General features: G+C 72.1%; 59 protein-coding genes (2 of these 59 cut by a window edge). 30 read left to right on the forward strand and 29 right to left on the reverse strand.

The genetic code is table 11. The features are described 5' to 3' along the window. The 3 genes from V6R91_RS07265 to V6R91_RS07275 form a co-directional block, all read right to left on the reverse strand. Positions 1–643: the 5' portion of a ThiF family adenylyltransferase gene (locus V6R91_RS07265; protein WP_336394900.1), read on the reverse strand. 536 nt of this gene lie to the left of the window's left edge; the window shows 643 of its 1,179 coding nt (coding positions 1–643); the start codon lies at positions 641–643; its stop codon lies beyond the left edge, outside the window. Between the two features lie 80 nt (positions 644–723). Next, a complete protein-coding gene (locus V6R91_RS07270; RefSeq protein WP_336394901.1) occupies positions 724–1,953 on the reverse strand; it encodes an NAD(P)/FAD-dependent oxidoreductase in 1,230 nt (409 codons plus the stop codon). After that, positions 1,946–2,110 (reverse strand): hypothetical protein, encoded by a 165-nt coding sequence (locus tag V6R91_RS07275; RefSeq protein WP_336394902.1) that lies wholly within the window; start codon positions 2,108–2,110, stop codon positions 1,946–1,948. Before V6R91_RS07275 ends, V6R91_RS07270 begins: the two co-directional genes overlap by 8 nt. Positions 2,111–2,286: 176 nt before the next feature. Here V6R91_RS07275 and V6R91_RS07280 point away from each other — a divergent pair, with 176 nt between their 5' ends. From V6R91_RS07280 to V6R91_RS07305, 6 genes are all read left to right on the forward strand, one after another. Continuing rightward, complete coding sequence (locus V6R91_RS07280; RefSeq protein WP_336394903.1) at positions 2,287–2,679, forward strand: TOBE domain-containing protein; 393 nt, start codon at positions 2,287–2,289, stop codon at positions 2,677–2,679. A gap of 1 nt (position 2,680) precedes the next feature. After that, complete coding sequence (gene modA, locus V6R91_RS07285) at positions 2,681–3,481, forward strand: molybdate ABC transporter substrate-binding protein (RefSeq protein WP_336394904.1); 801 nt, start codon at positions 2,681–2,683, stop codon at positions 3,479–3,481. 59 nt (positions 3,482–3,540) lie between these two features. Further along, the gene (locus V6R91_RS07290; RefSeq protein WP_442928099.1) at positions 3,541–4,311 is read left to right on the forward strand and encodes an ABC transporter permease; all 771 of its coding nucleotides are present in this window, start codon (positions 3,541–3,543) and stop codon (positions 4,309–4,311) included. Then, positions 4,308–5,384, forward strand: a complete 1,077-nt coding sequence (locus V6R91_RS07295; RefSeq protein ID WP_336394905.1) for an ABC transporter ATP-binding protein — start codon at positions 4,308–4,310, stop codon at positions 5,382–5,384. Before V6R91_RS07290 ends, V6R91_RS07295 begins: the two co-directional genes overlap by 4 nt. Before the next feature lie 9 nt (positions 5,385–5,393). Continuing rightward, positions 5,394–6,005 carry a GNAT family N-acetyltransferase gene (locus tag V6R91_RS07300; protein ID WP_336394906.1) on the forward strand — a complete coding sequence of 204 codons (612 nt, stop codon included), beginning with the start codon at positions 5,394–5,396 and terminating at the stop codon, positions 6,003–6,005. 65 nt (positions 6,006–6,070) lie between these two features. Continuing rightward, positions 6,071–7,645, forward strand: coding sequence for an SDR family oxidoreductase (locus tag V6R91_RS07305; protein ID WP_336394907.1), 1,575 nt, complete (start codon positions 6,071–6,073; stop codon positions 7,643–7,645). Here the strand turns inward: V6R91_RS07305 and cydC are convergent. Genes cydC through V6R91_RS07325 form a run of 4 tightly spaced genes read right to left on the reverse strand, consistent with a single transcriptional unit; the run spans position 7,626 to position 13,573 of the window. Further along, positions 7,626–9,347, reverse strand: a complete 1,722-nt coding sequence (gene cydC, locus V6R91_RS07310; protein WP_336394908.1) for a thiol reductant ABC exporter subunit CydC — start codon at positions 9,345–9,347, stop codon at positions 7,626–7,628. The two genes, V6R91_RS07305 and cydC, sit on opposite strands and share 20 nt — an antisense overlap. Next, positions 9,344–11,038, reverse strand: coding sequence for a thiol reductant ABC exporter subunit CydD (cydD, locus tag V6R91_RS07315; protein WP_336394909.1), 1,695 nt, complete (start codon positions 11,036–11,038; stop codon positions 9,344–9,346). The genes cydC and cydD overlap by 4 nt, the downstream gene beginning before the upstream one ends. A gap of 36 nt (positions 11,039–11,074) precedes the next feature. Next, positions 11,075–12,109, reverse strand: coding sequence for a cytochrome d ubiquinol oxidase subunit II (cydB, locus tag V6R91_RS07320; protein ID WP_336394910.1), 1,035 nt, complete (start codon positions 12,107–12,109; stop codon positions 11,075–11,077). An 18-nt stretch (positions 12,110–12,127) separates the two neighbouring features. Continuing rightward, positions 12,128–13,573, reverse strand: coding sequence for a cytochrome ubiquinol oxidase subunit I (locus V6R91_RS07325; protein ID WP_336394911.1), 1,446 nt, complete (start codon positions 13,571–13,573; stop codon positions 12,128–12,130). Positions 13,574–13,834: 261 nt separating this feature from the next. Here V6R91_RS07325 and moaA point away from each other — a divergent pair, with 261 nt between their 5' ends. Together moaA and fdhD are read left to right on the forward strand one after the other, a co-directional pair. Continuing rightward, positions 13,835–14,881 carry a GTP 3',8-cyclase MoaA gene (moaA, locus tag V6R91_RS07330; protein ID WP_336395067.1) on the forward strand — a complete coding sequence of 349 codons (1,047 nt, stop codon included), beginning with the start codon at positions 13,835–13,837 and terminating at the stop codon, positions 14,879–14,881. 1 nt (position 14,882) lies between these two features. Then, the gene (fdhD, locus tag V6R91_RS07335) at positions 14,883–15,806 is read left to right on the forward strand and encodes a formate dehydrogenase accessory sulfurtransferase FdhD (protein ID WP_336394912.1); all 924 of its coding nucleotides are present in this window, start codon (positions 14,883–14,885) and stop codon (positions 15,804–15,806) included. 3 nt (positions 15,807–15,809) lie between these two features. Here the strand turns inward: fdhD and V6R91_RS07340 are convergent, their stop codons facing one another. Together V6R91_RS07340 and V6R91_RS07345 are read right to left on the reverse strand one after the other, a co-directional pair. Continuing rightward, positions 15,810–16,418, reverse strand: coding sequence for a helix-turn-helix transcriptional regulator (locus V6R91_RS07340; protein WP_336394913.1), 609 nt, complete (start codon positions 16,416–16,418; stop codon positions 15,810–15,812). Positions 16,419–16,521: 103 nt separating this feature from the next. Continuing rightward, positions 16,522–17,112, reverse strand: a complete 591-nt coding sequence (locus V6R91_RS07345) for a Dps family protein (RefSeq protein ID WP_336394914.1) — start codon at positions 17,110–17,112, stop codon at positions 16,522–16,524. Positions 17,113–17,289: 177 nt separating this feature from the next. On the opposite strand from V6R91_RS07345, the gene V6R91_RS07350 reads away from it, so the two are divergent. Together V6R91_RS07350 and V6R91_RS07355 are read left to right on the forward strand one after the other, a co-directional pair. Further along, the gene (locus tag V6R91_RS07350) at positions 17,290–18,714 is read left to right on the forward strand and encodes an amidase (protein ID WP_336394915.1); all 1,425 of its coding nucleotides are present in this window, start codon (positions 17,290–17,292) and stop codon (positions 18,712–18,714) included. A gap of 21 nt (positions 18,715–18,735) precedes the next feature. Further along, positions 18,736–19,665 carry an SDR family oxidoreductase gene (locus V6R91_RS07355; RefSeq protein ID WP_336394916.1) on the forward strand — a complete coding sequence of 310 codons (930 nt, stop codon included), beginning with the start codon at positions 18,736–18,738 and terminating at the stop codon, positions 19,663–19,665. Between the two features lie 45 nt (positions 19,666–19,710). Here V6R91_RS07355 and V6R91_RS07360 read toward each other — a convergent pair whose 3' ends face one another. Next, entirely contained in the window at positions 19,711–19,911 is a 201-nt protein-coding gene (locus tag V6R91_RS07360; protein ID WP_336394917.1) for a hypothetical protein, read from the reverse strand. A 169-nt stretch (positions 19,912–20,080) separates the two neighbouring features. Here V6R91_RS07360 and V6R91_RS07365 point away from each other — a divergent pair, with 169 nt between their 5' ends. Next, on the forward strand, positions 20,081–20,836 hold the full coding sequence (locus V6R91_RS07365; protein ID WP_336394918.1) for a sulfurtransferase: 756 nt from the start codon (positions 20,081–20,083) through the stop codon (positions 20,834–20,836). A 138-nt stretch (positions 20,837–20,974) separates the two neighbouring features. Here the strand turns inward: V6R91_RS07365 and V6R91_RS07370 are convergent, their stop codons facing one another. The 4 genes from V6R91_RS07370 to V6R91_RS07385 are packed head-to-tail and all read right to left on the reverse strand — an operon-like array spanning position 20,975 to position 24,142. Beyond that, positions 20,975–21,889: an ABC transporter substrate-binding protein gene (locus V6R91_RS07370; RefSeq protein WP_336394919.1), complete on the reverse strand. Its 915-nt coding sequence runs from the start codon at positions 21,887–21,889 to the stop codon at positions 20,975–20,977. A gap of 26 nt (positions 21,890–21,915) precedes the next feature. Further along, positions 21,916–22,641, reverse strand: coding sequence for an ABC transporter permease (locus tag V6R91_RS07375; protein ID WP_336394920.1), 726 nt, complete (start codon positions 22,639–22,641; stop codon positions 21,916–21,918). Continuing rightward, entirely contained in the window at positions 22,638–23,321 is a 684-nt protein-coding gene (locus V6R91_RS07380) for an ABC transporter permease (protein ID WP_336394921.1), read from the reverse strand. Before V6R91_RS07380 ends, V6R91_RS07375 begins: the two co-directional genes overlap by 4 nt. Beyond that, positions 23,318–24,142 carry an ABC transporter ATP-binding protein gene (locus V6R91_RS07385; RefSeq protein ID WP_336394922.1) on the reverse strand — a complete coding sequence of 275 codons (825 nt, stop codon included), beginning with the start codon at positions 24,140–24,142 and terminating at the stop codon, positions 23,318–23,320. Before V6R91_RS07385 ends, V6R91_RS07380 begins: the two co-directional genes overlap by 4 nt. A 161-nt stretch (positions 24,143–24,303) precedes the next feature. Between V6R91_RS07385 and V6R91_RS07390 the strand changes: the two genes are divergently transcribed. The 5 genes from V6R91_RS07390 to V6R91_RS07410 all read left to right on the forward strand — a co-directional run bounded on the left by V6R91_RS07390 (position 24,304) and on the right by V6R91_RS07410 (position 29,340). Then, positions 24,304–25,722, forward strand: coding sequence for a dihydrolipoyl dehydrogenase family protein (locus tag V6R91_RS07390; RefSeq protein ID WP_336394923.1), 1,419 nt, complete (start codon positions 24,304–24,306; stop codon positions 25,720–25,722). After that, complete coding sequence (locus V6R91_RS07395) at positions 25,719–26,213, forward strand: DUF427 domain-containing protein (protein WP_336394924.1); 495 nt, start codon at positions 25,719–25,721, stop codon at positions 26,211–26,213. The genes V6R91_RS07390 and V6R91_RS07395 overlap by 4 nt, the downstream gene beginning before the upstream one ends. Positions 26,214–26,316: 103 nt before the next feature. Further along, positions 26,317–26,880, forward strand: coding sequence for a PadR family transcriptional regulator (locus V6R91_RS07400; protein WP_336394925.1), 564 nt, complete (start codon positions 26,317–26,319; stop codon positions 26,878–26,880). Between the two features lie 103 nt (positions 26,881–26,983). After that, positions 26,984–28,684 (forward strand): ABC1 kinase family protein, encoded by a 1,701-nt coding sequence (locus V6R91_RS07405; protein ID WP_336394926.1) that lies wholly within the window; start codon positions 26,984–26,986, stop codon positions 28,682–28,684. 59 nt (positions 28,685–28,743) lie between these two features. Next, complete coding sequence (locus V6R91_RS07410; RefSeq protein ID WP_336395068.1) at positions 28,744–29,340, forward strand: DUF1345 domain-containing protein; 597 nt, start codon at positions 28,744–28,746, stop codon at positions 29,338–29,340. A gap of 38 nt (positions 29,341–29,378) precedes the next feature. Here the strand turns inward: V6R91_RS07410 and V6R91_RS07415 are convergent, their stop codons facing one another. Next, positions 29,379–30,032, reverse strand: coding sequence for an LON peptidase substrate-binding domain-containing protein (locus tag V6R91_RS07415; protein ID WP_336394927.1), 654 nt, complete (start codon positions 30,030–30,032; stop codon positions 29,379–29,381). 93 nt (positions 30,033–30,125) lie between these two features. On the opposite strand from V6R91_RS07415, the gene V6R91_RS07420 reads away from it, so the two are divergent. The 3 genes from V6R91_RS07420 (at position 30,126) to V6R91_RS07430 (ending at position 32,813) form a co-directional block, all read left to right on the forward strand. Beyond that, entirely contained in the window at positions 30,126–31,031 is a 906-nt protein-coding gene (locus V6R91_RS07420) for an SDR family oxidoreductase (protein WP_336394928.1), read from the forward strand. 67 nt (positions 31,032–31,098) lie between these two features. After that, positions 31,099–32,190 carry a phosphogluconate dehydrogenase (NAD(+)-dependent, decarboxylating) gene (gnd, locus tag V6R91_RS07425; RefSeq protein ID WP_336394929.1) on the forward strand — a complete coding sequence of 364 codons (1,092 nt, stop codon included), beginning with the start codon at positions 31,099–31,101 and terminating at the stop codon, positions 32,188–32,190. Continuing rightward, complete coding sequence (locus V6R91_RS07430) at positions 32,187–32,813, forward strand: GyrI-like domain-containing protein (protein ID WP_336394930.1); 627 nt, start codon at positions 32,187–32,189, stop codon at positions 32,811–32,813. Before gnd ends, V6R91_RS07430 begins: the two co-directional genes overlap by 4 nt. A 61-nt stretch (positions 32,814–32,874) precedes the next feature. Here the strand turns inward: V6R91_RS07430 and V6R91_RS07435 are convergent, their stop codons facing one another. Further along, entirely contained in the window at positions 32,875–33,330 is a 456-nt protein-coding gene (locus V6R91_RS07435; protein WP_336394931.1) for an SRPBCC family protein, read from the reverse strand. A gap of 223 nt (positions 33,331–33,553) precedes the next feature. On the opposite strand from V6R91_RS07435, the gene V6R91_RS07440 reads away from it, so the two are divergent. Beyond that, a complete protein-coding gene (locus tag V6R91_RS07440) occupies positions 33,554–34,216 on the forward strand; it encodes a hypothetical protein (protein ID WP_336394932.1) in 663 nt (220 codons plus the stop codon). Between the two features lie 58 nt (positions 34,217–34,274). Here V6R91_RS07440 and msrA read toward each other — a convergent pair whose 3' ends face one another. From msrA to V6R91_RS07460, 4 genes are all read right to left on the reverse strand, one after another. Then, the gene (gene msrA, locus V6R91_RS07445) at positions 34,275–34,829 is read right to left on the reverse strand and encodes a peptide-methionine (S)-S-oxide reductase MsrA (protein ID WP_336394933.1); all 555 of its coding nucleotides are present in this window, start codon (positions 34,827–34,829) and stop codon (positions 34,275–34,277) included. Continuing rightward, on the reverse strand, positions 34,826–35,293 hold the full coding sequence (msrB, locus tag V6R91_RS07450; protein ID WP_336394934.1) for a peptide-methionine (R)-S-oxide reductase MsrB: 468 nt from the start codon (positions 35,291–35,293) through the stop codon (positions 34,826–34,828). Before msrB ends, msrA begins: the two co-directional genes overlap by 4 nt. A 110-nt stretch (positions 35,294–35,403) precedes the next feature. Next, a complete protein-coding gene (locus V6R91_RS07455) occupies positions 35,404–35,982 on the reverse strand; it encodes a hypothetical protein (protein WP_336394935.1) in 579 nt (192 codons plus the stop codon). Continuing rightward, complete coding sequence (locus tag V6R91_RS07460) at positions 35,979–36,845, reverse strand: endonuclease/exonuclease/phosphatase family protein (RefSeq protein WP_336394936.1); 867 nt, start codon at positions 36,843–36,845, stop codon at positions 35,979–35,981. Before V6R91_RS07460 ends, V6R91_RS07455 begins: the two co-directional genes overlap by 4 nt. Before the next feature lie 153 nt (positions 36,846–36,998). On the opposite strand from V6R91_RS07460, the gene V6R91_RS07465 reads away from it, so the two are divergent. Together V6R91_RS07465 and V6R91_RS07470 are read left to right on the forward strand one after the other, a co-directional pair. Then, positions 36,999–37,964, forward strand: coding sequence for a TIGR03885 family FMN-dependent LLM class oxidoreductase (locus V6R91_RS07465; protein WP_336394937.1), 966 nt, complete (start codon positions 36,999–37,001; stop codon positions 37,962–37,964). Continuing rightward, the gene (locus V6R91_RS07470; protein ID WP_336394938.1) at positions 37,961–39,622 is read left to right on the forward strand and encodes an alpha-amylase family protein; all 1,662 of its coding nucleotides are present in this window, start codon (positions 37,961–37,963) and stop codon (positions 39,620–39,622) included. The genes V6R91_RS07465 and V6R91_RS07470 overlap by 4 nt, the downstream gene beginning before the upstream one ends. Positions 39,623–39,635: 13 nt before the next feature. Here V6R91_RS07470 and V6R91_RS07475 read toward each other — a convergent pair whose 3' ends face one another. From V6R91_RS07475 to V6R91_RS07485, 3 genes are all read right to left on the reverse strand, one after another. Then, positions 39,636–40,592, reverse strand: a complete 957-nt coding sequence (locus V6R91_RS07475) for a hypothetical protein (protein ID WP_336394939.1) — start codon at positions 40,590–40,592, stop codon at positions 39,636–39,638. 63 nt (positions 40,593–40,655) lie between these two features. Then, positions 40,656–41,456, reverse strand: a complete 801-nt coding sequence (locus V6R91_RS07480; protein WP_336394940.1) for a glycosyltransferase — start codon at positions 41,454–41,456, stop codon at positions 40,656–40,658. A gap of 391 nt (positions 41,457–41,847) precedes the next feature. Then, positions 41,848–42,846 carry a lytic transglycosylase domain-containing protein gene (locus V6R91_RS07485; RefSeq protein ID WP_336394941.1) on the reverse strand — a complete coding sequence of 333 codons (999 nt, stop codon included), beginning with the start codon at positions 42,844–42,846 and terminating at the stop codon, positions 41,848–41,850. A 248-nt stretch (positions 42,847–43,094) separates the two neighbouring features. Between V6R91_RS07485 and V6R91_RS07490 the strand changes: the two genes are divergently transcribed. The 4 genes from V6R91_RS07490 to V6R91_RS07505 all read left to right on the forward strand — a co-directional run bounded on the left by V6R91_RS07490 (position 43,095) and on the right by V6R91_RS07505 (position 47,039). Then, on the forward strand, positions 43,095–44,396 hold the full coding sequence (locus tag V6R91_RS07490) for a M18 family aminopeptidase (RefSeq protein WP_336394942.1): 1,302 nt from the start codon (positions 43,095–43,097) through the stop codon (positions 44,394–44,396). A 126-nt stretch (positions 44,397–44,522) separates the two neighbouring features. After that, complete coding sequence (locus tag V6R91_RS07495) at positions 44,523–45,668, forward strand: zinc-dependent alcohol dehydrogenase (RefSeq protein ID WP_336394943.1); 1,146 nt, start codon at positions 44,523–44,525, stop codon at positions 45,666–45,668. A gap of 21 nt (positions 45,669–45,689) precedes the next feature. Then, a complete protein-coding gene (locus V6R91_RS07500; RefSeq protein ID WP_336394944.1) occupies positions 45,690–46,280 on the forward strand; it encodes a hypothetical protein in 591 nt (196 codons plus the stop codon). Positions 46,281–46,331: 51 nt separating this feature from the next. Beyond that, positions 46,332–47,039: an NUDIX hydrolase gene (locus V6R91_RS07505; RefSeq protein WP_336394945.1), complete on the forward strand. Its 708-nt coding sequence runs from the start codon at positions 46,332–46,334 to the stop codon at positions 47,037–47,039. 7 nt (positions 47,040–47,046) lie between these two features. Here the strand turns inward: V6R91_RS07505 and V6R91_RS07510 are convergent, their stop codons facing one another. After that, positions 47,047–47,622: a DUF2510 domain-containing protein gene (locus tag V6R91_RS07510; RefSeq protein ID WP_336394946.1), complete on the reverse strand. Its 576-nt coding sequence runs from the start codon at positions 47,620–47,622 to the stop codon at positions 47,047–47,049. Between the two features lie 46 nt (positions 47,623–47,668). Beyond that, a complete protein-coding gene (locus tag V6R91_RS07515) occupies positions 47,669–48,796 on the reverse strand; it encodes a response regulator transcription factor (RefSeq protein ID WP_336394947.1) in 1,128 nt (375 codons plus the stop codon). 152 nt (positions 48,797–48,948) lie between these two features. Here V6R91_RS07515 and V6R91_RS07520 point away from each other — a divergent pair, with 152 nt between their 5' ends. The 4 genes from V6R91_RS07520 to V6R91_RS07535 all read left to right on the forward strand — a co-directional run bounded on the left by V6R91_RS07520 (position 48,949) and on the right by V6R91_RS07535 (position 53,322). Further along, entirely contained in the window at positions 48,949–50,322 is a 1,374-nt protein-coding gene (locus V6R91_RS07520; protein WP_336394948.1) for an FAD-binding oxidoreductase, read from the forward strand. Positions 50,323–50,426: 104 nt separating this feature from the next. Beyond that, positions 50,427–51,689: a glycosyltransferase gene (locus V6R91_RS07525; protein WP_336394949.1), complete on the forward strand. Its 1,263-nt coding sequence runs from the start codon at positions 50,427–50,429 to the stop codon at positions 51,687–51,689. Continuing rightward, positions 51,686–52,774, forward strand: coding sequence for a DNA glycosylase AlkZ-like family protein (locus V6R91_RS07530; RefSeq protein ID WP_336394950.1), 1,089 nt, complete (start codon positions 51,686–51,688; stop codon positions 52,772–52,774). The genes V6R91_RS07525 and V6R91_RS07530 overlap by 4 nt, the downstream gene beginning before the upstream one ends. Positions 52,775–52,809: 35 nt before the next feature. After that, positions 52,810–53,322, forward strand: a complete 513-nt coding sequence (locus V6R91_RS07535; protein WP_336394951.1) for a GNAT family N-acetyltransferase — start codon at positions 52,810–52,812, stop codon at positions 53,320–53,322. A gap of 14 nt (positions 53,323–53,336) precedes the next feature. Here the strand turns inward: V6R91_RS07535 and V6R91_RS07540 are convergent, their stop codons facing one another. The 4 genes from V6R91_RS07540 to V6R91_RS07555 form a co-directional block, all read right to left on the reverse strand. After that, complete coding sequence (locus tag V6R91_RS07540; protein WP_336394952.1) at positions 53,337–53,672, reverse strand: cupin domain-containing protein; 336 nt, start codon at positions 53,670–53,672, stop codon at positions 53,337–53,339. A gap of 65 nt (positions 53,673–53,737) precedes the next feature. Further along, the gene (locus V6R91_RS07545) at positions 53,738–54,061 is read right to left on the reverse strand and encodes a DUF7882 family protein (RefSeq protein WP_336394953.1); all 324 of its coding nucleotides are present in this window, start codon (positions 54,059–54,061) and stop codon (positions 53,738–53,740) included. Positions 54,062–54,175: 114 nt separating this feature from the next. Further along, positions 54,176–55,117 carry a helix-turn-helix transcriptional regulator gene (locus tag V6R91_RS07550; RefSeq protein ID WP_336394954.1) on the reverse strand — a complete coding sequence of 314 codons (942 nt, stop codon included), beginning with the start codon at positions 55,115–55,117 and terminating at the stop codon, positions 54,176–54,178. A gap of 51 nt (positions 55,118–55,168) precedes the next feature. After that, positions 55,169–55,338: the end of a TetR/AcrR family transcriptional regulator gene (locus V6R91_RS07555; protein ID WP_336394955.1), read on the reverse strand. It continues 442 nt past the right edge of the window; the window shows 170 of its 612 coding nt (coding positions 443–612); its start codon lies off the right edge, out of view; its stop codon occupies positions 55,169–55,171.

A 55,338-nucleotide genomic window follows, 5' to 3' on the forward strand; every position in this document is an offset into this window, starting at 1 on the left:
CGACCTGCAGGCACAGCGCACCGAGCACGCCGACCTGCGCACAGGTGGGGGCGTCGCGCGCGGGATCCGGCGGGTACAGGTCCGCGAGGCGCACGGGGGCCGCTCCGGCCGGCGGCGACGACCAGAACACCGTCGCCTGGGCGTGGAACTCCTGCACGACGCCCCACACGAGCGGCACGCCGAGCTGCTCGCAGGCGGCCGCGACGGCCTCGCGCGTCTCGAAGGTGTCGGTGCCGTCCACGACGACGTGCGCGCCGGCCAGGAGTTCGACGGCGTTCGCGGGGGTGAGCACGGCTCGCACCGCGCGCACGACGGTGGTCGGCGACAAGTCGGCGGCGATGCGCACGGCCGAGTCGACCTTCGGCGCCCCGACGTCGCGCGTGCGGTGCATGACCTGGCGCTGCAGATTGGATGCCTCGACGAGGTCGTCGTCGATGATGGTGAGGGTGCCGACGCCGGCGGCCGCGAGGGCCAGCACGGCGGGGGAGCCGAGACCTCCCGCACCGACCACCGCGACGTGGGCGGCGGCGAGGCGGCGCTGTGCGACATCGCCGAATCCGGCCAGGACGCGGTGGCGCGCGGTGCGCGTGCGCTCCGCGGCGGTGAGCTCGGCGACCGGCTCGACGAGTGGGGGAAAGGCCATGCCGACAGGCTACGCCGCGCCCGCGGCGGCGGCGCTGCGATGCCCGGACAGGCGTGGGCCCGACGGCCGGTCCTGCCCTCTCACACGCGGCCGGTGAGGATGAGGTTCCAGTAGACCCAGGGCAGCACGTGCCGGTCGAAGATCCACGACAGCCGGCTCTCGCGATACATGCGCTTGTAGAGGGGGATCGTCGGCTTCTGCCTGCCCTTGTCGTCGAACTCGGCCCACACGACGGTCGACCGCGAGACGGTGAACGGGCACACCGCGTAGCCGTCGTAGCGAGCGGTGGGCTCCTTGCCCCGCAGCGCCTTCGACAGGTTCTTCGCCAGCACCCACGTCTGCTTGCGCAGCGCCCCGCCGCACTTCGAGTTCGTCGTGGCGGCGGCGTCCCCCAGCGACCAGACGTTCGGGAACCGGGGATGCCGGAGCGTCTGCGGGTCGACCTCGACGAACCCGCCGGACGAGCGGGGCGCGGCGAGCTCCGACGCCTTCAGCCAGTCGGGGGCGGACTGCGGCGGCTCGACGTTCAGCACGTCGTAGTGCAGGTGCTCCGGGCCGTCCGGGCCGCCGAGCACCACCTCATGCGCATCCGGGTCCACCCGCAGCAGGACGCTGCGCGTGCGCAGCTCGATGCCGTACTCGTCGATCTTGCGCTGGAGCTCCTCGTCGAACGGCGCGAGGTATGCCGTCTCGGTCGGCACGACCATGACCACTCGGATCGCGTCGAGCACCCCTTTCGCCCGCCAGTAGTCGCAGGCCTGGTACATCGGCTTCTGCGCCGCCCCCGCGCACGATGCGGGTCCGTCGGGCTGCGTGAAGACGACGGTCCCCTCCGTGAGGTCTCGCAGGAGCCGGGACGCGTTCTTCGCGAGCTCGAGTTCGTAGTGGGATGCCGCGGCCGGCGTCTGCATCGCCTCGGCGAGCCCGGGGATCCGGTTCCAGTCCAGCTGGATGCCGGGACAGACGATGAGGTGGTCGTAGCTGATCCGCCCGCCGCCGGCCAGCACGACGGCGTTCGCCTCCGGCTGCACGGCGGTCACGGCATCCTGGATCCACTCCACGCCCTTCGGGATCACCTCCCGTTGCGGGCGCACGGTGATGCTCGCGGGAGCCGTGCCGCCTGCGACATGCGAGAACAGCGGCTTGTAGTGATGCTCGTCGCGCGGCTCGATGACGGCGACGTCCTTGATGCCGCGCCTGCGCAGGCGCGCCGCGACGGAGATCCCGCCGTTGCCGCCGCCGATGACCACGACGCGGTGGTGGGTCTCGTTGCGTGCCCTGGAGCTGTCTGCCGCGTCGGGGCTAGGCACCGCTCTCGTCCTCCTCGGGCTCGAACGTCGACGGCTCGCCCGTGTGACCGGCGGCGACACCGTCCGGGTCGTCGGGGATCGTGCCGTCCGGTCCGAGGCCTCCCGGCTTCGGCGTGCCCTCGTCCTCCGGCTTCGATGCGCTGGTGTCCCGGTCCATCGCTGACTCCTTCCGTCGTGCCAGCAACCTACGTCTGGCCGCGGGCTCGCGGACCCCGGTTGACAAACAGTGACCGCCACGTCGCGCCCTCCGCCAGCCCTGGCGCGCCAGGAGAATCGTCCGCGCATGCGGAGAAAGCACGAACATCTATCCGCAGATGCGGGTAAGGTGGCAGCGTGGCCACATACAAGATCGCCGAAGCCGCCCGCCTGCTCGGGGTGAGCGACGACACCGTCCGGCGGTGGGTGGACGCGGGCACGCTGCCGACGACCGGCGCATCGCCCACAGCCATCCCGGGCGACGCGCTCGCGGCGCACGCCGTCGAGCTCGCGGCGTCGCCGCGCGACCCGGCCGACGTGCTCACCAGCGCCCGCAACCGCTTCGTCGGCCTCGTCACCCGCGTGCAGATCGACGGGGTGATGGCGCAGGTCGACATCCAGTCCGGCCCGCACCGGGTCGTGTCGCTCATGTCGTCCGAGGCCGTCCGCGAGCTCGCCCTCGAGCCCGGCTCGCTCGCTGTCGCGGTGGTGAAGGCCACCACGGTGATCGTCGAGACGCCCAGGGCCTGACGTGCACCGCCCGATCGTCCTCGGCGCCTCCGTCGTCACCGCCCTCGCGCTCGGCCTCACCGGCTGCGCGCCCGCCGAGGACGGCACAGGAGCGGCGAGCCCGTCCGCGGCCGGCTCGGGATCCGGGCTCTCGGGCGCGCTGACCGTGTACGCGGCCGCGTCGCTCGCGGCGGCGTTCGACGAGCTGTCGGCCATGTTCGAGGAGCGGCATCCGTCCGTCGACGTCCGGCCGATAGCGTACGAGGGCTCTTCGACGCTGGCGACGCAGCTCGTCGAGGGGGCGCCGGCGGACGTGTTCGCAGCCGCGGACGAGCGCAGCATGACGCGGGTCGTCGACGAGGGTCTCGCTGATGACCCGCGCGTGTTCGCGACGAACACACTCGTGCTCGTCGTCCCCGCCGGCAATCCCGCGGGCATCCGCGGTCTCGACGATCTCGCCGACCCGGCCGCGACCATCGTGCTGTGCGCCGCCGAAGTGCCGTGCGGCGCGGCTTCGGCCACCCTGCTGTCGAGCGCGGGTGTCGAGGCCAGCGCCGACAGCTACGAGCAGAACGTCACCGCGGTGCTCACGAAGGTGGTCGCCGGCGAGGCGGACGCCGGGCTGGTCTACGCGACGGATGCCTCCACCACGGCGGCCGTCGATGCGATCGAGCCCGAGGGCGCCGACGGCGTCGTCAACCGCTACCCGGTCGCGGCGCTGGCCGGTGCGGCGAATGCGGCGGCGGCAGACGCCTTCGTCGCGTTCGTGCTCGGCGACGATGCACAGGCGGTGCTCGCCGACCACGGCTTCGGGGCGCCGTGACCGGGGAGCGGGCGATCGGCGAACGCGATCGCAGCCGACGTTCCGGCTTCGTCCCACGCGTGCTCGTCATTCCGGCCGCCGTGGGACTCGCGCTACTGGTCCTCCCGCTCGGCGCGCTCGTGCTCCGCGTCGAATGGTCGACGCTGTGGAGTGACGTCACCTCGCCGGAGGCGCTCTCGGCCCTCGGACTGTCGCTGGCGACGGGAGCGGTCGCGACGGCGGTGTGCGTCGTGCTCGGCGTGCCCCTCGCGCTGCTCATCGCGCGCAGCACGGTGCGCACGGCGGCGGTGCTGCGCGCGATCGTCACCGTGCCTCTCGTGCTGCCGCCGATGGTGGGCGGTGTGGCGATGCTGTTCCTCTTCGGCCGGACGAGCTGGCTCGGCGCGCTGCTGGCGGAGTGGGGCATCCGCATCCCGTTCACCACCACCGCGGTCGTGCTCGCGCAGACGTTCGTCGCCCTGCCGTTCCTCGTGCTCGCGCTGGAGGGCTCGCTGCGTGCCACCGGCACCGGGTTCGAAGAGGCCGCGGCCGGCCTCGGCGCCGGGCGCTGGACGATCCTCGCCCGGGTGACGCTGCCGCTGGCCGCGCCGGGCCTCGTGGCCGGCATCGTGCTGTGCTTCGCGCGCGCGATCGGCGAGTTCGGGGCGACGGCGCTGTTCGCGGGCAACGCGCCGGGGGTCACGCAGACCATGCCGCTGGCGATCTACACGGCGTTCAACGGCGCCGGCGTCTCGCAGGGCACCGCGGTCGCGCTGTCGCTGCTGCTGCTGGTCACGGCCGTCGGCGTGCTGCTGCTCGTGCGCGCGTGGCGCGCGGAGGCACCGCGATGACCGCGGCCCGGGCGACGGCCGCGGGGCTCGAGGCGCGAGTCGTGGTGCGGCGCGGTGGGTTCACGCTCGACGCCGCCCTGGAGGTGCCCGCGGGCGGCGTCGTCGCGCTCATGGGTCCCAGCGGTGCCGGAAAGTCCACCCTCCTCGGGGTGCTCGCGGGACTCGCCCCGCTCGACGAAGGGCACGTGGCCCTGGGGGAACGCACGCTCGACGTCGCGCCGGGTCGCCGCACGCCGCCCGCCGCCCGCGGCGTGGTGCTGCTCGGCCAGGACCCGCGACTCTTCCCGCACCTGAGCGCCGGCGAGAACATCGCGTTCGGTCTGCGCGTGCACGGGGTGAGCAGGGATGCCGCCTCCCGCGGCGCCGCGGATTGGCTCCGGCGCGTCGGACTGGAGGGGCTCGGCGACCGCCGTCCCTCGCGGCTGTCGGGCGGACAGCAGCAGCGCGTCGCGCTGGCGCGGGCGCTCGCCACCGCGCCCGAGGCGCTCCTCCTCGACGAGCCCCTCACGTCGCTCGACACCGAGACGGCCGGCGACGTGCGGGCTCTCCTGCACCAGCAGCTGGCGGCGACCGGCACGACCGCCGTCGTCGCCACGCACGATGCGGTGGACGCCGTGGCGCTGGCCGGCGGACTGGTCGTGCTCGAGGACGGGCGGGTGACGCAGTCCGGCCCCGTGCGGGACGTGCTGGCGAATCCGGCGACCCGGTTCGCGGCGGCCGTCGGGGGGCTGAACCGTGTGACGGGGACGACGGATGCCGCCACCTGGCGCGCCGGCGGCCTCGTGCTGCCGCGCCCCGCCGTCCCGGTCGGCGCGGCGCGGGCCGCGGTCTTCCGGCCGGGTGACGTGCGCATCGTCGACGCGCCTCCCGCGGGTCCCGGGGAATGGACGGCGCGCGTCGTGCGCCTCGAGCAGACGCCCGCGGGCGTCCGGCTGCGCACGGCCGATCCCGATGTGGCGGTGGACGTCGTCGCCGAGCGCGCGACGGGCCTCGGCGTCGGGGACGCCGTGACACTGCGCCTGGACCCGGCCGACGTGCGGTTCGTCTCAGCCGGCGACGGCGGCGTCTTCTAGACTCGGCCGGTGAGCAGCATCCGCCCCTTCCGCGCCGGTGACGAGCCGGCGCTCGCCGAAATCTGTCTGAGGACGGCGGATGCCGGCGCCGACGCGACCGGGCTGCTCGACGACGACGATCTCTGGGCCGAGATCTTCGTCCTGCCGTACGTCGCGCGCCACCCCGAGTTCGCCTTCGTCGTCGAGGCCGACGACGGCCGGGTCGTCGGGTACATCGTGGGGGCGCCCGACTCCGCGGCGTTCGAGGACTGGTTCGCCACCGAGTGGTGGCCGCGGCACGCGATGCGGTGGCCCCGGCCCGAGGGCGATCCGAAGCCGGTGAGCATCTCGCGACAGGATGGCATCGTCCGGTACGCGCACGCGCGCCGCGGCGGCTCTCAGCCGTTCGGCGACGAGTACCCGGCCCATCTCCACATCGATCTGCTCCCCGAGACCCAGGGGCAGGGACTCGGCCGTCGGCTCATCGAGACCCTCGAGGACGCCCTGCGCGCCGCCGGTGTCGGCGGCCTGCACCTCGTCGCCTCGGCCGAGAACGCCGGAGCCGTGGCGTTCTACCCGCGCGTCGGCTTCGAGCCCCTCGCGTCGCCCGAGGGCACGCAGGTCTTCGCCAAGCGCCTCTGACTACGCCCTCGGGGCCGGGTCGTCAAGCCTGCCGGGTCGCGCGGGGGCGCGCGTAGTCTGCCCCTGTGGAAGACGTCTCCTCGCCGACCGGCCGTGAGCCGGTGCTGTCGGCCCTGCCGCGCCCCGACGGCAGCGCACCGCGTGCCCTCGTGCTCGGTGCGACCGGGTACATCGGCGGGCGCCTCGTGCCGCGCCTGCTCGCCGCCGGGTACGAGGTGCGCGTGCTCGTCCGCGACCCGGCGCGGGCGTCGGCCTTCCCGTGGGGCGATCGGGTCGAGGTGGTCGACGGCGACGCCACCGACGCGGCATCCGTCGCCGACGCCGTTCGCGACGTCGACGTGCTCTACTACCTCGTCCACTCGATGTCGGGCGGCAAGGACTTCCGCGACGCGGACCGGCGCGCCGCCGAGACCGTCGCGAAGGCTTCCGCGGCGGCATCCGTGGGCCGCATCGTCTACCTGGGCGGCCTGCATCCCGAAGGCGTTCCGCTCTCACCCCACCTGCGCTCGCGCGTCGAGGTCGGCCGCATGTTCCTCGACAGCGGCGTGCCGACCCTCGTGCTGCAGGCCGGCGTCGTGATCGGATCCGGCTCGGCGTCGTTCGAGATGGTCCGCCACCTCACCGAGGTGCTGCCCTACATGCCCGCACCGAAGTGGGTGCGCAACCGCATCCAGCCGATCGCCGTCCGCGATGTGCTGCACTATCTGCTCGGCGCGGCGCGGGTGCCCGCCGAGGTGAACCGCGCCGTCGACATCGGAGGACCCGACGTGCTGCGCTACGGCCAGATGATGAACGGCTACGCCGTCGAGGCCGGCCTTCCGCAGCGGCCGATCGCGGCGCTGCCCGTGCTCACGCCGCGCCTCGCCTCGCACTGGGTGAACCTCGTCACGCCGATCCCGCGGTCGATCGCGCGGCCCCTCGTGGAGTCCCTGCAGAACGAGTGCATCATGAAGGACCACGACGTCGACGCCCTCATCCCGCCGCCCGAGGACGGCCTCATGCCGTACCGCACCGCCGTGCGCCGGGCGCTGCGCCGGGTCGAGGCGGACGCCATCGAGACGAGCTGGCAGGACTCCGAGGTGATGGGCGCGCCGAGCGACCCGCTGCCGAACGACCCCGACTGGGCGGGCCGCGTGGTCTTCACCGACGTCCGCTCCGCGCACACCTCCGCCTCTCCCGAGGCGCTGTGGCGCGTGATCATCGGCATCGGGGGCGAGAACGGGTGGTACTCCTCACCGGTGCTGTGGGCCATCCGCGGCTGGATGGACCGGCTCGTCGGGGGCATCGGACTCGCACGCGGCCGCCGCAGCCGCGACCGCCTCGCCGTGGGCGACGCACTGGACTTCTGGCGGGTCGAGGCCCTCGAGCCGGGGCGCATGCTGCGCCTGCGCGCCGAGATGAAGGTTCCCGGTCTGGCCTGGCTCGAGCTGCGCTCCTCCGCCGATGACGAGCGCGGCGGGTCACGGTACGACCAGCGGGCGGTGTTCTTCCCGCGCGGGCTGGCCGGCCGTCTCTACTGGCTGGCGGTGCTGCCCTTCCACGGCTTCGTCTTCGCCGGCATGGCGCGGCGCATCACGGCGACCGCGGAGGCCCAGTCGGGCACGGGGGACGAGGCGGAGGTCACGGCCGCATCGGACTGACCGCGGGCCGCGCGTCAGGCGTGCGCCCCGGTGTCGACCCGTCGTGCAGGCGGCCGTCGTCGATGCGCACGACGCGGTCGACGAGCGCCTCGGGCACGGCGACATGCGAGATGAGCACGACGGCCTGGTCGTCGCGCACCGCGCCCAGCAGGTCGACGAGCAGCGCGGCGGATGCCTCGGGGTCGACGCCCGCGGTCGGCTCGTCGAGCACCAGCACCGGGAAGCCGCGCAGCAGCGCACGGGCCAGGGCGATGCGCTGCGCCTGCCCGCCCGAGACGAGCGCCCCGCGCTCGCCGACCCGGGCGTCGAGCCCGCCCCGTTCGCGCAGCCACGCGCCCAGCCCCACGCGGTCCAGGACCGCCTCGAGGTCGGCGTCGGTGGCGGTGTCGCGCGCGAAGAGCAGGTTCTGCCGGATGTCCTCGTCGAAGAGCATCGGATGCTGCTCGCAGAGGCCGACCGACCGCCGCACGTCGTCGGGGGAGAGGTCGTGCACCGAGCGCCCGCCGATCTCGTAGGAGCCCTCGGTCTCGAGGAAGCGCACCAGCGCGTGCGCCAGGGTGCTCTTGCCGGCGCCGCTGGAGCCCAGGACGAGGATCCGTTCGCCCGGCCGGATGTCGAGATCCACGTCGTGCAGCGACGCCTGCGCCGCACCCGGCCAGCGCACACTCGCGCCCCGCAGGCGAACGCCCTCTCCCAGCTCCGGCGCCTCGCCGGTGGGGGACGCCGTCTCGGGTGCGAGCTCGCGCGGCGGGGCGGCGGGCAGCGCGTCCGCGATCCGGCCGGCGGCGGAACGGACCTTGCGCCAGGCCGCCGACGCAAGCGCGACGGCGCCGAACACCTCGAAGACCGCCATGGGCACGAGGACGGCCACGGCGAGCGCCGGGCCGTCGAGGGTCGCGGATGCCACGCCCGGCGCCGTCACGAGCACCGCGGCGATCGAGGCGGCGCCGGCCAGCAATGAGACGAGGGCGGCGGTGCCCGCCTGGGCGCCGGCCCGCCGGACGACCGCGCGGCGGAGCGCCGCGTCGGCCCGCTCGATCCGGTCCCGGCTGCCTTCCTCGGCGCCGTACGCGGCGAGCACGTCGAGGTTCGAGACGTGGTCCAGGACCGCGTCGGTCAGATCGGCCCGCAGCGGAGCGATCGTGCCCTCGGCCCGGGCGCCGGCGGCCCAGCCCCACAGTGTCGCGACCGCACCCGCCACCACGAGGCACGCGAGCAGGGTGAGCGCAGCCGGCCACCAGACGAACGCGACGAGCACGACGGCGCCGAGGGACACGAGCGCCGACGACGCCAGCGGCTGCACGACCCGCAGCGGCAGGTCCTGCAGCTCGTCGACGTCGTCGACCAGCGCGCCGAGGACCGAGCCGCGACGGGTGCGGCCCAGCCCGTCGGGGGCGAGCGGGACCAGGCGCCGCACGAGGTCGGCGCGCGTGGACGAGAGCTGCCGCAGTGCGGCGTCGTGGCCGGTGAGGCGCTCCAGATAGCGGAACACGGCGCGTGAGATGGCGAAGAAGCGCACACCGACGACGGCGAACGACAGGTAGAGCACCGGCGGCTGCTCGCTCGCCCGCACGATGAGCCACGCGCTCACGGCGAGCAGCGCCACGGCCGACGCCTCGGAGGCGAAACCCGCCGCGATCGTCCACCAGAACCGTCGGGCCGGAGGCATCGCTCCGCGCAGCACCGCGGCGGCGGCGGTCATGCCGGCACCTCGCTCGGCTCGAGCCGCACCACGTCGTCCGCGATCGCGCGGGCGGACGTCCGATGCGACACCAGCAGCACCGTCGCCCCGTCGTCGGCGAGCAGGCGGATGCCGCGCCACAGCCGGTGCTCCGTCTCGGGGTCCAGCGCCGAGCTCGGCTCGTCGAGCGCGATCACCGGTGCGGCGCCGCGCAGATGGCGGTAGAAGGCGCGTGCGACGGCCACCCGCTGGGCCTGGCCGCCCGAGAGTCCCGAACCCTGCACCCCCAGACCGTGTGCCGGATCGAGCCCGCCGGCGCAGGCCAGGTCGAGCGCGCGGCGCACGACGGCGGCGTCGGGGACGAGGTCGCCGAGGGCGACGTTGTCGCCGATCGTCCCCGTCATCAGGCCGGGTCGCTGCCCGGCCCATGCCAGCCAGTCCGACGACGCGAGCGCCCGCACGTCGACGCCGTCCCAGGACGCGTCGCCGTCGAACGCCGCGACGCCGCGAAGGGCTGCGAAGAGGCTCGACTTGCCGGCGCCGCTCGGGCCCTCGATCAGGGTGACGGACCCCGGCGCGGCGGTCAGGCCGACGGGCGGCAACTGCCGCTCGCCGCGCCGCACGCGCACGGCGTCCAGGCGCAGGACGGGCGCCGTGCCGTCCGCGCGGGAGGCAGGGGAAGGTGCGGAGGCGCCCGACACCGGCCGAGGTCCCCTCGCGCGGGCCGCGTCGAGCACGTCGAACACGTCATCGGTCGCGGCGATGCCCTCGGCGGCCGCGTGGAACTGCACGCCCACCTGCCGCAGCGGCAGGTACGCCTCGGGCGCGAGCAGCAGCACGAAGAGGCTGACGCCGAGGGCGAGTGCGCCGTCGATGAGTCGGAAGCCGATCGACACCGCGACGATCGCGACCGAGATCGACGCGAGGAACTCCAGCGCGAACCCCGACAGGAACGACACGCGCAGCACGCGCATGGTCTCGCGGCGGTAGTCGTCGGTGACACGCTCGATGGAGGCCGCGGCGCGATGCTGCCGCCCGAACACCTTGAGCGTCGACAGCCCCTGCACGGTGTCGGCGAAGCGGGCCGCCAGGCGCTGCAGCGTCCGCCACTGCCGCTGCTGGACAGCGCGCGTGGCCAGACCGATGAGCACCATGAAGATCGGGATCAGGGGGAGCGTGAGCAGGACCGTGAGCCCCGAGATCCAGTCCGCCCACCACATCACGGCGAGGATGAGCGGCGTCGCGACGACGGTCTGGACGAGCTGCGGCAGGTAGCGACCGAAATAGGCCTCGAGGGCGTCGAGCCCGCGCCCGGCGATCACCGCGAGCGAAGCCGAGTTGCGCCCCGCGAGCCACTCCGGCCCGAGCGTCCCAATGGCGTCGACGAGCGCCGCCCGCAGCTGCGACTGCACGCGTGCCGCTGCGCGCGCCGCGACGGCCTCCCGCGCCCACAGCAGAAGGGCCCGCGCGGCGACGACGAGCGCGAGCGCGCCGAGCGTCGGCGTCAGAGCAGCAAGCGGCATCCCGTCGATCGCGTCCGTGACCGCGCGCGTGAGCAGCCAGGCGAACGCGACGATCACGGCGGTCTGCGCGAGGGCGATCGCGGCGACGGCGGCGAAGAACCACCGCGATGCGCGCGCGTACCTCAGCAGCCGGGGGTCGACGGGCTTGCCTGAGCTCGGGGGCGGTCCGTCGTCCTGCGTGTCGTCCATTGCTCCTTCGACCCTACCGATGCGCCCGTCGCCGTCTCAGTGCACGGGCGCCGCCGCGGCCGCCTCGATGTGCGAGCGGGTGACGCGTTTGCGGAAGATCCAGTAGGTCCAGCCCTGGTACGCGAGCACCAGCGGCAGGAAGATGAGGGCCGCCCACGACATGATCGTCAGGGTGTAGTCGGTGCTCGAGGCGTTCTCGATGGTGAGCGAGCCGGCGGGATCGGTCGTCGAGGGCATCACGTACGGGAACAGCGCGAACCACACCGCCAGCACGGCCGACACGATGGTGACGGCGCCGAAGCCGAAGGCCCATCCCTCGCGCCCGCGGGCGTTGGCGAGCCACGACGCGATGAGCACCGTGGCCGCCACGGCCGACAGGACCGCCGTGACGAGCGCGAAGTCGCGCCCCTCGCCGAACGCCATGCCGACGGTCCACACCAGGAACGCCGCCGCCACGACGATCGTCAGCAGGCCTGCGCGGCCCGCCAGGCGACGGGCATCCGCGGCGACCTGGCCGTCGGTCTTGAGGGCGACGAAGTAGACGCCGTGGGTGAAGAACAGCAGGAGCGTCGTGAGGCCGCCGAGGAGCCCGTACGGGTTCAGCAGCGTCAGCAGCGACCCGGTGAACTCGTGGTCGGCATCCAGCGGCACGCCCTGCACGATGTTGGCGACGGCGACGCCCCACAGCAGCGCCGGCACGGCGGAGCCCACGATGATCATGGTGTCGAACCCCTTCTTCCAGCGCAGCGAGTCCCGCTGGTGGCGGTACTCGAACGAGACGCCGCGGAGGATGAGGGCGAGCAGGATCAGCAGCAGCGCGAGGTAGAAGCCGCTGAACAGCGTCGCGTACCACTCGGGGAACGCGGCGAAAAGGCAGGCGCCGGCCACGATGACCCAGGTCTCGTTGAGGTCCCACACCGGACCGATGGTGTTGATGACCTGGCGGCGGCTGACGTCGTCACGGCCGAGGAAGGGCAGCGACATGCCGACGCCGAAGTCGAACCCGTCGAGCACGAAGTAGCCGACGAAGAGGAATCCGACGATCCAGAACCAGAGGTAGGCGAGATCCATGACGTTGCTCCGGGGCTCCTAGTAGACCGTCGTCGGGGTGTCTTCGACCGCCAGGGTGCGCGGGTCCGGCGCGCCCGGCTCGGGGAGGGGCTCGGGGCCCTTCTTGGCGGTCTTCATGATGAGGCCGACCTCCACGACCGCCAGCGCGGCGTAGACGAGGGTGAAGGCGACGAGCGAGATCAGCACCGTCCATCCGGGCACCGAGGGCGAGACGCCGTCCTCGGTGAGCATGAGGCCGAAGACGATCCACGGCTGGCGGCCCATCTCGGTGAAGACCCAGCCCACGAGTATCGCGAAGAGCGACGCCGGCCACGCCCAGATCGCGAGCTTCCATGCCCACGCGGGCACCTCGCGCTTGGCGCTCTTGCGCGTGAGCCACAGGCCGACGACGGCGGTCAGCGCGGCGATGCCACCGAGGCCGATCATCCAGCGGAACGACCAGTAGGTGACCCAGAGGATCGGTGCGAAGTTGCCGTCGACCTGGTCGGCGAACTGCGGGAACAGCTCGGTCGTGTACTGCAGGTTGAGGTCGTTGATGCCCTCGACGCAGCCGTCCAGCGAGTGGGTCGACAGCAGCGCCAGCAGGTACGGCACGCGGATCGAGAACAGCTCGGTCGAGCCGTCGGGCGTGCCGAGCGTGAACACCGAGAACGAGGCATCCGCCCCGCACGCGCTGTCGAACATCGCCTCGGCCGCCGCCATCTTCATCGGCTGCGTCGCGACCATCACGAGACTGAGCTGATCGCCCGAGAGCGCCACGCCGGCGAAGGCGACGATCATGCCCCACAGGCCGTACTTCAGCGACGAGCGCATCATCTCGACGTTCTGCCTGCGCAGCAGGTGCCAGGCCGAGATCGAGATGATGACGCCGGCGGTCATCATGAACGCAGCGAACAGGGTGTGGGGGAGCGCGGCGAGCGCCACCGGGTTGGACAGCACGGCGAAGAAGTCGGTCATCTCGGCGCGCGAGCCGTCGTCGGCCATGCGGAAGCCGACCGGGTTCTGCATGAAGGCGTTGGCCGCGAGGATGAAGTACGCCGAGAACCACGCGCCGACGGTGGCGATCCAGATGCTCGCGAGGTGGAGGGCGCGCGGCAGCTTGTCCCACCCGAAGATCCACAGGCCGATGAAGGTCGCCTCGAAGAAGAAGGCCATGAGGCCCTCGAAGGCGAGCGGGGCGCCGAAGACGTCGCCGACGAACCGCGAGTAGGCCGACCAGTTCATGCCGAACTGGAACTCCTGCACGATGCCGGTGACGACGCCCATCGCGAAGTTGATGAGGAAGATCTTGCCGAAGAAGCGGGTGAGGTGAAGCCACTTCACATTCCCCGTGCGGAACCACGCCGTCTGGAAGATCGCGACGGTCAGCGCCATGCCCAGCGTGAGGGGCACGAAGAGGAAGTGGTACAGCGTCGTGAGGCCGAACTGCCAGCGCGCCAGCAGGAGAGGGTCCAGCAGATCCACGATGCGTTCTCCGATCGCTTCGGACGTGGTCTGACCACAGTAACATGTGGTCAGACCACACGGGCGACATTTCCCCGCAGGGCGCCCGTCGCACCCCAGCGTGGCAGGAATGCCGTCGGCCGACGGCCTCGCCGGCCGTGAATAATCGGGCGGCCGCGGCGCCCCCGCCTCCCGACGCGGCTACCCTCGAACCATGGCGAGTCGGGCACTGCGAACGGGGCCGTCCGCGTGACCGCGATCCCGGTCACGATCGGACGACGGATGCCGCTGCCCCCGGCATCCGCTCAATCCGCTGCGGACGCCGGCCTCGGCGCGCCGCTCGTGGACACGCACGGACGCGTGCACCGCGACCTGCGGATCTCGCTCACCGACCGGTGCTCGCTGCGCTGCACCTACTGCATGCCCGAACAGGGCAACGAGTGGCTCGCGAAGACGAGCATCCTGTCCCTCGACGAGATCGAGCGCATCGCGCGCGTGGCCGCGGCCGACGGCATCACCACGTTCCGGCTCACCGGCGGCGAGCCGCTGCTGCGCACCGACATCGTCGAGGTGGTGCGTCGCCTCGCGGGGATCATCGGCCCGTCCGGCAGTCCCGTCGAGATCGCGATGACGACGAACGGCATCCGTCTTCCCGAGCTGCTGCCCGCGCTCGTCGATGCCGGCCTGCAGCGCCTCAACGTCTCCATCGACACGCTCCGGCGCGACCGCTTCCGCGAGCTCACGCGCCGTGACCGCCTCGAGGACGTCCTGGCGGGGATCGCGGCGGCCGAGGCATCGGGCCTGCGTCCCCTCAAGCTCAACGCGGTGGCCATGCGAGACGTCAACGACGACGAGCTGGTCGACCTCGTGGAGTTCGCGATCCGCCACGATGCGCAGATGCGCTTCATCGAGCAGATGCCCCTCGACGCCGGCCACACATGGGACCGCGCACGCATGGTCACACAGGACGAGATCCTCGCGACCTTGTCGGCGCGGTGGACGCTCACCCCCGTGCCCGGGCGCGGAGGAGCGCCGGCCGCCCGCTGGATGCTCGACGGCGGCCCCCACTCGGTGGGCGTCATCGCCTCGGTCACCGCGCCCTTCTGCGGCGACTGCGACCGGCTGCGCCTCACGGCCGACGGCCAGCTGCGCAACTGCCTGTTCTCCACGACCGAGTACGACCTGCTCCCGATCCTCCGCGCCGGGGGCGACGAGGGCGAGATCGACGGGATGCTGCGCTCCTGCGTGCGGGGGAAGATGCCGGGGCACGCCATCAACGATCCGTCGTTCCTGCAGCCCGCGCGCGGCATGAACGCCATCGGCGGCTGACGTGGGACGCCTCACCACCCGCACCCCCGTGACCCGCATCGCGCTCGGCGACGGCGGCGCGGCCGTCCGACGCCGCGCCGACACCGTCGTCGTGGAGGAGCCGCTGGAGATCCGCATCGGCGGCGAGGCGCTCACCGTCACGATGCGGACCCCGGGGCATGATCTCGAGCTCGCCGCGGGATTCCTGGTGTCGGAGGGTGTCATCACCGAGGGCCGCGACGTCCGGTCGGCGATCCACTGCGGCGGTCCCGGCACCGGGGCTGCGGCCGCTCCCGCCGGCGACGGGCCGCTCCTCACGATCGGGCCGGCCCTGGCCGGCACGGCCGCGGCCACCGAGAACACGTACAACGTCCTGGACATCGCGCTCGCCGCGGGAGTCACGCCGCCGGTGACCGACATCGCGCGCAACTTCTACACGACCAGCTCGTGCGGCGTGTGCGGAACGGCGTCGATCGAGGCGATCGAGAAGTCATCGCGCTACGACGTGTCGACGGATGCCGCGACCGTCGACGCGGCGACCCTGGCGGCGCTCCCCGACGCGCTGCGGGCCGGGCAGGCGGTGTTCGACAAGACCGGTGGTCTGCACGCCGCGGCGCTCTTCGACGCCGCCACCGGCGAGCTCCTCGTGCTGCGCGAGGACGTCGGCCGTCACAACGCCGTCGACAAGGTCGTGGGGTGGGCGGTGCTGGAGGACCGCCTTCCGCTGGGCGGCACCGTGCTGCAGGTGTCGGGCCGGGCGAGCTTCGAACTCGTGCAGAAGGCGGTCATGGCCGGCATCCCGGTGCTCTCCGCCGTCTCGGCGCCGTCCTCGCTCGCGGTGGAGCTGGCGGCCGCCTCGGGGCTCACCCTCGTCGGGTTCGTGCGCGGGTCGTCGATGAACGTCTACGCGCGGCCCGACCGCGTGCGGGTGCCGGCGCCGGGCTGACGCTCAGGCGGGGGCCGCGGCGAGCTGCACGACGCACTGCGTCGGGTCGCACGACGGCGCGATACCCTCGACCCGCAGCGGTCCGCCGGCCTGCGCGAGCACGCTGTCCATGAGGCCGACGTGGACGCCGCACAGCACGCTCCGATGGTCGGCCGAGGCCGCATGCGGGCAGGGCGTGAGGTCGACCGTCAGCTCCCGCTCGTCGACCACGGGGTCGAATCCGGCGTCGCCCAGGTCCTCTACGAGTGCGTCGAGCTGGTGCAGGGCATCCGCGCCGAGCTCGGCATCCGCGTCCGATCCGTACACGCGGCGCAGGAGGTCGCCTCGGCGCGCCGCCTCCTCGGCCCGGCGCGCCGCCACGGGGCTCGACGCCTGCGCGGCGCCCGTCGCCGCCGAGTAGAGCACGCGCGGTCGCCCGCGGGTGGTGCGACGCTCGGTCTCGGCGATGACGTAGCCGGCGTCGATGAGACGCTGCACGTGCTCGCGGACCGTGTTGGCGTGGAGTCCGGTCGCCTCGACGAGCTCGGCGACGGCCCGCTGCGGGCGCTCCTGCAGCAGACGCATGATCTCGACGCGCGAATAGCTCGAGATCGCGCTGTAGCCGCCGGTCATGCTCCCATTATCGCGGCCGCGGTCGCGCGACCGTGCCGCCGTGCCCGGACGCGGCGCTGCCCGCCGGTCCGGGGACGGGCGGGCAGCGTCAGGGCGCCTGGGATCACCGCTGCGGGGTGCGGTTCTCCGCGCTCACCATCCACGAGAGCTGCTCCACCCGCTCGAGGATGGCGTGCAGGATGTCGGCACTCGTGGGGTCTTCTTCGTCGACGTCGTCGTGGACGTCGCGGCACGTCGCGGCCACGGCATCCAATCGCTCCGTCATCAGATCGACGACTTCCGTCGTCGCGATCTCACCCTGCGGGAACTCCGGGAGGGTGGTGGTCCGTGCGACTTCGTCGCTGCGTCCGTCGGGAAGCGCGTGCAGCGAGCGCATGCGCTCGGCGACGGTGTCGGCGAAGTCGCGTGCGGCTTCGATGATCTCGTCGAGCTGCAGGTGGGTGTCGCGGAAGTTGCGGCCCACCACGTTCCAATGCGCCTGCTTGCCCTGCAGCGAGAGCTCGATGAGGTCGACCAGCACCTTCTGCAGGTTCTCGCTGAGCGTCTCGGAGGCCGTGAAGCCCCGCTCCGCGTTCTGCTCCGGCGTGAGCTCGGCGCCGGCTCCGCCGCGCGCGGCCCGCCTCTTGTTGCCCGAGGCTCCGGAGGAGTTCGTGCTGCTCTTCGCCGTGCTCTTCTTCGCGGTCGTCGTCGCCACTGTCGCTCCGTTTCGTCGGTCGCCTGCCGCGGGGGACCGGCCGTGAGGGATCCGCGCCGCGGTGGGGTGTGTCATCGACGGTAGCCAGAGCCGGCCGCGCAGGCCCGGGGATTGCCCTCCGCGCGTCCGCGTGCTAACGGCTGACGCGGCGCCGGTGGTCGTGGTGGGATGGAACCGATGACTCCGACCGCTCTGCCGTCCGCCGTCGACATCGCCGCCGCCGTGCGCCGGGGCGAGACGACCGCCGTGGCCGTCGTCGAAGCGCACCTCGACCGGATCGCGCACCGCAACGGTGACCTCAACGCGCTCACCGTCGTGTTCGCCGGCAGGGCACGGGCTGCGGCCGCCGACGTGGACGCGGCCATCGCCGACGGGCGCGATCCGGGTCCGCTCGCCGGGGTCCCGGTGTCGGTGAAGGAGAACATCGAGCTCACATGGTCGGCGACCACGAACGGCTGGCGCGGCCTCGCCGACGCCGTGCCGGCGCGCGACGCGACGATCGTCCGGCGACTGCGGGCGGCGGGCGCCGTGCCCATCGGTCGCGGCAACATGCCCGACTTCGGCATGCGCTGGGACACCGACAACGATCTCTTCGGCCGCACGCTCAACCCCTGGGACCGCGGGCGCAGCCCCGGCGGATCCAGCGCCGGCGACGCCGTGGCCGCGGCGACGGGCATGAGCGCCGTCGGGCTCGGGAACGACTTCGGCGGATCCCTTCGCCTTCCCGCCTACGCGGCCGGGATCGTGGGGATGCGTCCCACGCGCGGACGCGTTCCCCGGGCGGCGGTGCAGGACCGTCCGGTCGCGCTGACGCTGCAGGAGTTCTCGGTCAATGGACCCCTGGCGCGCAGCGTCGGCGACGTCGGCCTCGCGCTCGACGTGATGAGCGGGTGGGATGCCGACGACCCGGTCTCGCTCGACGCGCCGTCTCTCCGCGCCGACGACGTTCCGCGTCGCGTCGGCGTGGTGCGCGACCCGGGCGGAGCGCCGGTCGACCGCGACGTCGCCGCGGGCATCGAGCGCGCCGCCGAGGCACTCCGCCGGGCCGGGTGGGAGACGGTCGACCTCGACCCACCTCTGCTCGAGGAGGCTGCGGTGCTGTGGCGCAGGCTCTCGTGCACCGACATGCTGATCTCCCTCGACCCCGCCGCCCTCGGCCAGCCGCTCGGGCGCTCGGCGACCGCGTTCCTGCGCGACAGCACGGCGGCGGCCCGGCCGTACGAGACGGCGCGCGAGTACGCCGCGGCTTGGGCGCGGCGCGCGGTGATCGCGGCGGAATGGCGGCGGCTCCAGACCGAGGTCCCGCTGATCCTCGGGCCGGTCTCGACGACGAGGATGCGCGAACCGGACTACGACCTCGGCGGAACGTCCGCAGCCGACGAAGCCTGGCGCGCACTGTGGCTCACCGTGGCGGCCAACTTCCTGGGGCTGCCGGCGCTCGCGCTCCCCACCGGCATGGGCGGCGACGGGATGCCGACCGGCGTGCAGCTGATCGGCCCGCCGTTCGGTGAGGCGATCGTGCTCGCGGCGGGCCGGGCCGTGGAGACCGGTGCGGGTCCACTGCCCGTGGTATCAGCGGCATCTGTCGCCCCTCCTGACTGACGGACGCCGAACGGAGGACCCATGGCCCGCACTCCCGCCCCGCCTGTGGCGCTGCCCGACCTGCGTGGCCGCACGGCTCTGATCACCGGGGCGAGCGACGGCGTCGGAGTGGAGATCGCGCGCGGGCTGGCCGCGGCAGGAGCCGACCTGGTGCTGCCGGTCCGTCGCCGCGAGAAGGGCGAGCGCGCGGTCGCGGGCCTGCGCAGCACTGCCCCGCAGACCCGCATCGAGCTTCGCGATCTCGACCTCGCCCGGCTGGACTCCGTCGCCGCACTGGCGGCGGCCCTCACCGCGGAACGCGCGCCCCTCGACATCGTGGTGCTCAACGCGGGCATCGTGCTGCTCGGAGACGGCGAGCGGCACACGAGCGTCGACGGCTTCGAGCTGCACTTCCAGACCAACTTCCTCGGGCACTTCGCGCTCGCCACCGCGCTCCTGCCGCTGCTGCGCGACCGGCGCACCCGGGTCGTGATCCAGCTGAGCCTCGCCGCCGGTGTGACACGGCTCGCGTGGGACGACCTGCAGAGCGAGCGTCGCTACGCGCCCCTGCGCGCGTACGGCGCATCGAAGGTCGCGCTCGGGCTGTTCGGTTACGAGCTCGCGCGGCGCTCCGCCGCGAGCGACGGGCGTTTGACGGTGCACCTCAGCCATCCGGGCATCGCGCCCGGCACCGCCATCGCGCCCGCGATGCGCGAGCGCAGGCGCGGCGGTGCGGGCGAGGCGCTGGCCGAGCGATGGGGCAACACGCCCGCCGAGGCCGCGCAGCCGGCCCTGCTGGCCGCGGTGACGGATGCCGCGCCTCCCGGCTTCTTCGGACCGCTTGGACCACTGCACCTCGGGGGTGCTGCCGGTCCACTGAAGGCATACCGGCGGGTCACCGATCCGGCTGCCGGCGCGCGGGTCTGGGACGTCGCCGAGCGCCTGCTCGCCGGACGCGTGCGCGCACGGTGACGCCCGGGTGGACGTGTCCGGCACGCGCCTGAGCAGCGGTGATGCTCAGGGGAACGGCGTCTCGGGCGTCTGCGGGAACGTCGGCTCTTCGGGGTTGGGCGCGAGCGGCTCGTCCGGCCAGGGTGCCGGCGGTTCGGTCGGCAGCCCGGGCGGCGGGTCGGCGGGTGCCGGCGAGGGCGGGCCCGGTGGCACTTCGCCGGGCGGCGTCTGGCCCGGGAGCGGTTCGGGGAGGGTCGGATCGGTCATCTCACTCCTGCCGTCGTGTCGCGGCGGCGCCGCTGACGTCCTCCCACCTTCGACCCTGCGCGGACCGCGCGCGAGGGTCTTGACCGCGTCGGACCGCCGCGGTACCGGACGCCGAGAGGGTGCCCGCGGCTGCGTGGGGCGGTGCCAACACCTCCGTAGGCTGGAGGGCGTGGCATCCGTTCTCAACGTCTCGGCGTACCTGTTCACCCGCATCGCCGACCCCGGCGCGCTGCGGCAGGTGCTGCGCGAGCGAGCGCTCGCGGCCGGGCTCAAGGGCACGATTCTGATCGCGGAGGAGGGCGTCAACCTGTTCCTCGCGGGCGCGGCCCACGCCGTGCGCCCCTTCATCGACGAGCTGCGGATCGACCCCCGGTTCGCGCCGCTGACCACGAAGGAGAGCTGGTCCGACACGCAGCCCTTCGGGAAGATGCTCGTCAAGGTCAAGCGCGAGATCATCCGCATGGACCACCCGACGATCCGCCCGGACGCCGAGCGCGCGCCCGCTGTCGCGCCCGAGACGCTGCGTCGGTGGCTGGACGAGGGACGCGACGACCGGGGTCGAGAGGTCGTGCTGGTCGACACCAGGAACGCGTTCGAGGTGGACTACGGCGCTTTCGACGGTGCGATCGACTGGCGCATCGAGCGGTTCACGCAGTTCCCGGATGCCGCGGCCGCCGCCGCGCCCGACCTCGCCGGCAAGACCGTCGTGAGCTACTGCACGGGCGGCATCCGCTGCGAGAAGGCCGCGATCTACCTGCGCGAGGCGGGCGTGGACGCCTATCAGCTGGACGGCGGCATCCTGGGGTACTTCGAGCGCGTCGGCGGCGCCCACTGGAACGGCGACTGCTTCGTGTTCGACAGGCGCGAAGCCCTCACGGCGGCACTCGCCCCGCGCTCCACCGCCCCGCGCCCTGCGGCGGCGTGAGCGTTCCGCCGGCATCTCGGCGCACCTGCGGGCTTGCGCAACGCCCGCGGTGCCATCCGGGTTGAGCGTCTGTCACGCGTGACGCCCCGCCCGGCCGGAAGGCGGCCGGGCGGGGCGTGACGTGTCATGCCGGGAGCGTCAGGCCAGTCCGTTGTCGGCGAGCCACGCGGCGGCGATGTCCTCGGCGGAGAGCTGCTCCTCGGTGGACTGCACGTTCATCGCCACCAGGCCCTCGGGGGTCAGCGCGGCGCTCACGGCGTTGATGACGTCGGCGATCTCCTCGGCGACGTCGGCGTTCACCAGCGGGACGACGTTGGACGCGAGGAACAGACCCTCCGGGTCCTCCAGCGTCACCAGATCCTCGGTCTCGATGCGCGGGTCGGCACTGTAGACGTTGGCGACCTGGATGTTGCCCGCGACGAGCTCCTCGACCGTGGTGTCGGCGGTGGCCTGGAACGACACGGTCACGCCGTACACCTCTTCGAGGCCCTTCGGGCCGTAGGGGCGCTCCTCGAGCTCGGGCGCGCCGCCCAGCACGAGCCCGTCGATGCCGGCGAGGTCGGCGATGGAGGCGACCCCGTTCTCCTCGGCGAACGCGGCTGTGACGTTGTACGAGTCCTGATCGGTCGCCGAGGACTGCTCGAGGACGGTCAGCCCGTCGGGGAGGGCGTCCTGCAGCGCCGCGTACACGTCGTCGGGCGTGGTGGCGGTGGTGTCCGGCTCGAAGTACTGCAGGAGGTTTCCGGTGTACTCGGGGAACAGGTCGATCGAGCCGTCCTCGATGGCCGGCATATAGGCGTCGCGCTGGCCGATGTTGAAGTCGCGCTCGACGGTGAAGCCTTCGGCCTCGAGGGCCTGGGCGTAGATCTCGGCGATGATCTCGTTGGAGTAGTACGCCTGCGACCCGATGACGATGGTCGACGAGTCGCCGGCGTCGCCGGTGTCTCCGCTGTCGCTCTCGAGCGGGTCGCTGGAGGCGCACCCGGCGAGGGTGAGCGCGGTGACGGCTGTCGCAGCGAGCGCCAGGGCGAGGCGGGTGCGTGCTGTGGACATGGGGGAACCTCCGATGTGGTGAGGGGTCAGCGGGACAGCTGGGGGACGGGGGCGAGCGCCTGCGCCGCGGCCTCGCGGCGCGAGCGGGGACCGTCGGTGCGAGGCACAGCGAAGCGGGCGAGAAGGGCGAAGAGGCCGTCGAGGGCGAGCGCGAGCGCGACGATGACGATGGAGGCGCCGAGGATCTGGTCGAACCGGCGCAGGGCCAGCCCCTGGATCAGATAGAACCCGAGGCCGCCGAGGCCGACATAGGCCGCGATGGTCACCGTGGCGACCACCTGGAGAGTGGCGGACCGCAGTCCGCCGATCAGGAGTGCGAGTCCGAGGGGCATCTCGATCCGGAACAGGATCTGCCACTCGGTCATTCCCATCGCGCGCCCGGCATCGATCACGGAGCGGTCGATCGCCTCGACGCCGGCGTACGCACCGGCGAGGATCGAGGGGATCGCGAGGAGCACGAAGGCGGCGACGGCGGCCTCGGTCTTCTGCGAGACCCCTACCAGCAGCACGAGCAGGACCACCAGGCCGAGCGCGGGGAGGGCCCGCGCGGCGCCGCTGAGGAAGACGACCACGTCGCGTCCTCTCCCGGTGTGGCCGACCGCCCAGCCGACGGGGATGGCGATCACCGCGGCGATGGCCACGGAGCCGAACGTGAACGCCAGGTGCTGCGCGATCGCGGTCGGCAGCGGAAGCGAGCCGGTGAGGCGGTCGGGCGAGAAGATCCAGGCGAGGGCCTCGGCGAGGAGGTTCACGTCGCCACCGCCGTCGACACCGCCCGCCGCTGCGAGGCGCGCGTCGGCGAGGTCCTGCGCACCCAGGGCATCAGCGCGCGGCCGAGGAGGACCAGGAGCAGATCGATCACCAGCGCCACCACCACGACGGCCACCACTCCGGCGAAGACCTCGGCCACGATCCGCCGCTGCGACCCGTTCGTGAAGAGATAGCCGAGGTTCTGCACGCCCACCAGGGCACCGACGGTGGCCAGCGAGATCGTCGACACCGCGGCGACGCGCAGCCCGGCGAGGATGACCGGGCCGGCCAGCGGGAAGTCGACCGTCCAGAAGCGTCGCCAGGTGCCGTAGCCGACGGCGACGGCCGCGCTGCGCGTGGCGGGATCGACCGAGGCCAGGCCCTCGGTGACCGATCGGGTCATGATCGCGACGGCGTAGATCGCCAGCGCCACGATCAGGTTCAGTTCGGACAGGAACGGGATGCCCAGCAGCTGCAGCAGCGGGAACAGCGCGAGGGACGGGATCGTGTACAGCAGCCCGACGACCGTGAGCACCGGGCCCCGCAGCCGCGTGTACTGGAACGCGAGCCACCCGATCGGGATGGCGACGGCGAATCCCATGATGATCGCAATGGCGCTCTGCCGCAGGTGGTCGACCGTGAGCGCGCCGATGAGGTCCAGGTTGTCGAGCACCCAGCTCACGGCGAGTCCTCCACCAGCACGCCCTGCGTGCGCCCCGCGGCATCGACGAGCACCGTGCCCTGCGGCGTCTGCTTCGCCCGCAGCGCGCGAGTGCCGCGCTCGGCGCCGATGAAATCGGCGACGAAGTCGCTCGCGGGGTTCTCGATGATCTCGCTCGGGCTGCCGATCTGGGCGACGCGGGCGCCGTTCTCGAGGATCACCACCTGATCGCCGAGGAGGAACGCCTCGTCGATGTCGTGCGTGACGAACACGATCGTCTTGTGCAGCTCCCGCTGGAGCCTGATGATCTCGGCCTGCAGCTCGCGTCGCACGATGGGGTCGACGGCCCCGAAGGGCTCGTCCATGAGGAGGATGTCGGGATCGACGGCGAGCGCCCGCGCCACGCCGACGCGCTGCTGCTGCCCACCGGAGAGCTGACTCGGGTACCGCTTGGCGAGCCCTCGCTCCAGGCCCACGACATCCATGAGCTCGAGGGCGCGCCGCCGCGCCTGCGCCCGCGGCACGCCCGTGAGCACCGGCACCGTGGCGATGTTGTCGACGACCGAGAAATGGGGGAGCAGGCCCGCGCTCTGCAGCACGTACCCGATCCCGCGCCGGAGTGCGACCGGGTCGCGCTGCGAAATCGGTTCGTCGTCGATCGTGATGACGCCGTCCGAGGGCTCGACCAGGCGGTTGATCATGCGCAGCAGCGTCGTCTTGCCGCTCCCCGACGAGCCGACGAGGACCGTCGTCTTGTGTGCGGGGAGAAGCAGGCTGAAGTCATCGACGGCGAGGGTGCCGTCCGCGAAGCGCTTGGAAACCGCGCGGAATTCGATCGCCATGCTGTCCTTTCGGCGGAGAACCCAGAAAACCACACGTCGACGACATCGGGCCCGTTGATGCCGGATCTTGACCTGCGCGCATCGTCTGTGCTGCGGCCCGGCCACACTCATCACGAGGGCGGGTCTCGCCCGCCGTCGGGGGGCGCCGCTACGTTGGGCGCATGACTGCTCGGGAGTACGACCTGATCGTGATCGGCGCGGGGCCCGTCGGCGAGAACGTGGCCGACCGCGCGAGACAGGGCGGCCTGTCGGTCGTCGTGGTCGAAAGCGAGCTCGTCGGAGGCGAGTGCTCCTTCTGGGCCTGCATCCCCTCCAAGGCGCTGCTGCGGCCTGGCGCCGCCCTGCGTGCCGCCCGGGCCGTCGGCGGCGCCGCGCAGGCGGTCACCGGCACGGTCGACGTGGCGGCGACGCTGCGCCGGCGCGACGTGCTGGTCCACGACTGGGACGACAGCTCACAGGTGGAGTGGCTGCACGGGGCGGGCATCGACCTGGTCCGCGGCCACGGACGCCTGAGCGGCGAGCGGGAGGTCACCGTGGCTGCTGCGGACGGCGCCGAGACCGTCCTGCGGGCCCGCCATGCCGTGGCCGTGTGCACCGGCTCGGCGGCGCTGGTGCCCGACATCCCCGGCCTGCGCGAGGCGCAGCCCTGGACGAGCCGGGACGCGACCGGCGTGCGGGACGTCCCGGCGTCCCTCGCGATCCTCGGCGGCGGCGTCGTCGGAAGCGAGATGGCGACGCTCTACACGTCACTCGGCGCGGAGGTGACGGTCATCGCGCGCTCCGGTCTGCTGCGCGGGGTCGAGCCGTTCGCCGGTGAGGCGGTGGCGAAGGCGCTGACGGATGCCGGCGCCGACGTCCGCACCGGCGTCGAGGTCGAACGTGCCGGCCGCGACGCCGACGGTGTCGTGCTCACGCTCTCCGACGGGTCCGAGGTGCGCGCCGCCGAGGTCCTGGTCGCCACCGGGCGGCGGCCCCGCACGGAGGACCTGGGGCTCGGGGCGGTCGGGCTGGCGCCGGGCGACTGGCTGGATGTCGACGACACGCTGCGCGTGCGCGGCGTGGACTGGCTCTACGGCGTGGGCGACGTCAACCATCGCGCCCTGCTCACGCATCAGGGCAAGTATCAGGCCCGCGCCGCGGGCGACGTCATCGCAGCCCGCGCGACGCAGGGCGAGGTCGACGACGGCCCCTGGGGAGCGCACGTGGCGACCGCCGATCACTCGGCGGTGCCGCAGGTCGTCTTCACCGATCCGGAGGTGGCCGCGGTCGGGCACACCGAGGAGTCGGCTCGATCCGCGGGCCTGCGCATCCGCGTGATCGACTACGACCTCTCATGGCTCGCCGGCGCGAGTGAGCACGCCGACGACTATCGCGGGCGCGCCCGCGTCATCGTCGACGAGGATCGCCGCGTCGTCGTCGGGGCGACATTCGTGGGGCAGGACGTCGGCGAGATGCTCCACGCCGCGACGATCGCCGTGGTCGGCGAGGTGCCGATCGACCGCCTGTGGCACGCGGTGCCGTCGTACCCGACGATCAGCGAGGTGTGGCTGCGCTGGCTCGAGGAATGCGGTCGCCCATGAGACCCGAGCCCGATCCCGTCGGCCCCGGCCAGGAGTCGGTGTGGGACTACCCCCGACCGCCGCGCGTCGAGCGGGTCGCGCGGCGGGTGCGCATCGAGCTGGGCGGCCGGGAGATCCTCGACACCGACGATGTCGTGCGGGTGCTGGAGACGAGCCACCCGCCCGTCTACTACCTGCCGATCGCGGCGTTCGCCGACGGCGCACTCACGCACGGGGAGGGCTCCTCGTTCTGCGAGTTCAAGGGCGGCGCGCGCTACTTCGACGTGCGCGGCGGCGGCGAGGTCCGGCTACGGGCGGCGTGGACGTATCCGCGGCCCGCGGCCGGCTACGAGCAGCTGGCCGATCGGGTGGCGGTCTACGCCTGTGACATGGACCGCTGCACGATCGACGGGGTCGAGGTGACACCACAGCCGGGCCGCTTCTACGGCGGGTGGATCACCCCCGACATCGCCGGCCCGTTCAAGGGCGTTCCGGGCTCCATGGGGTGGTGACTTCTCAGCGGTGACACAGGGAACACCCAGGCCGGTGCCCTTCCGCACCGATATATCGGTATGTATCGTCGGGGTATCGGCAGACGCTCGTTAGGAGACAGCCATGAGTGGTTCATTCCCCGGTTTCGGTTCGCGTCCAGGAGGTCAGGGCAGTGGCCTGCCCAACAGCCTGTGGGACGCGATGGATCAGTTGCGCGAGGCCTTCGAGAAGGGATTCTCGCCGCGCGTCGCCAAGGGCGACGTCCGTGCGGCGGTGCTGGCGGTGCTGGCGGAGAAGCCCATGCACGGATACCAGATCATCCAGGAGATCGAGGCGCGCAGCGACGGTGCGTGGAAGCCGAGCCCCGGCTCCGTCTACCCGACTCTCCAGCTGCTCGCCGACGAGGGACTGGTCGCGGCGGAGGAGTCCAACGGCAAGAAGACGTACTCGCTCACCGAGGCGGGCCGGGCCGAGGCCACGGCGTCGGCCGAGGACAAGTCCGCGCCGTGGGAATCGTTCAGCTCACGCGACACCGGTCGCACCTCGGCGCTGCCCAAGTCGGGTGCCAAGCTCGCACAGGCCGCCGCCCAGGTCGGTCGCAGCGGCACGCCGCAGCAGGTCGCGCAGGCTGTCGAAGTGCTCGACGAGGCGCGGCGTAAGCTCTACTCGATCCTGGCTCAGGACTGATCGCCGGCCGCGTGCCGGCAGACGCCGGCCCGAGCCCGCGGGTTCGACGGGGCGTGCGATCCCGGGCGATCGGGATCGCAGGCACCGCGATCTAGGAGATTCGATGGCCGACGTCGGGAACACGCGCGCCCGCTACCGCAGGATCCTCCGGTTCGCCGGACGCTACATGGTCCAGGCGTGGTGGTACGAGCTCTTCCTGCCGCGCCTGGGGTTCGGCGCCCTCGCCGCCCGCGGGCGCGCCCGACGGCTGCAGACGATCGCTCGCCGGTTCCATGTGCTCGCCGTGCAGTACGGCGGGCTCATGATCAAGGTCGGCCAGTTCCTGTCGTCGCGGCTCGACGTGCTGCCGCCCGAGATCACGAAGGAGCTCGAGGGGCTCCAGGACGAGGTGCCGCCGGTCGCGTTCCCGGCGATCCGCACACTCGCCGAGGCGGAGCTGGGCGTCCCGCTCGGGCGCGCGTTCGAATGGGTCGACGAGACCCCCGTGGCCGCGGCATCCCTCGGCCAGGCGCATCGTGCGCGGCTCACCCAGGCCGACGCGGCCGAGACGGGGTTCGCGGACGTCGTGATCAAGGTGCAGCGCCCGGGGATCGAGGCGATCGTCGACGTCGACCTCGCCGCCCTGCGGCGCGTGGCGGCGTGGCTGAGCCGGGTGAAAGTGGTCCGCGACCACGTCGACCTGCCGGCGCTGCTGGAGGAGTTCGCCTACACCAGCCGGCAGGAGATCGACTACCTCCACGAGGCGCAGAACGCCGAGCGGTTCGCCGCCGACTTCGCCGGCGACCCCCGCGTCGGCGTGCCGGACGTGGCGTGGGAGCGCACGACGCGGCGGGTCCTCACCCTGGAGGACGTCACCGCGATCAAGATCAACGACGTCGACGGGCTTCGCGCGGCCGGCATCGACCCCGGCCACGTCGCCATCGAGTTCGCCGACGTCATGTTCGATCAGCTGTTCTCGAACGGCTTCTTCCACGCCGATCCCCATCCGGGGAACATCTTCGTCACGCCCGTCGAGCGCGGCGCCCGCGAGGGCGGGAAGACATGGAAGCTGACGTTCATCGACTTCGGCATGATGGGCGAGGTGCCCGACGGGCTGCGCCACGGGCTGCAGCAGCTCGTCATCGCCGTGGCGTCGCGCAACAGCGCCAAGATGATCGAGAGCATCCGCGCGGTCGGCGTGCTGCTGCCGTCCGCCGACACGAACGAGCTGGAGCGGGCGATGACGGCGCTGTTCGCCCGGTTCGGCGGGATGGGCTTCGCGGAGCTGCAGAAGGTCGACCCGCGGGAGTTCCGTGCCTTCGCCACGGAGTTCGGCGACGTGGTGCGCTCGCTGCCCTTCCAGCTGCCGGAGAACTTCCTGCTCATCATCCGCGCCGTCTCGCTGACCAGCGGCATGTGCAGCTCGCTCGACCCCGAATTCAACGTCTGGGACGCCGTCGAGCCCTACGCCGACCGCCTCCTGCGCGACGAGCGGGGCAACGTGGTGCAGGCGTTCGCCCGCGAGGCCGCCTCCACCGCGGCCGTGGTCGCCCGCCTTCCGCGCCGGCTCGACGACATGATCACGCGCGCCGAGGACGGCCGGCTCGTCGCCGACGCCCCGAAGCTCGAGCAGCGCCTTCGCCGGCTGGAGCGCATGGGGCGCCGCGCCGTGTCCGCGGTGCTCTTCGCCGCGCTCCTGATCAGCGGCGCGGTGCTGCGCGCGGAGGATCTGTTCGTGGGCACCGTGCTCATGGTCGGGTCGGTGATCCCGCTCCTGCACACGCTGTTCGCGGGCTTCGCCGGGCGCCAGGGCCCGGGCGACTGAAGCCACCCGCTACGGTGTCACGGAGGACCTGACTGCGGGGGTGACCAGTGCTCGGCGTGATGATGCTGCGGGTCGCGGACCTGCTCGTGCAGCTGGGCCTCATCGGGATCGGCCTCGCGATCATCCTCGTGGAGGATCCCGACAGCACGTTGGACGCGCTGGCGCTGTGGTGCGTCATCGGGGGCCTGTACTGGCTGGCGTCGGTCATCGCGGTGGCGATCAGCGTGCGCCGGTCCGAAGTCGCGGCACCCGCGTGGCTGGGGCGACTCGACCTGCACCCCGCGGTCGCCGTCGTCAGCGTGACCGCCACATTCCTGGCGAGCATCGTCGGGATCGTCGCCGCCATCGAGATCCTCATCCTCCGCGACGACCCCGACTGGGCCGGGTGGGTCGAGCCGGTCGCGATCTCGGCCATGCTGCTGTCCTGGGCGCTGTACCACTGGGGGTTCGCCCGCATCTACCACCGGCGCTTCCGGGTCGCCGACGTCGCCCCCCTGGTCTTCCCCGGCACGGACGCGCCCCGGATCGCCGACTTCGTCTACTTCTCGTTCACCAACGCCACGAACTTCTCTGTCTCCGACGTGCAGGTGATGACGACGCGCATGCGGTGGACCTCGTGTGGCACACCGTCACGAGCTTCTTCCTCAACGCGCTGATCATCGTGCTCGCCTTCAGCACGATCATCAGCGGCTGATCAGCCCGCCGGCGAGTAGCCGCCGCCGTCCGCCGGGCCGGCGGTGATGACGGGCTCGATGTCGAGCGTCAGGTCGATGATCATGCGAAGGAGCCCGCCCATCGTGGTCGACTGCAGCAGCGAGTAGCGGTCGAGCTCGCCGAGCGGGGCCAGTGCGGCCAGCTGCCACGCGGCCTCGACCGGATCGTCCGACAGCGGGGTGTCGGCATCCCACCGCACGATCTCCAGGCCCCCGGACTCGGCGCCGGACGCGCGGGCGACGACGCGCCGCACGATGGCCTCGGCCTCGCCGCGCAACGCCGTGAGGGCATCGTCCCACTCCAGTTCGGGCACAGCGTCGACGCGTGCTCTCGGGTGGGGGTCGTCGTCCAGCCACTCCGCCACCTCGAACCGGTCGCCCCCCACCGCGACGGCGTACATCGCCTCGCTCGCCGCGTCCACCCGGATGAGGCGGGCGAACGTGCCGACGCCGGTGCGGATGTCGCCGCCCCCGACCTCGCGTCCTCGCTCGATGAGCACGACGCCGAAGCGCGGGTCCTCCTCGTCGAGCAGCCTGCCCAGCATGGTCAGGTAGCGGGGCTCGAAGATGCGCACGAGGAGCGGCGTGTGGGGGAACAGCACACTCCCCAGCGGGAACATCGCCACCTCGCGCATGGCTCAAGTCAAGCACGCGGCCGGCCACTAACGGCCGTTCCGTCCCGGCGCAACCCCCGTCACGCCGGCGCGCGGCGTGCCTAGCGTGGCCTCATGACAGGCGAACAGCGCGACCAGTACACGTTCACCAACCCCGCCGAGCTGTACGCGGACTTCGATCCGAAGAAGCAGCGTCAGCCCGAGCCGGGTCTCGACGCCGAGCTGCAGCCGAAGGCCGATCTGGGCGAGGAGACGTATCGGGGCACCGGCCGGCTCGCCGGTCGCAAGGCCCTCATCACGGGTGCGGATTCCGGGATCGGCGCGGCTACCGCGATCGCCTTCGCGCGCGAGGGCGCGGATGTCGCGATGTCGTACCTGCCGGAGGAGGAGCGGGACGCGCAGCGCGTCGCGGGGATCCTCCAGGATGCCGGCGTGACGGCGCTCACCATCCCCGGCGACCTGCGCGATCCGGCCTACTGCCGGGACCTCGTAGAGCGAGCGGTCGAGGGGCTCGGAGGCCTGGACATCCTGGTCAACAACGGCGGCAAGCAGATCTTCAACGAGGATCTGACGACCCTCGACGACGAGCAGTTCGACGACACCTTCAAGACCAACGTGTACGCCATGTTCTGGATCACCAAAGCGGCGCTGCCGCATCTGAAGCCGGGATCCGCGATCATCAACACCACGTCGATCCAGGCGTATCAGCCGTCGGAGATCCTCGTGGACTACGCCTCGACGAAGGCGACGATCAACGCCTTCACCAAGGCGCTCGCGCAGCAGCTGGCGCCGAAGGGCATCAGGGTGAACGCGGTGGCTCCTGGGCCGATCTGGACTCCGCTGCAGGTGACCGACGGCCAGCCGCAGGAGAAGATCGAGAGCTTCGGCGAGCAGACGCCGCTGGGACGTGCCGGTCAGCCGGCCGAGCTCGCGCCGGCCTACGTCTTCCTCGCGTCGGCGGAGTCCAGCTACGTCGCCGGCGAGACCCTCGCCGTGACCGGCGGGTCCCCGACGCCCTGAGCCTGCCTAGACTTCGACCACGGGCCTCCGTCCGCGAGGCGCCCGACCGACGAGTGGAGGAGCGGGGATGCAGCTGGGAATGGTGGGACTCGGCCGGATGGGCGGGAACATCGTCCGGCGCCTGATGCGCGACGGGCACGACTGCGTGGTGTACGACGTCAGCCCCGACGCTGTCGCGACGCTGGCCGGCGAGGGGGCCGAGGGCTCGACGAGCCTGGCCGAGCTCGTGTCGAAGCTCGAGGCGCCGCGCGCGGTGTGGCTCATGATCCCGGCGGGCCTCACGGGCACGGTGGTGGACGAGGTCGCAGCGCTGCTCGACCCCGGCGACATCATCATCGACGGCGGCAACTCGAACTACCGCGACGACGTGCGGCGCGCGGTCGCGCTCCAGCACACCGGCATCCACTACGTCGACATCGGCACCAGCGGAGGCGTGTTCGGGCTGGAGCGCGGCTACTGCCTCATGGTCGGCGGCCCCGACGAGGCGTTCCGGCGCATCGAGCCGATCCTCAGGACCATCGCACCGGGCAGCGGGGAGGCTGCTCGCACGCCGGGCCGCGACGGCGACTTCGCACCGGAGGAGCTCGGGTACCTGCACTGCGGTCCGTCCGGTGCCGGGCACTTCGTGAAGATGGTCCACAACGGCATCGAGTACGGCGTGATGGCGGCGCTGGCCGAGGGACTGAACATCCTCGAGCATGCCGATGCGGGTGTGCGCGAGGCGGAGCACTCCGCCGAGGTCGCTCCCCTGGAGGAGCCGGAGTTCTACCAGTTCACCATCGACACCCCGAAGGTCGCGGAGCTGTGGCGCCGGGGCTCGGTGATCTCCTCCTGGCTGCTGGATCTCACGGCCGCTGCCCTGCACGGCAACCCCACGCTCGACGGGCTTGCGGGGCGCGTCTCGGACTCCGGCGAGGGGCGCTGGACCGTCAAGGCGGCCGTCGACACCGGGGTGCCGGCGCCGGTGCTCGCGGCCTCGCTGTTCGAGCGTTTCGCCTCGCGCGACGAGGACCGCTTCGCCAATCAGGTCCTCTCGGCGATGCGCCTGCAGTTCGGCGGACACCAGGAGCTCCCGGCGGGCGATGTCCTGGAGGCCGGCGGGCGCAAGTCCGAGTCCTCCGCCGGCGGTCAGTCGCGCACCGCCGAGGACGCCGGGTGACGAAGGTCGACCTGAAGCGGACCATCCCCTCCTACACGGCGCCCCGGGGTGCGTTCGAGGTCGTCGAGGTGCCGCCGCTCCGCTACCTGATGGTGGACGGCCACGGCGACCCCAACGCGTCCGCGCAGTACACGGATGCGGTCGCGGCGCTCTTCGGCACGGCATACCGCCTGAAGTTCCTCAGCAAGACCGAGCTGGGCCGGGACTACGTCGTCATGCCGCTCGAGGGACTGTGGTGGTCCGACGACATGGCGACCTTCACCACGTCGCGCGACAAATCCCGCTGGAGCTGGACGATGATGATCCTCGTGCCGGAATGGATCGAGGAGGTCCATGCGGAGCGCGCCCGCCGGGCGGCCGCCGAGAAGGGCGATTCCGCCGCCCTCGGCTCCCTCCGGCTCGGAGATCTCGCGGAGGGCACCTGCGTCCAGACTCTGCACGTCGGCTCGTACGACGACGAGGCACCGGTCCTGGCCGACATGCACGAGCGGTTCATCCCGGCGCACGGGCTGCGCATGACCGGGCGTCACCACGAGATCTACCTCACCGACCCGCGCCGGTCGGCGCCCGAGCGGCTGCGCACGATCCTGCGACAGCCGGTGGAGCCGGCCGCCCGGGACTGACGACGCAGCGGATGCCGCGCCCCAGCCGGGGCGCGGCATCCGCGGGTCTGCTGAGCCCGTGTCAGCGCGGCACGTCGCCGCGCCAGGCTCCGGTCTCCTGCGGGGCCTTCTCGATGAACTTCTTGAAGTTCTCGAGGTCCCGCTTCACGGCGAAGTTGTCGGCGCCCACGACGGCCCCGACCTTCTCGACGACGCCCGTCGGCTCCCAGTCGATCTGCACGGTGACCCGGGTGCTGGTGTCGGTGAGCTTGTGGAACGTGACGACGCCGGCGTGCACGGTCTCGCCGTCGATGCTGCGCCATGCCACCCGCTCGTCGGGGTGCTGCTCGGTGATCTCGGCGTCGAACTCGCGCTCGACCGGCCCGACCTTGACCTTCCAGTGGTTGTGGGTGTCGTCGATCTGAGTGATCGACTCGACCTCGTCCATGAACTTCGGGAAGGTCTCGAACTGGGTCCACTGGTTGTACGCCATGGTGACGGGCACGTCCACGTCGATGGTCTCGATGATCTGACTCATGCCCCCAGCCTGCGCGTCGGCTCCGCCCCCTCGCACCCTCTTGACGAGGACCGCGGAAGCACGTATTGAGCCGTACACATGGCATATTCAGTCGCCGTCTGATACTTCTTGACTTCGACTGCCCGCCGCCCGGCGCGGGCGTCGACTCGTATATCCGAGGGGAGAACGCATGCGTGCACGGCGATCGAGGCTCGCTCTGAGCGGAGCTCTAGTAGGACTGGCCATGGCGATCGGGCTGGCGGTGTCGCCGGCGTCGGCCGCTCCATCAGGCGGCGTTCAGACGGCCACCGCGGCGTACTCGTGCGGAACGTTCGAAGGACTCGCGCTGACCCAGTCGACGGTGAGCTACACCGGTGTGACGCTGCGGTCGGGCGAGACGATCACGGCGAAGATGTCCCCCGCCGCGACGGGCGACAAGATCATGCTGAGCGTCGCCCGCGGCTTCAGCATCACGATGTACTCGGCGCCGGCCACCACCGGTCTCGCGTTCAAGGCTCCCGCCGACGGGACGTACAACCTCGGCTGGTCCCTCGAAGCGGCGGGCACGCGCCCGTCCAGCATCACGTGGACCTTCGACTGCTCGACCTCTTCAGGCACGACGACGCCCATCGTGGCGGATTCGGACCGGGACGGCGTCGCGGATTCGGCGGACGCCTGTGCGGCGACCGTCCTGCCCGATGCGATCAGCAAGCCCGTCGCGGGCCGCTACTACGCGAAGTCCACGGGCGCATTCGTCGACGGCACCGGTCGCTCGGCCAACCTCACGGTGGTCGACGCCGGCGGCTGCTCGGCGGGCCAGATCGCCAAGGCTCTGCGGCTGAGCGTGAAGGACTCCAAGTCAGGCATCACGCTCACGCAGCTGCAGTCCTGGGCTTCCACGCACTGAGCGCACAGAACGGATGCCGCGACCCGGCCGGGTCGCGGCATCCGTTCGTGCTCTTCGCCTACGCGGTGGCGTCGGCGCGCTTGGGCAGCACCCAGCCTGCGCGCGGGAAGTGGCACGTGTACCCGTTGGGGATGCGGATCAGGTAGTCCTGGTGCTCGGGCTCGGCCTCCCAGAACGGGCCCGCGGGCTCGATCGTCGTGACGGCCTTGCCCGGCCAGAGCCCGGACGCGTCCACGTCGGCGATGGTCTCGCGCGCGACCTGCTCCTGCTCGGGAGAGAGCGGGAAGATCGCCGACCGGTAGCTGGAGCCGATGTCGTTGCCCTGACGGTTCAGCGTCGACGGGTCGTGGATCTGGAAGAAGAACGCGAGGATGTCGCGGTACGTGGTCTTCGTCGGGTCGAAGACGATCTCGACCGCCTCGGCGTGACCGGGGTGCTTGCGGTAGGTGGCGTGCGCGTTCTCGCCGCCGGTGTAGCCCACCCGCGTATCGAGGACGCCGGGCTGGCGGCGGATGAGGTCCTCCATGCCCCAGAAGCAGCCGCCCGCGAGGACTGCCGTCTCGGTGCCGGGGGTGCGGGTGATCTCGCCGGTGTCGAAGGGACCGCTGGTCATGATGCGTGCTCCTGGTTCTCGGTGGTGAAGAGGTGTCGGTAGGCCCCGTAGCCCTCGTCCTCGAGCGACGAGGCGGGCACGAAGCGCAATGCGGCCGAGTTCATGCAGTATCTCAGGCCGCCGGCCCGCCGGGGGCCGTCGCGGAAGACGTGCCCGAGGTGGCTGTCGGCGCCCGATGACCGCACCTCGGTGCGCGGCATCAGCAGCTTCCAGTCGGTCTTGGTGGCGACGGCGTCGGGCTCGATCGGCTTGGTGAAGCTCGGCCATCCGGTTCCGCTGTCGTACTTGTCGGTCGATGAGAAGAGCGGCTGGCCGGAGACGACATCCACGTAGATGCCGGGCTCGTGGTTGTTCCAGTACTCGTTGCGGAAAGCCGGCTCGGTGCCGTCCTCCTGCGTCACGCGGTACTGGGCGTCGGTGAGGCGGCTCAGTGCCTCGGGGGTCCTGCGGTACTCGTTGCTCACGATTCCTCCTGATGTGACGCCGCTGGCTGCGGCGTCATTGAGGGAGAACGGATGCCGCGCCGGTTTTGGTCCCGTGAACCTGGGAACGCGCTCTGAGTTCCTGTCGGAGGTCAGTCCTGTTCCTCCAGCAGCCTGACGCGGGCGACGAGGAGACCGGCAAGAAAGCCCCCGAGGCCCCCGGCGGCCATGTCGCCGATCGAGTCCTCGTAGGCGACGTAGATCTCCTCCGAGATGAACCGCCAGCCGATCCACTCGAGCATCTCCCACACGGCGCTGAGGGCCATCCCGAGGCTCGTCACGAGCAGGAGCGGCGTCGCAGGCCGCGTGTCCGGCGCCAGCGGCGGCGGCACGAGCTCGAGTCGCGAGAGCAGGAGGTACGCCATGGCGGCCACCATGCCGGTGAAGACGAAGTGCACGACGAGGTCCCAGCCGAGCACCGTCTGGTACAGCAGGAAGACGTTGCTCCAGGCCGCCACGAGCACCGTGACGCAGAAGGCGATGTCGAAGCCCGGTCTCACTCCCACGAAGCGGGGGAGGACGAGCCCGAAGAGGGCGAGGGCGAGCACCCCGGCGTCGGCGGGCGCCCACCAGACGAACCCGGCGACGACGCTGAGCGGTCCCAGCACCCGGATCGCGTCGGCGATCCACTCGCCGGCGCCGCTCGGCGGTCGGAGGAAGCGCCGGATCACGGCCGTGTCCGCTGTGGTCGCACCGTCACGACGGCCTGCACGGGGAGGTGGTCGGACGGCCACACGTCCTCGTGACGGAAGGCGTTGATCGCCGCCCGCGCCACGGCGACATCCGGCGTCACGACGATCCAGTCGATCCGCGCCCTGTCCGGTCGCGGCGTGCGGTAGCCGGCGAAGGTGCCGACGGATGCCGTCACTCGCTCGTCGGCGGCGGTCCAGGCGTCGCGCAGCGAACCCCCGCCGAGCAGCGCCCGGAGGGTGCGCGACCCCTCGCCGGCGTTCAGGTCCCCCGTCAGGATCGCCGGGCCCGGATCGGCCATCGCCAGCAGGGCCTCGACCGAGCGGATGCGCGAGCGGGGCGAGAACGGATCGAGGTGGGTGTTGACGGCGGTGAAGACGAGCCCGGTTCCCCGGTCGCGAAAGCGCGCCGTCACCGCGATGCGGGGGATGAGGTTGCCCCACGAGCGCGAGCCCGGCTCGCGGGAGTGCTCCGACAGTGCGGTCTGCTCCCATTCGACGAGGTCGAGACGTTCGGCGTCGAAGAAGAGCGGGCAGCCCTCGCCGGTGCCGCGCGGGCCGTGACCGCGTCCGATGAAGCGGTAGCGCGCGCCGAGCGCGTCCCGCATCGCCTCGGCCTGATCCGGCAGCACCTCCTGCGCGCCCACGATGGTCGGCTGCTCCATCCGCAGGAGAGCCCTGACGGCGGCCTCGCGGTGACGCCACCGGTCGGCGCGACGCCACGCGAGTCCGTTCATGCGGCGCCGGACGTTGAAGGTCATCACGTGGAGCTCCGGCGCGGCCACGGGTCCGATGAGCGGCCCGGATCTGCGCTCATCGGCGGGCGTCGTCGGTCGGGTGTGCATTGCTCACGGTACGCAGATCCCTGCCTGCGGACGCAAGGGCTTGCGGCCTGCCGCTGACTCCCGCCGCGCGGACGGTCGGGCGCGGGTGTAACCGACACCGCGCCGGATCTCAAGGGCTTCCCGGATGGACGGCCCGCGCGGCAGACTCGCTGGATGGTCTTCGTAGGCTTCCACGCGTCCCATGAGCAGATCCTGCCCAGCGACCTGCTCACCGCTGTGCAGCAGGCCGAGGCGGCCGGGTTCGACGGCGCCATGTGCTCCGACCACCTCGCTCCCTGGAACCCCCGGCAGGGCGAGTCGGGCTTCGCCTTGAGCTGGCTGGGCGCCGCCCTCGCGCGGACGGACTTCTCCATCGGCATGGTCAACGCCCCCGGTCAGCGATACCACCCCGTCATCGTCGCGCAGGCGTTCGCGACGCTCGAGGAGATGTTCCCCGGGCGTTTCTGGGCCGCGCTCGGCAGCGGCGAGGCGATGAACGAGCACGTCACCGGCGACCCCTGGCCTCCCAAGGATGTGCGCACCCGGCGCCTGGGCGAGAGCGTCGACGTGATCCGACGGCTGCTCACCGGCGAGGAGGTGACGCACGACGGGCTGGTCACGGTCCACCGTGCCCGCCTCTGGAGCCGGCCGGTCGAGCCGCCGCCCCTCATGGCGACGGCCGTCAGCGCCGAGACGGCGGCGTGGGCGGCGTCGTGGGCCGAGGGCCTGGCCACTGTCGTGCAGGCGCCGGACGCGCTGGAGCGGGTCGTCGACGCCTACCGCTCGAACGGCGGGGCCGGCCCGTGCGTGCTGCAGGTGCACGTGAGCATCGCCGAGACGGACGCCGAGGCGTACGCGATCGCGAAGGACCAGTGGCGCAATGGTCTCGTCTCACCGCCGCTGGCGTGGGATCTCGAGCAGCCCGAGGACTTCGACGCGGCGGTCGGCGAGGTCGACGAGGCGAAGCTGCGCCAGGCGGTCCTCGTCGATCCCGACCCCGTCTCCCTCGCCGAGCGGATCGAGGCGCTGGTGAAGATCGGGTTCGACCGCGTATACATCCACCACGTCGGCCGTGACCAGTCCTATTTCCTGGGTGCCGCGGAGTCCGGCATCCTGCCCCGCCTGAAGGAGGCGCGATGAAGATCACCGATACCAGCGACCTCTGGTGGAAGAACGCGGTCATCTACTGCCTCGACGTGGAGACCTTCCTCGACGGCAACGGCGACGGGGTGGGTGACATGCGAGGCCTCGCACGGCGCATCGACTACCTCGCTCAGCTGGGGGTCACGTGCCTGTGGCTCATGCCGTTCTATCCGTCGCCGGATCGTGACGACGGGTACGACGTCTCCGACTTCTACGGCGTGGATCCGCGGCTCGGCGACCACGGCGAGTTCGTCGAGATGATCCGCACCGCGAACGATCGCGGAATGCGTGTGATCGTCGACCTCGTCGTCAACCACACCTCCGATCGGCATCCGTGGTTCGTCAGCGCCAAGCGGAGCGTGAACTCGCCCTACCGCGACTACTACATCTGGCGGGACGACGCGCCTCCGAAAGGGCAGAAGAACGCGGTCTTCCCCGGTGAGGCGGACGGCATCTGGACGAAGGACGAGGCGTCCGGGCAGTGGTACCAGCACAGCTTCTACGAGCACCAGCCCGACCTCAACATCGCGAACCCCGCGGTGCGCGACGAGCTCGCCCGCGTGATCGGGTACTGGCTGCAGCTGGGCGTGGCGGGATTCCGCGTCGACGCGGTGCCGTTCTTCCTCGAGATGCCTCCGGGCGCGCAGATCCCCGACCCCCACGAGCTGCTGCGCGACTTCCGGCGGTTCCTGCAGCGCCGGTCCAGCGAGGCCATCCTGCTCGGCGAGGTCAACCTGCCGTACGACCAGCAGGTGGACTACTTCGGCGGCGCCGACGCCAACGAGCTGTCGATGCAGTTCGACTTCGTCGGCATGCAGGCGTTCTACCTCTCGCTCGTGCGCGAGAACCCCGCCCCGCTGGTCGAGGCGCTGTCTTCCCGCCCGTCGCTGCCCGTCGAGGTGCAGTGGGCGAACTTCCTCCGCAACCACGACGAGCTCACGCTCGACAAGCTCTCCGATGAGGAGCGCGAGGAGGTGTTCGAGGCGTTCGCGCCCGACGAGCGGCAGCGGGTGTTCGGAAGGGGCATCACCCGCAGGCTGCCCCCGATGCTCGGCGATCCGCGCCGCATCCGCATGGCGTACAGCCTCATGTTCACGCTCCCCGGAACACCCGTGCTCTTCTACGGCGAGGAGATCGGCATGGGCGAGAACATCGACATCCCGGGGCGCACCGCGGTGCGGACGCCGATGCAGTGGACGTCCGAGAAGAACGGCGGCTTCTCGCAGGCGTCCCCGTCACGACTCGTCGCGCGCCCGCCGGGGGACGGCTATGCGCCCCAGCACGTCAACGTGGCGGATCAGATCGAGGATCGCGGCTCGCTGCTGCACTTCTTCCGCGACCTCATCTCGCGGTACCGCATCTCGCCCGAGCTCGGGTGGGGCGACTTCGAGGTGCTCGAGCAGCCGGTCGACGCGATCCTCGTGCACTCGCTGCGCGCCGACGTCGGCCGGATGGTGGCGATCCACAACCTCGCCGGCGTCCCGGCGACCACGCGGTTCGCGCTCGCCGACGAGCCGGAGGGCACGGCACTGGTCGACCTGCTGGGATCGGATCGCCTGCCGCTGGACGATCGCGGGGGAGTGGAGCTCGAGGTGCCGGCATACGGCTACCGGTGGCTGCGGGTGTCGCGTCCCGGGGACGGCCGCGTGTCGTAGCCGGCCGCAGCCGTCAGGAGACGGCGGCGGACCGCCGGTCCCGCCGCGCCCTGGCGACGGCCCACCGCACGAGCAGGCCGATGACGGCGACGGCGAGCGCGGCGACGATGGGCCGCAGGGCCAGCTCCGGGATGAACAGCGCCATGCGGAACACGGAGACGCCGTAGTCGATCATGTCGAGGGGGTCCCGCGCGAGCGCGCGGCTCCCCGCCGCACTGGCGATGCCGGTCATCGCGGCCGGAGCGATCCAGATGAGGGCCAGGCTCACCAGTGCCGCCAGCACCCTGCCGACGGTGTTCACCCCCGTCCACGCGATCGCGATCCCGGTCAGCACCGGTGTCACCCACTGCAGCAGCCACACGATCGACGAGAGCGTGCCCTGGTCCGTCGTCAGCAGCGGCTGCACCAGCCCCCCGGCCCAGGGCGCGGCGGCGATCGCCCCGAGCGTGAGGCCGAGGAGCGCGCCCGCGCGCGGGGCGCGCGCGATGAGCAGGACAGACACCAGCCCGACGAGGAACGAGACCGTGCACACCGCCACCAGCGCCCCCAGGTACAGCGTGGAGATGCTGCGTTCCTGCAGCCCGCCGCGCACGACGAGAGCGGACTGGGTGATCGCGGCGGCCTGAGCGGCGAGCAGGCCCAGGGCCACCAGCGCGAACCCGCCGCGGGGGAGCCGCTCGGCGGTGGCGCGGGCGACGATGCCGGCCGCGGCGGACCCGACGACGATCAGGCCGAACAGCAGCGTGAGGGAGTATTGGCTGAACGGCAGCAGGACCAGCGGCATGTCCCCGGGCGCGGTGTCGACGGCCCACAGGTTCTGCAGCGGCAGACGGGGCCCCCTCACGAGCCACGGCAGCAACCCGGCGAGCGCGGCGCCGATGCCGATGACCGGGCATGCCCAGAGCGGAATACGTCGCGGAGCGGGCTCCGGCGGCGGTGCCTCCTGCGTCGTCGCTGCGACCTCGCTCATCGGTCGGCTCCCTCCTGGCGTCGACGCGGTCGGCAGAGGACCGCATGCGCCGTGCGCGTCAGCCTAGCGCCACCGCCGGGAGGCGACGAGGGCTGCGGCGCGGCGGTTCCCGCGGCACCTCGCGCGCACAGCGCGCAGCGTGCGGCGGGACCATCGCACCGGCGGGAAGTCGCGGGGGAGATGCACCATGACGGTCCGCAGGCCGCGCTCGACACGGCGCGCGAAGTCGCGGACGCTCGTGAACGGCCGCATCGACATGCCCATGCGGGCCCTCGGCAAGAGGCGGATGCGTCCGCGCTCACCGAGGTGGAACGACAGGTCCATGTCGTCGTGCAGCTCCGCGTCGTCACGGTGAACGCGGGAACGGATGCTGCGCCACGCGTCTCGCCGCATGCCGAGGTTCGATCCGAACAGCGGGGGATGACCGAGCGTGATGGTCATGACGGCGGCATAGGAGCCGAGGTAGAGGACGGCGAGCGGACCGCGCAGGCCCGGCGGACCGTCGATGAAGCGCGCGCCGCCGGTGAACGCGGCGACGTCCGGGCGTGCGGCGAACGCGTCGGCCATCGTCCCCACCCACGACGCATCCGGAACGCAGTCGGCGTCCAGTCGCAGGATCAGATCCCCGGTGGCGGCGTCGTACCCGGCCGCGCTCGCCGCGGGGATGCCGGGCGTCTCGCACCGCTCCAGGCGGGCGCCGAAGACGCGGGCGACGCCGGCGGAGGCATCCGTCGATCCGTTGTCCACGACGACCACCTCGTCCGGCGGCCGGGTCTGGCGCGCGAGCGCCTGGAGGCACCGCGCGAGCTCGGTGTCGTCGTCCTTGACCGGGATGACGACCGAGATGCGCGGAGCGTTCGACATGGTGACATTCCATCCGAGGCGCACTGAGCGCGAGAAGGGCCTTGACCTCGGATGGCCCGATCGGTGACGGCCGGCGGCGCGTCACGCCGGGGCTCATGGCGTATCAGGGCGCCGCGTCCTGTGTCAAGGCCGAGTCGGGCGGAACAGGGCGACGTACGCTTGCAGGGCAGGCAAGCAAGGCAGCGCGGGGCGGTCGAGCTTCGGCGTTCGGGTCGCCGTCCAGTCTCCCGTAATCGCGCGATGGTCCCGGTGGGAGGGCTACCCACCGGGACCATCATTGCCTGTGCCGGTCGATCGGCCGCACGGATCCGACAAGCTCGTGGACGAGCTGGCGGAGGGAAGGCCCATGTCGAAGGTGCTGCGCTCCGCCTGAGCCGCCGAGCCGACCGGGTCAGTACCAGCCGACCGACTGCGAGTGACCCCACGCGCCGCAGGGGCTGCCGTAGCGGCCGGAGATGTACCCCAGTCCCCACGAGATCTGCGTGGCCGGGTTGGTCTGCCAGTCGGCGCCCGCGGTGCCCATCTTGCTGCCGGGGAGGGCCTGCGGGATGCCGTACGCACCGCTCGAGCGGTTGTAGGCCTGGTAGTTCCAGCCCGACTCCTTCTGCCACAGCGACACGAGGCACGCGAACTGGTCGTCGCCCCAGCCGTAGTTGCCGATCATGGCGCGCGCCGTGGCCTGCGCGTCGGCCGGGCTGGTGCCGCCGACGGCGCCGCCGGTGGCGTACACCGGGTTGGGCGCGGCGGACGAGCCCGATCCCGAGTTCGAGGACTGCTTCGCCGCGGCTGCTGCTTCGGCGGCTGCGGCGGCCTCCGCCTCCTGGCGCGCCTTCTCCTCGGCCTCCTTGCGGGCCTTCTCCTCGGCCTCGCGCTGCGCCTTGAGCGCCAGCGCGGCATCGAGCTTCCCTCGCAGGCCCTGGGTCTCCTCGTTCACCGACGCGGTGAGCGTGGTCACGTCGTCGGCGAACTCCGCGGAGTACATCGCCGGAAGCGCCTGCGCACGCTCGAGCTGCTCGAGCGCGGTCTCAAGCTCGCTGGTGTCCACCGTCGTGTCGGTCGTGCCGACGTCCAGCCCCGACGCGGCGATGTCGGAAGCGACGGTCGCCGCCGCCGACACGGCGGTCGAGGCATCCGTCACCGCCTTCTCGACGGCGGACGCCGTCACCGTCTCGGGAGCGGTGCCGAAGGAGGCGGTGCTGTAGGACACGAGCGCGAATCCGCCCAGCGAACCGGACGCCTGCGCCTCGGCGGCGGGCGCCGCCGTGGTGAACCCGGCCGTCGCCAGCGCCCCGACCGCCAGTGTCGCAACGACGAGGACGGGGCGACGGCGGGTGCGTCGTTCCGCGCGGCGGAGCGTGCGGCGGGCGGGCGAAGACGAGTGGGAGCGCATATGAAGACCGGGTTCCGTATCAGCAGATTCGCGCCGCGAAGAGCGCGTCGTGACCGTTCGGGCGGGCACAAGTCCCCGAGTCTCGCCGCAGTTTCTGGACGGTTCCGGTGCGTTACCTGAACGTTACATGTGAGCGCTAGGTCCGAAAAGGCCAGATCAATCGCGCGGATTCCGCGGCGGCGAGGTCCCGACCCCCCGCGCAACTACGATCGGAACGTCCCCCGCCGTCGCCCCAGGAGGCCCTGCTCGTGTCGTCATCCACCGCTCCCGCAGCCACCGACGCCCTGCGCCACGCCGACGACCTGGCCGACTTCGTCGCCTCGTCCCCGTCGAGCTTCCACGCGGCCGGCGAGGTCGCCCGCCGGCTCGAGACCGCCGGATTCAGCCGGCTCGATGAGCATGCCCCGTGGCCCGCGCAGAGCGGCGGCAGGTTCCTCGTCGTGCGCGACGGCGCCGTGATCGCCTGGGTCGCGCCGTCGACCGCGACGACGGACACCCCGGTGCGCATCTTCGGTGCCCACAGCGACTCTCCGGGCTTCAAGCTCAAGCCGAAGCCCACGACGGGACGGCTCGGCTGGCTCCAGGCCGGTGTCGAGGTCTACGGCGGGCCGCTGCTGAACTCCTGGCTCGATCGAGAGCTGCGTCTGGCGGGAAGGCTCGTGCTGGACGACGGGTCGAGCGTCCTCGCGGCGACCGGACCGCTGCTGCGCCTGCCTCAGCTGGCGATCCACCTCGACCGGGAGGCGAACGACCACCTCGCGCTCGACAAGCAGTCGCAGACCCAGCCGGTGTGGGGGCTCGGGCCCGTCGAGTCGGCCGACCTGCTGGCGGAGCTCGCTCGGGACGCGGGCGTGGACGCGACGCGGATCCGCGGCTACGACGTCGTGACGGCGGATGCCGCGCGCGGTGCGACGTTCGGTCGCGACCACGTCTTCTTCGCGTCGGGCCGCCTGGACGATCTCGCGTCGGTCCACGCCGGCGTGGTGGCGCTCGAGCGTACCGCCGGCGACCTCGCCGCCGACCACATCCCGATGCTCGCCGTCTTCGACCACGAGGAGGTCGGATCCGGCACCCGCTCGGGTGCCGCGGGGCCGTTCCTGGCGGATGTCCTCGAGCGGATCCGGCTGTCGCTCGGCGCGGATCGCGAGCAGCAGCTGCGTGCGCTCGCCGGCTCGTGGTGCGTCTCGAGCGATGTCGGCCACTCCGTCCACCCCAACTACGCCGAGAAGCACGATCCCGTCGTGCAGCCCCTGCTCGGATCCGGCCCGATCCTGAAGATCAACGCCAACCAGCGGTACGCGACGGACGCCGCCGGCGCGGCCGCGTGGAACGGCTGGTGCGCCGAGGCCGGGGTCACCAGCCAGGAGTTCGTGTCGAACAACTCGGTGCCCTGCGGCTCGACGATCGGGCCGATCACCGCGACGCGGCTCGGGATCCGGACCGTGGATGTCGGCATCCCGATCCTCTCCATGCACTCCGCGCGGGAGCTCGCGGGCGTGAGCGACCTGTGGGACCTCGCCCGCGTCGCGGAGGCGTACTTCCGCGGCTGAGACGGCGGCCGGGCGCGGATCGACGGCCGGGCGCGGGCGCACGATACAGCACGCACGCGCCGACGCAACCCCCTCGATGCGTCCCGCCGTCGTCGCGCAGGGTGTCGTGAGACACCGGGAGGCGCGATGAAGGCGATGGCATACCGCGGACCGTACAAGCTGCGGGTCCAGAACAAGCCCGAGCCGACGCTCGAGCACCCCAACGACGCGATCGTGCGGGTCGAGCTCGCCGCGATCTGCGGCTCCGATCTACACCTGTACCACGGGATGATGCCCGACACCCGCATCGGCCACACGTTCGGGCACGAGTTCATCGGCCGGGTCGAGCAGGTCGGCGGCTCGGTGCAGAGCCTGAGCGTCGGAGACCGCGTCATGGTGCCCTTCAACATCTACTGCGGCTCGTGCTTCTTCTGCGCGCGGGGGCTCTTCTCGAACTGCCACAACGTCAACCCGAACGCGACCGCTATCGGGGGCATCTACGGGTACTCCCACTCGACGGGCGGCTACGACGGGGGTCAGGCCGAGCTGGTGCGGGTGCCGTTCGCCGACGTGGGGCCGACCGTCATCCCGGAGGACATCGCCGACGAGGACGCGCTGCTGCTCACCGACGCCTTCTCGACGGGATACTTCGGCGCCCAGCTCGCCGACATCGAGGCGGGTGACACCGCGGTCGTGTTCGGCGCGGGGCCTGTCGGTCTCGCTGCGGCGCGGTCGTGCTGGCTCATGGGCGCCGGCCGGGTGATCGTGGTGGACCACCTGGACTACCGCCTGCAGAAGGCGAGGGACTTCGCCTTCGCAGAGACGGTGTCGTTCACGCAGGTCGGCGACATCGTGCGGGAGCTGAAGAAGCTCACGGACGGGCTGGGGGCGGATGTCGCCATCGACGCCGTCGGCGCCGAGGCCGACGGCCACGTGATCCAGCACGTCACCTCGGCGAAGCTGAAGCTGCAGGGCGGCTCGCCCGTCGCGCTCAACTGGGCCATCGACTCCGTGCGCAAGGGGGGCACCGTCTCGGTCATGGGCGCCTACGGGCCGATGTTCAGCGCGGTGAGGTTCGGCGATGCGATGAACAAGGGCCTGACGCTGCGGATGAACCAGGCGCCGGTGAAGCGCCAGTGGCCGCGGCTGTTCGAGCACATCCGCGCCGGCTACCTCCGCCCGAGCGAGCTCATCACCCACCGCATCCCGCTCGACGAGATCGCCGAGGGGTACCACCTCTTCTCGTCGAAGCTCGACGACATCATCAAGCCGGTCATCGTCCCGGCGGCTTGACGACGCGCGAAGGAGAACCACATGCCGTACACATCCGACAAGCCCGGCAGCACTCCCGCCGCGGAGGAGTTGCGCGCCCGCATCCCCGGATGGGGTGCGGACCTCGACCCGTCCGACCGGCCGGCGTTCCCCCGCGAGCAGCCCGGCATCGAGACGGGGGCGCACTGGGATCTGCCCGAGGACCAGCCCCGGCGGGGAACCAGGGAGAAGTCCGTCGAGCACGAGCGCCTGACGCCGGTGTTTGGAACGGCGCAGCCGCTGCACGGGCTCGCCGGCCGCGTCCGCCGGTTCGCGTACGACCGCTACAGCGAGGGTCAGACGGCGCACTGGCTGCTGCTCCTCGCCGGAGACCGCATCGACTCGGTCACCGCGCACGCGCGGTCGCTGTTCTCGCGCCGACCCGACGATCCCCTCACGCAGTCGGGCATCCTCGGCGAGCGGGGGCACCGGCCGTTCTCCTCCCGGTTCGGTCGCGGCAGGGCCGACCTCACGCACGCGTGGCTCGATCCGATCATCGTCCTCGGGCCCTGGCTGCTGGCCGGCGCCCTCGCGTTCACGCTGGGACGAGCCGCGACGGTCCCCGCCCGGCGCCGCCGTCACGCGGAGGACTGACGCCTCCGGGCGGCCGCCCGGACCGTCGGCGGTGCGGCGTACGCTGAACGAGTGCGCGCCGAACCGACAACGCTGAGCGCCCGGGCGCAGCTCGCGGCCCTCGCCGACCCCACGGGCGACCGCAGCCCACTGATCGAGCTGCCACCGCAGCCCAACGCCAGGCCCGCCGCCGTGCTGATGCTGTTCGGCGTCCTCGATTCCTACCCCAGCCGCCACGACGCCGAGGCGCGCGCGGTGTCGCGCGACCTCGACGTGCTGCTCCTCGCGCGTGCCCTCACGCTGCGCGCGCACCCGGGGCAGGTCGCCTTCCCCGGCGGGCGCATCGACCCGGGCGACGACGGTCCGATCGCGGCAGCCCTCCGCGAGGCCCGCGAGGAGACCGGACTCGACCCCGCCGGCGTCGACGTCCTCGGCGAGCTCACCGACGTCCCGCTCGCCTTCTCGCAGCACCTCGTCACGCCGGTGCTCGGCTGGTGGCGGCATCCGTCGCCCGTCCGCGTGGTCGATGAGGCCGAGTCCGCCGATGTCTTCCGTGCGCCGGTCGCCGATCTGCTCGATCCCGCGAACCGCGGCGTCACCGTCATCCGGCGCGACGGGCAGGAATGGCGGGGACCGGGCTTCCTGGTGAGCAAGCCCTCGGGCACCCACCTGGTGTGGGGATTCACCGGGATGCTGCTGGACGGACTGTTCGACCGCCTGGGGTGGGCGGAACCGTGGGACCGTGAGCGGGAACTCGACCTCACCCTCCCCGGCGACTGACCCCGGCTCAGCGATAGCGGTAGTGCTCCGCGCTGGTGTTGACCCATGAGGCGAAGCGGCGGGCGTCGTCTTCACGCCCGGCCGCCACCGGCACAGCCCACACCTGCGGCCCGGTCACGACGAGGTAGAGGGCGGCACGATGGATCGCGCGGTTGATCGTGCCCGGCGTGATCAGCCCGGCGTGGCCGAACATGCGGCGTTCGACGGCGGCCTTCGTGAAGGCGGGGCGCTTCAGCAGGACGTCACCGGGTTCCACGGCGGCCACCACGTCCCTCACCGGAACGCTCAGCTCGCCGAAGTGCACCCAGCGGCCGTCGATCACGAGCCCGCCGAAGTCCTGCTCCTGGCCGCTGTAGCGCACGGATGCGGTCCAGCGGCGCCCGTCCCACCACCTGTTGCGACCGCGCTGGTCGTCGTACCAGCCGGCCTGCGCCGGCCCCGCGGCGGCGGGTCCGGCATCCGTCCGCAGCTGCGTGTCGGGCTCGCGGAGATCGATGTACTGCTCGGTCCAGCGGGTGCCGTCCCACCAGCGCTGCTTGCCGGTGCCGTCGTCGTACCACCCGGGTTCGGGCTGCGTCGCCATGATCCGAGGGTAGTTCGAGACCGACCGCCGCGCTCGCCCGCCGGTCTCAGGCCGTGTACCAGCCGCTCGCGCCGATGTCGCCGCCCATGCGCGGCGCGTACTGGTCGAAGTAGACGCGGGCGACGAGCTCCCGGCGGCTCGCGACGCCGGCCTTCTCGAAGATCGACTTCAGGTGGTCCTGCACGGTGTAGGGCGAGAGGTGCATCTCGGCTGCGATCTCCCGGGTGTCGGCGCCACGAAGCACGATCGCGACGACCTCCCGCTCCCGCGCGGTCAACTCGAACGCCGCCGCGACGAGGTCGATCACCTCCTGGGGTCGGGCCTCCTCGATGGTGACGACGACGTCGCCCGCCCGATCGGCGGTTCCGCCGAGCGGCGCGGCATGCAGCACCAGCCACACGCCGTCGCTGGTGCGAACGCGGATGCGCGGCATCCGCTCCGCCTCGCCGCGCGCGAATCGCCGCGCGCCGCTCACGAGCGCCTGCACCGACGTCAGCGGGTCGCCCATGCCGGGCACCGCCGACGTGCGCGCCAGGTGCAGCTGCGCGCCCGGCGTGGACTGGACGATCCGGTCGTGGGCGTCGACCACGATGACGGCGGGCCCCGCCTGCGGCGCCGCCTCAGTCCTCGTCAGCTGAGCGAGCAGCCCGGTGCGGATGCCGCGGGTGAAGGCCGGCGCGACCGCCGCCAGGAATCCGAGCTCGTCCTCGTCGAACGCCGTGTCGTCGTCGCCGCGGAACAGCGAGATGTGCCCCCACGCGCCCGTGCGGTCGACGAAGACGACCCGCGCCTCGTCCTGGAATCCGAAGTAGGGCAGGAGGAGGTCGGACATGCGCACCGAGCGGTCGAGCACGCCGCGCGTCGCGTGGTGCAGGCCCACGACGAGCCGGCCCGATTTCACCAGTTCGGTGATCGAGGTCGGATCGTCGCTGCCGTACTCGATCTGCGACCAGGCGACATCCTGCTCGTTGCGGCCGTCGAGCTCACCCATCTTGCGGGCGCTCGAGACCATCGTGGTCGCCGGGTCCAGCGTCGACACGCAGGCGGCCACGAATGGCACCACGTTCTCCAGTGCGGCGACGGCCTCGTCCATGAAGCTGTGCAGCGGCAGCCCGGCGCGCGAGATCACGTCGATGTCACTGCGCGCACGTCCGACCGCCAGAGCCGATGCCATGCATGAAGTGTGCTCCTGCCGGCGCGATCGCACCATCCCAGGTATCTGGGGGAGCGGAAGTCCCTCGTCAGCTGGGATGGCCTCCGCCCGACCGGGCGAGGACAGTTGGCGGTGCCTTCACCCGAGGCATCGAAGCGACCTTTGGAGCACTCATGACCTTTTCCGACATCACCACCGACGTCCGCGGCGACCGGCTGCGCGAGGCGCTCGGTGCGCGCGTGATCCTTCCGGGCGACGACGGCTACGACGAGGCCCGCCTGCCGTGGAACGTCGCCGTCGATCAGCGGCCCTTCGCGGTCGCGCGCCCCGAGAGCGCCGAGGACGTCGTGGGCGTGGTGCGCGCGGCGGTGGCATCCGGTCTGCGCGTCGCACCGCAGTCGACCGGTCACGCGGCCGGCGCGCTCGCCGACACGGATCTGTCCGAGACGGTGCTCGTCTCGCTCGCGGGCCTGCGCGGCGTCACCGTCGACCCGGAGACCCGCACCGCCCGGGTGCTGGGAGGGTCGGTGTGGAATGACGTGCTCGCGGCGACCGCGCCCCTCGGGCTGACCGCGCTGCACGGCAGCGCCGGGGACGTCTCGGTGGCGGGGTACTCGCTGAGCGGCGGCCTGTCGTTTTACGGGCGCACCCAGGGCCTCGCCGTGAACAGCGTGCGGGCGGTGCAGCTGGTGACCGCCGACGGCAGTCTGGTGCGCGCGAGCGCCGACGAGAACGCGGAACTGTTCTGGGCCGTGCGCGGCGGATCGGGGGCGTTCGGCGTGGTCGTCTCGCTCGAGATCGACCTGCTGCCCTACGCCGACGTCTTCGCCGGCATGCTCCTGTGGGACGCCTCACGCGCCGCGGAGGTCTCGCACGCGTGGGCGGCGTGGACGGCTTCCGCGCCCGAGTCGGCCACCACGACGCTGCGGATCATGAACTTCCCGCCGCTGCCCGAGCTGCCGCCGTTCCTGTCCGGCCGGTCGGTGGTCGTCATCGACGGGGCGATCCTCGAGACGGATGCCGCGGCCGCGGCGCTGCTCGAGCCGCTGCGCGCCCTCGCCCCGGAGATGGACACGTTCGGCCGCATCCCGGCCGCGAGCCTGGTCGCGGTGCACATGGACCCGCCGGGGCCCACCCCGTCTGCCACGGCGCACTCGGTGCTCGCCGAGCTGCCGGCGGAGGCCGTGGAGGCGTTCCTCGCGACGGCGTCCGTGCCGGGGCTCTTCTTCGGCGAACTGCGGCACCTCGGCGGCGCGATCGCCCGCCGACCCGAACACGCGGGAGCGGTCGGATCGGTCGCGGGCGCCTACCTGATGCACACGGTCGCGATGGTGCCGGTGCCCGAGGCGATGCCCGGAGCGGATGCCGCGGTGCGCGCCGGCATCGCCGCCCTCGCGCCGTGGCACACCGACGCCCTCGCCCTCACGTTCGTCGACGGCGGCGGCGTCGATCGCGCGCCGGGCTTCGGCACCGCAGGCACCCGGCTGAAGGAGCTGAAGAGCCGCTTCGACCCGAACGGCACGTTCGCCGCCGCGCACGCCGTCTGACGCGGGCGGCGCGGTCGAACTGGTCGCCCCGCCGGCCCCACGCCGGCGAGGCGACCAGGCTCGACCGCTTCCGCCCCACCGCGTCCATGCGCAAGGGTGGCGGTATGGCGACGGTCCTCTTCTGCCCCATCACCTTCAACCTCGCGGAGGTCACGCGCGCCATCGAGGTCGCTCGCGCCCTCGACTCCCGGCACGACGCCGTCTTCATGGGCTACGAGACGGACTTCGCCCACCTGATCACCGAGGCCGGCTTCGATCACCGTGCGTGCGAGCCCGGGTTCACACCCGCCGAGCGCGATCAGGCGCTGAGGTACGACCAGGGCCGGTCGCTCCGCAGCCCGTACACCCGGTCGCTGGTCTCGGCGCGCGTGGCCGTCGAACGCACGCTCATCCGGACGACGGATGCCGCGGTCGTGGTGAACGGCACCAATCCGACGTCGATGATCTCGGCGCGGGCCGAGGGGGTGCCGCTCGTGTATCCCGTCCCCTTCGCGCTCACGCGGCCGCACGTCGAGCAGACCCGACGTCTCGGCCTGGTGCGAGGCGGCTCCCGGTCCGCGCTTCTCCTCGACCGTGCGGCGACCGGCGCGCTGAGGTGGGCGTACAACCACGCTCCGCTGGCACCGCGCGCCTTCGCGCACGTGGCGAAGCGCAACGGCGTGCGGCCGCTGCGGACCGTCGTGTCGTTGCTGGAGGCCGACCGCAACCTTCTCACGGTGATGCCGTGGGAGCTCGACGGCTACGTGCTGCCGGCGGGCTATGAGCGCGTCGGTCCGATCTTCGCGCACCTCGACGCGCCGTTGCCGCCGATCGTCGAGGAGCTGGCCGCGCGCGACGAGCCCCTCGTCTACCTCGGGCTCGGCTCCTCGGCCAGCCGCGAGCTGACGCTCGCCGCGGCCCGTCAGCTCGGCGCGCTTCCGGTCAACGTCATCGCGCCCGTGCGCCATTACCTCCGCGACGGCGACAGCCTTCCGGGCAACGTGCACGTGACGGATCTGCTGCCCGCGCATCGCCTGGGCGGCCTCGTCGACGCGGCGGTGCTCCACGGCGGACAGGGGACGGTGCAGACGGCCTGCGCCGCCGGCATCCCCTTCGTGGGCATGGGCCTCCAGCCGGAGCAGGTGTGGAACGTCGACCAGTGCGTGAATCAGGGCAACGCCCTCGCGCTCGCCCCGAAGCAGGCGGGAACGCCGGCGCTCGCCGACGCCGTGCGCCGCGTGCTGGCGGACCCTGGCATTCGCGCGGCGGCCGAGCGCGTACGCGACGCGTACGCGGACGAAGACGGGGCTGCGGCATCCGCCCGCATCATCGATCGGCTCATCGACTCGGGACGTCCCAGGCGGGTCGTGCGTGCGGAGTCGTCGTGACCCCGCACCGGCTGACCCGCGACCAGGCACGGCGCCTCGTCGTGCGCGCCCAGCTCCTCGACGCCGATCGGCCGGGCGACGTCGTCGAAGTGGCCGAGCAGCTCGGCTACATCAAGATCGACCCGACCGGGACGATCGCGCCGTGTGAGCACACGGTGCTGTGGTCCCGCATCGGGTGGTCGTACGAGCCCGGCCAGCTGCGCAAGGCCGTCGAGGACGACCGCCTCCTCTTCGAGTTCGACGGCGCCTTCCGTCCGATGAGCCTGCTGCCGCTCATGCTCCCGGCGATGCGCCGGTGGCCTCAGCGCGAGAGCAGCAGGCAATGGCTCGAGGCGAACGCCGGTTTCCGGGCCGACGTGCTCGCGCGTCTGCGGGCCGACGGGCCCCTGCTCGCCGGCGACATCCCCGACACCGCGCAGGTCAGTCGCCCGCCCGACGGCTGGTCGGGGTCCAATCAGGTGCCGCACATGCTCGACTTCCTGCTGCGTCAGGGCGAGGTCGCGGTGGTCGGCCGCGAGGGTCGGCAGCGTCGCTGGGATCTCGCCGAGCGCGTCTATCCGCGCGGACTTCCGGAGTACGGCGAGGAGGAGGCCGCGCGGCTGCTCGCCGAGCGGCGCCTGCAGTCGGCGGGCTTGACGAAGCCCCACTGGTACTGGAGCGGTGTGACGAAAGACACCGGGGAGCCTGCGCTCGTCGAGGGGAGCACGACCGGGTACCGCGTGGACCCGGAGGCGCTCGCGGCGCTCGACGAGGAGGACGCCGGAGGACGCGCCGCCTTCCTCAATCCGTACGACAGCCTGCTGTTCGACCGGAAGCGGCTCGAGGACGTCTTCGGGTTCACCTATGTGCTCGAGCAGTTCAAGCCCAAGGGGGAGCGCCGGTACGGCTACTTCGCCCATCCCATCCTGCTCGGCGACCGGTTCGTCGGCATGCTCGATGCCGAGGTCGATCGGGCACGCGGCGTCCTCCGCGTCGACGCGGTGCACGAGCTCCTTCCGCTCGACCCCGAGGAGACCGAGATAGTGCGCGCCGAGATCGACGACCTCGCCGAGTGGCTGGGCGTCTCCGTGACGGGACTCGCGTGACTGAGACGCCGACGTCGGTGAGTACGCTCGATGACGTGAATCCGCGAACCCTCGGCTCCGGAGCCGTCCTGCGAGAGGCCCGGCTGGGCGATGAGCGCGGGATCCTGGCCTGCATCCAGGCGCTCGCCGTGTACGAGCGCGAGCCGGACGCCGTCGAGAACACGGTCGAGGCGCTCGAGAAGACGCTGTTCGGCGCGGACCCCAAGGCCTTCGCGCACGTGGTCGAGAAGGACGGCGACATCGTCGCCATCGCCCTGTGGTTCATCACCTACTCCACGTGGACCGGTCGCCACGGCGTGTGGCTCGAGGACCTCTACGTGCACGAGGCCCACCGTGCCTCCGGCTACGGCAGAGCGCTGCTGGCATCACTGGCGGGCGTCTGCGTCGAGCGCGGCTACTCACGCCTGGAGTGGACGGTGCTCGACTGGAACGAGCCTGCCATCGGCTTCTACCGCGCGATCGGCGCCGAGCCCATGAGCGAATGGACCACTCAGCGCCTCACCGGCGAGGCGCTCGTCGGCCTCGCGGGCGCTGCTCGCACGGCGTAGCGGGCCGCGCCGCGTCAGGGGATGCGATTCGACACGGTCAGCAGCACCACCGAGTCCTCGAGAGCCTCGAGGCTGTGCCGGGCTGCCGGCACCGTGAGGTGGTCTCCTGTGCCGCCTTCCCACGCCTCCGCGCCGGCGACGAGGCGCACCCGTCCGCGGAGCACCTGCAGGGTCGCCTCATGGGGAGCTTCGTGCTCGGCGAGCTCGTGGCCGGCCCGCAGCGCGATGACCGTCTCACGCAGCGCGTTCTCGTGGCCGCCGCGGATCGTGCGCGCCGCCCGGCCGCTCGAGGCCCCCTGAGCCTTCGCCGCCAGCTCCTCGATCACATCGGCCAGATCGGTGCCGTCCATGTGCTTCGCCTCCATCGCCTGCGCTGGCCGGAGTCTACCGAAGGGACCTCCCGCTCAGCACCCGGTCACGCGATCGGCTCTGCTCCGCCCTCGTCCGGCGGCTCGGAAACGACGAAGAGACCGCTCGGCGAGTTCGCCGTGCGCATCAGCGTCTCGAGCCACGAGCGGTTGATGCTGGCCGGGCGACCGCCGTAATAGTTGAACACGAGGCTGGCCCCCGAGTGCACCCAGACGGTGGTGCGGCCGCCGCCGGTGCTCAGTTCGCCCTGCCAGGTGAAGAAGAACGGCTCGTTGCGTCGCAGCTTCGTCCCTATCGCGACCTGGAGGTGCGAGAGGACTCGGTCGTCGAAATCCGCCCGGATGCTGCTTTCGTAGATGAACTTTCCCACGCTGTCTCCCTGCACGGGCTCCGGCCCGTAGGAAGACTCTGCGTCAGCGCCCGGGCGACGGGCCCCGAGCTGTCCGCCTCGCGAAAGCGATGCACCGAAAACGAACGGCGCTCGTCAGAGGCCGCGGAGCGTCTGTCGGGGCGTGCGGCCGTATGCGTCGCGATAGTGCTTGGCGAAACGCGATGCACTGGCGAACCCCCACCGGAGCGCGATCTCGCCGACCGACGCCGCCGTCCCCGCCTCCATCTCGGCGTGCGCCCCCTCGAGCCTGCGGCGTCGCAGATAGTCGGTGGGCGTCATGTCGAGAGCTCGGCGGAAGGCGTACTGGAGCCCGCGTGTGGAGATCCCCGCCGCCTCGGCGACATCATCGATGGTGATCGCCTCGTGAGCGTGCTCCTCGAGGTACGAGATCGCGCGCTGCACGCTGCGGGGTGCGGCGCGTCGCTGGACCGAGCGCTGGAGCGCGAGCCCGAACTCGGGCGAGAACGCCGCAAGGGTGGCGTGAAGGGCGTTCCTGCGCAACTCCACCTCGACGAGGTCGGCGCGGGCGCCGGAGGTGAACAGCGAGCCGGCAACGTGGAGGAACACGCGCTCCCAGTGGGCGGCGAGCTCGCGGCTGTCGGGGGAGGGGCGGACTCCAGGCGCGCGCAGCGAGAAGCGGTCGTCGCCGGTGAGCCGTCGCACCTCCTGCTGCGCCCACTCGCGGTCGAACACGAACGCCCGCACGTCCGCCCGCTGCTGCCAGCGGGCGGATGTCGGAGCGTCCAGAGCCACCCACGGCAGCCCGGCGTTCAGCTCGCCGCGCGGTGTTCCCACCCAGCCGCCGCGCGAGGCGACGCGGCAGGCCATGAGCTGTCCCTCCGGATCGATGGCGGACTGCACCGATGCGGACAGCTCATACCTCACCGTCGAGAAGTGGGGCATGGCCGAGGAAGACCACGAGAACCCGAACGTACGAGGGTCGACGCGCTGCAGCGCCGCGGATGGCACGAACTGACGCCACGTCTCCTCCACGACTCCGACGTCGCGCGATGACAGCGTCAGAAGCTCCCCCAACGTCCCTCCCTTGCGAAGGCCGCAGCGGGCGGCCGGATCGATCGAGACACTCTAACCCGCCGGCGCGCTGAGGCCCGCGGTGATCAGGTCCGCGAGCGCCGGAAGATCGGCGATCTCCGCCGGATCGGCCGGTTCCTCGACCTCGTCGAGCGCAGCGACGTCCTCGCCGGCCGGACCGTGGAGCCCCGGCGTGGTGATGATCGCGACCCACGCGGTGGCGG

It is taken from the genome of Microbacterium sp. CCNWLW41 (assembly GCF_037083505.1).

Bases quoted from the DNA above. Each gene is read 5' to 3' on its own strand.
- cydD (WP_336394909.1), bottom strand. From the start codon at position 11,038: ATGGACGACACGCAGGACGACGGACCGCCCCCGAGCTCAGGCAAGCCC.
- V6R91_RS07385 (WP_336394922.1), bottom strand. From the start codon at position 24,142: ATGGCGATCGAATTCCGCGCGGTTTCCAAGCGCTTCGCGGACGGCACC.
- V6R91_RS07500 (WP_336394944.1), top strand. From the start codon at position 45,690: ATGCCGTACACATCCGACAAGCCCGGCAGCACTCCCGCCGCGGAGGAG.
- V6R91_RS07495 (WP_336394943.1), top strand. From the start codon at position 44,523: ATGAAGGCGATGGCATACCGCGGACCGTACAAGCTGCGGGTCCAGAAC.
- V6R91_RS07525 (WP_336394949.1), top strand. From the start codon at position 50,427: ATGGCGACGGTCCTCTTCTGCCCCATCACCTTCAACCTCGCGGAGGTC.
- V6R91_RS07470 (WP_336394938.1), top strand. From the start codon at position 37,961: ATGAAGATCACCGATACCAGCGACCTCTGGTGGAAGAACGCGGTCATC.
- V6R91_RS07460 (WP_336394936.1), bottom strand. From the start codon at position 36,845: ATGCACACCCGACCGACGACGCCCGCCGATGAGCGCAGATCCGGGCCG.
- V6R91_RS07510 (WP_336394946.1), bottom strand. From the start codon at position 47,622: ATGGCGACGCAGCCCGAACCCGGGTGGTACGACGACGGCACCGGCAAG.
- V6R91_RS07355 (WP_336394916.1), top strand. From the start codon at position 18,736: ATGGCCCGCACTCCCGCCCCGCCTGTGGCGCTGCCCGACCTGCGTGGC.
- V6R91_RS07275 (WP_336394902.1), bottom strand. From the start codon at position 2,110: ATGGACCGGGACACCAGCGCATCGAAGCCGGAGGACGAGGGCACGCCG.
- V6R91_RS07485 (WP_336394941.1), bottom strand. From the start codon at position 42,846: ATGCGCTCCCACTCGTCTTCGCCCGCCCGCCGCACGCTCCGCCGCGCG.
- V6R91_RS07395 (WP_336394924.1), top strand. From the start codon at position 25,719: ATGAGACCCGAGCCCGATCCCGTCGGCCCCGGCCAGGAGTCGGTGTGG.
- V6R91_RS07350 (WP_336394915.1), top strand. From the start codon at position 17,290: ATGACTCCGACCGCTCTGCCGTCCGCCGTCGACATCGCCGCCGCCGTG.
- V6R91_RS07340 (WP_336394913.1), bottom strand. From the start codon at position 16,418: ATGACCGGCGGCTACAGCGCGATCTCGAGCTATTCGCGCGTCGAGATC.
- msrA (WP_336394933.1), bottom strand. From the start codon at position 34,829: ATGACCAGCGGTCCCTTCGACACCGGCGAGATCACCCGCACCCCCGGC.
- V6R91_RS07465 (WP_336394937.1), top strand. From the start codon at position 36,999: ATGGTCTTCGTAGGCTTCCACGCGTCCCATGAGCAGATCCTGCCCAGC.
- V6R91_RS07480 (WP_336394940.1), bottom strand. From the start codon at position 41,456: ATGTCGAACGCTCCGCGCATCTCGGTCGTCATCCCGGTCAAGGACGAC.
- moaA (WP_336395067.1), top strand. From the start codon at position 13,835: ATGCCGCTGCCCCCGGCATCCGCTCAATCCGCTGCGGACGCCGGCCTC.
- V6R91_RS07420 (WP_336394928.1), top strand. From the start codon at position 30,126: ATGACAGGCGAACAGCGCGACCAGTACACGTTCACCAACCCCGCCGAG.
- V6R91_RS07390 (WP_336394923.1), top strand. From the start codon at position 24,304: ATGACTGCTCGGGAGTACGACCTGATCGTGATCGGCGCGGGGCCCGTC.
- V6R91_RS07475 (WP_336394939.1), bottom strand. From the start codon at position 40,592: ATGAGCGAGGTCGCAGCGACGACGCAGGAGGCACCGCCGCCGGAGCCC.
- V6R91_RS07360 (WP_336394917.1), bottom strand. From the start codon at position 19,911: ATGACCGATCCGACCCTCCCCGAACCGCTCCCGGGCCAGACGCCGCCC.
- V6R91_RS07435 (WP_336394931.1), bottom strand. From the start codon at position 33,330: ATGAGTCAGATCATCGAGACCATCGACGTGGACGTGCCCGTCACCATG.
- cydC (WP_336394908.1), bottom strand. From the start codon at position 9,347: ATGACCGCCGCCGCCGCGGTGCTGCGCGGAGCGATGCCTCCGGCCCGA.
- gnd (WP_336394929.1), top strand. From the start codon at position 31,099: ATGCAGCTGGGAATGGTGGGACTCGGCCGGATGGGCGGGAACATCGTC.
- cydB (WP_336394910.1), bottom strand. From the start codon at position 12,109: ATGGATCTCGCCTACCTCTGGTTCTGGATCGTCGGATTCCTCTTCGTC.
- V6R91_RS07415 (WP_336394927.1), bottom strand. From the start codon at position 30,032: ATGCGCGAGGTGGCGATGTTCCCGCTGGGGAGTGTGCTGTTCCCCCAC.
- V6R91_RS07440 (WP_336394932.1), top strand. From the start codon at position 33,554: ATGGCGATCGGGCTGGCGGTGTCGCCGGCGTCGGCCGCTCCATCAGGC.
- V6R91_RS07405 (WP_336394926.1), top strand. From the start codon at position 26,984: ATGGCCGACGTCGGGAACACGCGCGCCCGCTACCGCAGGATCCTCCGG.
- V6R91_RS07410 (WP_336395068.1), top strand. From the start codon at position 28,744: ATGATGCTGCGGGTCGCGGACCTGCTCGTGCAGCTGGGCCTCATCGGG.
- V6R91_RS07400 (WP_336394925.1), top strand. From the start codon at position 26,317: ATGAGTGGTTCATTCCCCGGTTTCGGTTCGCGTCCAGGAGGTCAGGGC.
- V6R91_RS07515 (WP_336394947.1), bottom strand. From the start codon at position 48,796: ATGGCATCGGCTCTGGCGGTCGGACGTGCGCGCAGTGACATCGACGTG.
- V6R91_RS07295 (WP_336394905.1), top strand. From the start codon at position 4,308: ATGACCGCGGCCCGGGCGACGGCCGCGGGGCTCGAGGCGCGAGTCGTG.
- V6R91_RS07520 (WP_336394948.1), top strand. From the start codon at position 48,949: ATGACCTTTTCCGACATCACCACCGACGTCCGCGGCGACCGGCTGCGC.
- V6R91_RS07370 (WP_336394919.1), bottom strand. From the start codon at position 21,889: ATGTCCACAGCACGCACCCGCCTCGCCCTGGCGCTCGCTGCGACAGCC.
- V6R91_RS07540 (WP_336394952.1), bottom strand. From the start codon at position 53,672: ATGGACGGCACCGATCTGGCCGATGTGATCGAGGAGCTGGCGGCGAAG.